This window comes from Parapedobacter sp. ISTM3, assembly GCF_016533505.1.
GTDB classification, from domain to species: domain Bacteria; phylum Bacteroidota; class Bacteroidia; order Sphingobacteriales; family Sphingobacteriaceae; genus Parapedobacter; species Parapedobacter luteus.
On record NZ_JAENGN010000023.1, the window covers coordinates 1 to 46439 of the forward strand.

At 49.3% G+C, this 46439-nt stretch carries 47 protein-coding genes and 1 pseudogene; 20 read left to right on the plus strand and 28 right to left on the minus strand.

Going from position 1 to position 46439, the window contains the following annotated elements:
- Both JHJ32_RS20955 and JHJ32_RS20960 read right to left on the minus strand, forming a co-directional pair.
- A partial coding sequence (locus JHJ32_RS20955) for an Ig-like domain-containing protein (protein ID WP_200122336.1) occupies positions 1-4230 on the minus strand: 4230 nt, incomplete at its 3' end.
- A 45-nt stretch (positions 4231-4275) separates the two neighbouring features.
- Positions 4276-4911, minus strand: a complete 636-nt coding sequence (locus JHJ32_RS20960; protein ID WP_200122338.1) for a phage tail protein — start codon at positions 4909-4911, stop codon at positions 4276-4278.
- 304 nt (positions 4912-5215) lie between these two features.
- Here JHJ32_RS20960 and JHJ32_RS23080 point away from each other — a divergent pair, with 304 nt between their 5' ends.
- Positions 5216-6682 carry a LuxR C-terminal-related transcriptional regulator gene (locus JHJ32_RS23080; RefSeq protein WP_176146103.1) on the plus strand — a complete coding sequence of 489 codons (1467 nt, stop codon included), beginning with the start codon at positions 5216-5218 and terminating at the stop codon, positions 6680-6682.
- Between the two features lie 147 nt (positions 6683-6829).
- Here JHJ32_RS23080 and JHJ32_RS20970 read toward each other — a convergent pair whose 3' ends face one another.
- Positions 6830-7390: a DUF4142 domain-containing protein gene (locus tag JHJ32_RS20970; RefSeq protein ID WP_200122339.1), complete on the minus strand. Its 561-nt coding sequence runs from the start codon at positions 7388-7390 to the stop codon at positions 6830-6832.
- Positions 7391-7503: 113 nt separating this feature from the next.
- Complete coding sequence (locus tag JHJ32_RS20975; protein WP_079715755.1) at positions 7504-7860, minus strand: helix-turn-helix domain-containing protein; 357 nt, start codon at positions 7858-7860, stop codon at positions 7504-7506.
- A 103-nt stretch (positions 7861-7963) separates the two neighbouring features.
- Between JHJ32_RS20975 and JHJ32_RS20980 the strand changes: the two genes are divergently transcribed.
- From JHJ32_RS20980 to JHJ32_RS21030, 12 genes are all read left to right on the plus strand, one after another.
- Entirely contained in the window at positions 7964-8710 is a 747-nt protein-coding gene (locus JHJ32_RS20980; protein ID WP_200122341.1) for an SDR family NAD(P)-dependent oxidoreductase, read from the plus strand.
- 68 nt (positions 8711-8778) lie between these two features.
- The gene (locus tag JHJ32_RS20985) at positions 8779-9627 is read left to right on the plus strand and encodes a hypothetical protein (RefSeq protein WP_200122343.1); all 849 of its coding nucleotides are present in this window, start codon (positions 8779-8781) and stop codon (positions 9625-9627) included.
- A 165-nt stretch (positions 9628-9792) separates the two neighbouring features.
- Positions 9793-10137: a YciI family protein gene (locus JHJ32_RS20990; protein ID WP_079715752.1), complete on the plus strand. Its 345-nt coding sequence runs from the start codon at positions 9793-9795 to the stop codon at positions 10135-10137.
- Positions 10137-11387: an RNA polymerase sigma factor gene (locus JHJ32_RS20995; RefSeq protein WP_079715751.1), complete on the plus strand. Its 1251-nt coding sequence runs from the start codon at positions 10137-10139 to the stop codon at positions 11385-11387. Before JHJ32_RS20990 ends, JHJ32_RS20995 begins: the two co-directional genes overlap by 1 nt.
- A 16-nt stretch (positions 11388-11403) precedes the next feature.
- Positions 11404-12333, plus strand: coding sequence for a serine hydrolase (locus tag JHJ32_RS21000; RefSeq protein ID WP_200122345.1), 930 nt, complete (start codon positions 11404-11406; stop codon positions 12331-12333).
- A 67-nt stretch (positions 12334-12400) separates the two neighbouring features.
- Positions 12401-12982 (plus strand): YdeI family protein, encoded by a 582-nt coding sequence (locus JHJ32_RS21005; protein WP_200122352.1) that lies wholly within the window; start codon positions 12401-12403, stop codon positions 12980-12982.
- Between the two features lie 111 nt (positions 12983-13093).
- A complete protein-coding gene (locus tag JHJ32_RS23040; RefSeq protein ID WP_255539832.1) occupies positions 13094-13393 on the plus strand; it encodes an SDR family NAD(P)-dependent oxidoreductase in 300 nt (99 codons plus the stop codon).
- Positions 13393-13902, plus strand: a complete 510-nt coding sequence (locus JHJ32_RS23045) for an SDR family NAD(P)-dependent oxidoreductase (RefSeq protein WP_255539833.1) — start codon at positions 13393-13395, stop codon at positions 13900-13902. Before JHJ32_RS23040 ends, JHJ32_RS23045 begins: the two co-directional genes overlap by 1 nt.
- Positions 13903-13905: 3 nt before the next feature.
- Positions 13906-14475, plus strand: a complete 570-nt coding sequence (locus JHJ32_RS21015) for a Crp/Fnr family transcriptional regulator (RefSeq protein WP_200122354.1) — start codon at positions 13906-13908, stop codon at positions 14473-14475.
- A gap of 95 nt (positions 14476-14570) precedes the next feature.
- On the plus strand, positions 14571-15563 hold the full coding sequence (locus JHJ32_RS21020) for a hypothetical protein (protein ID WP_200122356.1): 993 nt from the start codon (positions 14571-14573) through the stop codon (positions 15561-15563).
- A 2-nt stretch (positions 15564-15565) separates the two neighbouring features.
- Positions 15566-16189 (plus strand): hypothetical protein, encoded by a 624-nt coding sequence (locus JHJ32_RS21025; RefSeq protein WP_079715741.1) that lies wholly within the window; start codon positions 15566-15568, stop codon positions 16187-16189.
- Positions 16190-17512 (plus strand): hypothetical protein, encoded by a 1323-nt coding sequence (locus JHJ32_RS21030; RefSeq protein ID WP_200122358.1) that lies wholly within the window; start codon positions 16190-16192, stop codon positions 17510-17512.
- Between the two features lie 21 nt (positions 17513-17533).
- Here JHJ32_RS21030 and JHJ32_RS21035 read toward each other — a convergent pair whose 3' ends face one another.
- Positions 17534-17755 carry a hypothetical protein gene (locus JHJ32_RS21035; RefSeq protein ID WP_200122360.1) on the minus strand — a complete coding sequence of 74 codons (222 nt, stop codon included), beginning with the start codon at positions 17753-17755 and terminating at the stop codon, positions 17534-17536.
- Between the two features lie 180 nt (positions 17756-17935).
- Between JHJ32_RS21035 and JHJ32_RS21040 the strand changes: the two genes are divergently transcribed.
- From JHJ32_RS21040 to JHJ32_RS21060, 5 genes are all read left to right on the plus strand, one after another.
- On the plus strand, positions 17936-18487 hold the full coding sequence (locus JHJ32_RS21040; protein ID WP_200122367.1) for a suppressor of fused domain protein: 552 nt from the start codon (positions 17936-17938) through the stop codon (positions 18485-18487).
- 123 nt (positions 18488-18610) lie between these two features.
- The gene (locus tag JHJ32_RS21045) at positions 18611-19447 is read left to right on the plus strand and encodes an SDR family NAD(P)-dependent oxidoreductase (RefSeq protein WP_200122373.1); all 837 of its coding nucleotides are present in this window, start codon (positions 18611-18613) and stop codon (positions 19445-19447) included.
- 137 nt (positions 19448-19584) lie between these two features.
- Positions 19585-20499 (plus strand): AraC family transcriptional regulator, encoded by a 915-nt coding sequence (locus JHJ32_RS21050; protein WP_079716023.1) that lies wholly within the window; start codon positions 19585-19587, stop codon positions 20497-20499.
- A gap of 207 nt (positions 20500-20706) precedes the next feature.
- The gene (locus tag JHJ32_RS21055; protein WP_200122375.1) at positions 20707-21312 is read left to right on the plus strand and encodes a SatD family protein; all 606 of its coding nucleotides are present in this window, start codon (positions 20707-20709) and stop codon (positions 21310-21312) included.
- A complete protein-coding gene (locus JHJ32_RS21060) occupies positions 21309-22088 on the plus strand; it encodes a DUF3307 domain-containing protein (protein ID WP_079715735.1) in 780 nt (259 codons plus the stop codon). Before JHJ32_RS21055 ends, JHJ32_RS21060 begins: the two co-directional genes overlap by 4 nt.
- Before the next feature lie 99 nt (positions 22089-22187).
- Here the strand turns inward: JHJ32_RS21060 and JHJ32_RS21065 are convergent, their stop codons facing one another.
- The 3 genes from JHJ32_RS21065 to JHJ32_RS21075 all read right to left on the minus strand — a co-directional run bounded on the left by JHJ32_RS21065 (position 22188) and on the right by JHJ32_RS21075 (position 23772).
- Complete coding sequence (locus JHJ32_RS21065; protein ID WP_200122377.1) at positions 22188-22601, minus strand: isoprenylcysteine carboxylmethyltransferase family protein; 414 nt, start codon at positions 22599-22601, stop codon at positions 22188-22190.
- Between the two features lie 300 nt (positions 22602-22901).
- Positions 22902-23207: a hypothetical protein gene (locus JHJ32_RS21070; RefSeq protein WP_200122379.1), complete on the minus strand. Its 306-nt coding sequence runs from the start codon at positions 23205-23207 to the stop codon at positions 22902-22904.
- Between the two features lie 184 nt (positions 23208-23391).
- Complete coding sequence (locus JHJ32_RS21075) at positions 23392-23772, minus strand: hypothetical protein (protein ID WP_200122381.1); 381 nt, start codon at positions 23770-23772, stop codon at positions 23392-23394.
- Positions 23773-24314: 542 nt separating this feature from the next.
- Here JHJ32_RS21075 and JHJ32_RS21080 point away from each other — a divergent pair.
- On the plus strand, positions 24315-24593 hold the full coding sequence (locus tag JHJ32_RS21080; protein ID WP_200122388.1) for a transposase: 279 nt from the start codon (positions 24315-24317) through the stop codon (positions 24591-24593).
- Positions 24590-25441 (plus strand): IS3 family transposase, encoded by an 852-nt coding sequence (locus JHJ32_RS21085; protein ID WP_200122390.1) that lies wholly within the window; start codon positions 24590-24592, stop codon positions 25439-25441. The genes JHJ32_RS21080 and JHJ32_RS21085 overlap by 4 nt, the downstream gene beginning before the upstream one ends.
- On the opposite strand, the gene JHJ32_RS21090 is transcribed toward JHJ32_RS21085, so the two are convergent.
- The 20 genes and pseudogenes from JHJ32_RS21090 to JHJ32_RS21185 form a co-directional block, all read right to left on the minus strand.
- Positions 25417-25782 carry a hypothetical protein gene (locus tag JHJ32_RS21090; protein WP_200122392.1) on the minus strand — a complete coding sequence of 122 codons (366 nt, stop codon included), beginning with the start codon at positions 25780-25782 and terminating at the stop codon, positions 25417-25419. The two genes, JHJ32_RS21085 and JHJ32_RS21090, sit on opposite strands and share 25 nt — an antisense overlap.
- Before the next feature lie 66 nt (positions 25783-25848).
- Positions 25849-26328, minus strand: a complete 480-nt coding sequence (locus tag JHJ32_RS21095) for a hypothetical protein (RefSeq protein WP_200122394.1) — start codon at positions 26326-26328, stop codon at positions 25849-25851.
- A gap of 12 nt (positions 26329-26340) precedes the next feature.
- Positions 26341-26985, minus strand: coding sequence for a hypothetical protein (locus tag JHJ32_RS21100; protein ID WP_200122396.1), 645 nt, complete (start codon positions 26983-26985; stop codon positions 26341-26343).
- Positions 26982-30452, minus strand: coding sequence for a DUF6443 domain-containing protein (locus JHJ32_RS21105; protein ID WP_200122398.1), 3471 nt, complete (start codon positions 30450-30452; stop codon positions 26982-26984). Before JHJ32_RS21105 ends, JHJ32_RS21100 begins: the two co-directional genes overlap by 4 nt.
- Positions 30453-30462: 10 nt before the next feature.
- The gene (locus tag JHJ32_RS21110; RefSeq protein WP_200122400.1) at positions 30463-33858 is read right to left on the minus strand and encodes a hypothetical protein; all 3396 of its coding nucleotides are present in this window, start codon (positions 33856-33858) and stop codon (positions 30463-30465) included.
- 53 nt (positions 33859-33911) lie between these two features.
- A complete protein-coding gene (locus JHJ32_RS21115; protein WP_200122402.1) occupies positions 33912-34721 on the minus strand; it encodes a hypothetical protein in 810 nt (269 codons plus the stop codon).
- Between the two features lie 18 nt (positions 34722-34739).
- Positions 34740-35348: a hypothetical protein gene (locus JHJ32_RS21120; RefSeq protein WP_200122404.1), complete on the minus strand. Its 609-nt coding sequence runs from the start codon at positions 35346-35348 to the stop codon at positions 34740-34742.
- A gap of 12 nt (positions 35349-35360) precedes the next feature.
- Positions 35361-35642: a hypothetical protein gene (locus JHJ32_RS21125; RefSeq protein WP_200122406.1), complete on the minus strand. Its 282-nt coding sequence runs from the start codon at positions 35640-35642 to the stop codon at positions 35361-35363.
- 55 nt (positions 35643-35697) lie between these two features.
- The gene (locus JHJ32_RS21130) at positions 35698-36735 is read right to left on the minus strand and encodes a hypothetical protein (protein WP_200122408.1); all 1038 of its coding nucleotides are present in this window, start codon (positions 36733-36735) and stop codon (positions 35698-35700) included.
- A complete protein-coding gene (locus JHJ32_RS21135; protein WP_200122410.1) occupies positions 36725-37612 on the minus strand; it encodes a hypothetical protein in 888 nt (295 codons plus the stop codon). Before JHJ32_RS21135 ends, JHJ32_RS21130 begins: the two co-directional genes overlap by 11 nt.
- 12 nt (positions 37613-37624) lie before the next feature.
- Positions 37625-38263: a hypothetical protein gene (locus tag JHJ32_RS21140; RefSeq protein ID WP_200122412.1), complete on the minus strand. Its 639-nt coding sequence runs from the start codon at positions 38261-38263 to the stop codon at positions 37625-37627.
- 237 nt (positions 38264-38500) lie between these two features.
- Positions 38501-39493 carry a hypothetical protein gene (locus tag JHJ32_RS21145; protein WP_200122414.1) on the minus strand — a complete coding sequence of 331 codons (993 nt, stop codon included), beginning with the start codon at positions 39491-39493 and terminating at the stop codon, positions 38501-38503.
- A 43-nt stretch (positions 39494-39536) separates the two neighbouring features.
- Positions 39537-40145 (minus strand): toxin-antitoxin system YwqK family antitoxin, encoded by a 609-nt coding sequence (locus tag JHJ32_RS21150; RefSeq protein ID WP_200122416.1) that lies wholly within the window; start codon positions 40143-40145, stop codon positions 39537-39539.
- A 7-nt stretch (positions 40146-40152) separates the two neighbouring features.
- Entirely contained in the window at positions 40153-40641 is a 489-nt protein-coding gene (locus JHJ32_RS21155) for a hypothetical protein (RefSeq protein ID WP_200122418.1), read from the minus strand.
- Positions 40642-40643: 2 nt separating this feature from the next.
- Positions 40644-41570 (minus strand): hypothetical protein, encoded by a 927-nt coding sequence (locus tag JHJ32_RS21160; protein WP_200122420.1) that lies wholly within the window; start codon positions 41568-41570, stop codon positions 40644-40646.
- A 58-nt stretch (positions 41571-41628) separates the two neighbouring features.
- On the minus strand, positions 41629-42171 hold the full coding sequence (locus JHJ32_RS21165; RefSeq protein WP_200122422.1) for a hypothetical protein: 543 nt from the start codon (positions 42169-42171) through the stop codon (positions 41629-41631).
- A complete protein-coding gene (locus tag JHJ32_RS21170; protein ID WP_200122424.1) occupies positions 42168-43397 on the minus strand; it encodes a hypothetical protein in 1230 nt (409 codons plus the stop codon). The genes JHJ32_RS21165 and JHJ32_RS21170 overlap by 4 nt, the downstream gene beginning before the upstream one ends.
- A gap of 4 nt (positions 43398-43401) precedes the next feature.
- Entirely contained in the window at positions 43402-45357 is a 1956-nt protein-coding gene (locus JHJ32_RS21175) for a type II secretion system protein GspD (protein ID WP_233632788.1), read from the minus strand.
- Positions 45358-45383: 26 nt separating this feature from the next.
- The gene (locus tag JHJ32_RS21180) at positions 45384-46220 is read right to left on the minus strand and encodes a hypothetical protein (protein WP_200122426.1); all 837 of its coding nucleotides are present in this window, start codon (positions 46218-46220) and stop codon (positions 45384-45386) included.
- A gap of 14 nt (positions 46221-46234) precedes the next feature.
- Positions 46235-46439, minus strand: a pseudogene (locus tag JHJ32_RS21185) (hypothetical protein); the annotation flags it as partial.

The following is a 46439-nucleotide window of genomic DNA, read 5'->3' on the forward strand; positions in this document are numbered from 1 at the left end:
GTACACGAAGCTGCCGTCCGGGAGCGAGATGCCCGTGACTGTCTGGTTATACTGTATATCCAACACATTAGATGTACCGTTTCCATTACCGGCGACATTGACAGCCGCACCAGCCGGAACCGACACCCGCACCGTGCCCCCCGCTGACGGTGTCGCCAAAACGGTATACGTGATATAGTCTGTTGTCTGCAAACCGCTGAGGGTAGCGTTCACCGCTGTAAGGTCGTCGAGCGTAAATCCGGTCACCGCCTCGCTGAAAGCAACCGAAATAGTGAACGGCCCATCTACCGGCGATACGGCCGTCGTGGTGAGTACGACACCAGGATGCGTCGTATTGACCAGCACCCCGCCTGTATTGCCCACGTTAATCAGTTCCATTGCCGCATCGTTGCCTGCCACATCCCGTACCGTGCCGCCGTCCGGCACGATGGAACCACCCACGGCGATGCCATCCATATCCTGATCGCCCGCCCGGACCATGTAGCTGAATTGCAGGGCATCGCTGCCCGAGCCACCGGCATAAGTTGCCCGCACGGTGGCCATGCCCACAGTAAGTTCCATATACGGTGTGCCCGCATTTTCATCAACCGTTACGGTTTTGCTGAAATTCACTATGAAGTCCAGTACATCCCCCTCGCGGTAATAACCGTTGGCCGGCACATCCGTCGAAGTGACCACAGGAGCGATATTGTCTACCACGGTCACGGTTGCATCAGCACGCGCCACGTTGCCGTTCACATCAGTGACCGTCAACGTCACGGTGTTATTGCCCAAATGGCTACGATCGAAGTCGGCCCGGTCAAGCGTGACGGTTGCAATGCCGCACGCATCCGAGCTGCCATTGTCGATATCTGCCGCGGCGATGCTTACCGCTCCGGACGCATTGAGGTAAACGATGATGTCCCGGGTACGCACCACCGGCACCGTGCTGTCCACCACGGTCACGATCGCATCGGCGCTCGCCACGTTGCCGTTCACATCGGTAGCCGTCAGCGTCACGGTATTATCGCCCAACTGGCCACAGTCGAAGTCTGTCTGGCTAAGCGCGAGGCTGGCAATACCGAAGCCATCCGTACTGTTGTTGTCTATTTGCTGCGGAAGGATACTTACCATGCCGTCGTTATCCAGGTAAACGGTGATATGTTGTGTAATGACCGTCGGGCCTTTGGTATCGATGGCGTAGCGGTCAGAATCCGACGTTCCTGCCCCCGCATTTCCGGCCAAGTCCTGGTAGCCTGTATTGTCCACGGTGATGACATTGTCCACAACTTCCACCCCCGCCGATGGCGTAAAGGCAGCCGCCCAGGTAATCCCCCCGTCAGCCGATCCTATCGGTGTCAACGTTCCATTCGGCGTGGTGATGTCCGCATTGGCCAACCCGATCACCGGCTCACTGAACGTCAACGTTACCAACATGCTATCGCCGTCCCTCAGCAAGGTTTGAGATAACGCTATCGCTACCGTCGGGGCCGTGTTATCGTAGCTCACATCCAGTATATTCGAAGCCGTGTTGAGGTTGCTTCCGATATTGACGGCTACATTTTCCGGCACCTGGACACTCACCACTCCGTCCGCCGCCGGGCTCACCAGTGCTGTCCAAGTGATGTTGTCCGAGGTCTGCAGGTTAGCCACCGTTGCATTGGTAGCGTTGATATCCGCTGCAGTGAATCCGGTGACCGCTTCACTGAACACCGTTGATACGGTAAACGGTGCATTCACCGGCGATGAGACCGGCGTACTAAGCGTCACACTGGGCCGCACCGCATAGACCAGCACACCCGTGGTGGTGCCGACGTTGTTGAGCGCAGGCAGTGCATCGTTGCCCGCCGCATCCCGGGCCGTCGCGCCATTCAGCACAAGGCTGCCACTCACGGCAATGCCGTCGAGGTCTACCTCGCCCGCCTGCACCACATAGCGGAATACCAGCGCGTTGCTGCCCGAGCCACTCACATAGCCCGCCTGTACGACAGCCGTGCCGATGGTCACTTCGAGGTGAAGCCTGCCGCCCGTTGCGTCCACCGTGACGTTTTCGCTGAAATGCACCGTAAAATCCAGCGCATCGCCCGCCACATGATATCCGTCAGCCGGCACCGCTACCGACGTAACTTCCGGAGCCACGCCATCGATCACGATTGCATGCTGTCCGGCGATCGAGTTGGCGCCACCCGTAGCGGGCAGGGTCAGTACGGCATCCAGGCCGGCAGCATTCTGTATGGTGCCGCCGTTAAGTGCCAGGGCGGCAGTGGATGCATAGTCGAGGTCGGCGCTCGCATCCCCAGCCTGCACCGTGTAGGCAAACGTCAACGTATTCGAGCCCGAGCCCGATACATACACCGCCTCCCGGTCCGTACTGCCCGTCTCCAGCAGCAGACCAGGCTTTCCGCCCGATTCATCCACCATCACGACTTGGTCGAACGCCACCGTTAAGGAAACCACATCACCAACCTTATACATCCCATCCGGGCTACTAGCTCCCACGGCATTCACTATCGGGCTGATGGGATTCACCGTGATGCTGATTGTATCATTCGCTTCCTGCGGTCCACCCGCCCCCGTAAGGCCGAGATCGTTCGAGCTGATTTGCAAGCTCGCCGGGCCGTTGTAGCCTGCTGTAGGCACAAATGCCAACCCGTTCAGCGCGGCATTGATAGCGGCGATGGTCCCCGTAAAGGTCATTGTGCCATCAGCGGCTCCGTCACCGACCGTAAATAACAATCCTGTGGTACTTCCCAGCGTCAGCAGCCCATTCGTGGCTGTCAGCGTCACCTGTATGGTGCCTCCCCCTGCATCCACATCCGAAACGGAAATCACATTGCCATTGCCTGTGCTGAATACCAATATGCCGTTCTGGTCGACCGACTGTGCAGCCGGAACCGCATTTACGGGGGCATCGTTCACCGCCGTTACCTCCAGCGTTACCGTGGTGGTATCCTCATGAGCCCCACCCGAGCCTGTATTTCCGTTGTCGTTGATCGTCACGGTCAAGGTCACATCCGCTGTCGCATTCGAGGCCGTGGTATAGGTGACTCCACTTGCAGCAATGAACGCATTAATGTCTGCAATCGTGCCCGTCAACGTCAGGGCACTGGCCGTCCCGCCAACGGTAACACCACCTCCGCTGGTCGCCGCCAGCGAACCGCTCGGCACCGAAAAGGTAGCGGTCACCAGGCCCGTCCCGGCGTCCACATCGGCAAAGCTGATGCCGCTAAGGGGGCTGGCCTCGTCCTCCGTGACGGTAATCGAGGCCGGCACCGTCACCACCGGCGCATTATTCACCGCCACCACAGCGACGGACTTCGTTGCCGGTGCGCTGTCATCGGTTCCATCGCTTATCACAAAACTGATCGTACGCGTAGCAACATTCGGATCCTCTGAAGTATTGCTATAGGTGACTGCCCCAAGGGCGGCCTCCCACTCGGCCAATGTTGCCGTGGCACCGGCTGATGCGAGCGTCAGTGTGCCTGTAGCCGCATTGTAGCTGCCGGTGATATTGCCCATGTTAACACCGTCGTTGGTAAAGCCAAGCACATCTTCAACGATTTGGAAGTTGCCGGTAATCGCCACGGTGGCCGAAGCAAGGGTCGTATTGTCCGGATCGCTTACCGTTAAGCCATTGTCGATCACCACCGGTACCGGGCCACCGCTAACGGATTCCGTAAAGGTGGTTGTCCCGCCGGAGGTGGTGATTTCCGGCGGATAGTTAAGGAAAACACCGTCAATAATCGTGAGGAAAAAATCATCAGCGCTTATCTTCACTTCATCCACCAAGACGCCCCCAAAATCCAAAACCGCTTTATCGCCGGTCGGAACCGTCCGCAAACTCCCCGCAACCGCGTTTCCGTCTTTAAACCCCTGCACCGTCACCGGCTCTGCGGTATTGTCTATATACAATGCCACAAACAGAAAATCTGCGCCATCTCTACGGGTGATGGTGACCACCTCCCTGGTCGCAAGATTGTCACTCGCCGAATTAAAATTGATCGAAGGAGAATTTTCGTAGCCCCCCACATGATCCCAAGCGATATCTCCGCCATCACCTTCGCTGGTAAACACCACATCGAATAATACACCTTGATGGGTGACCTCAAAACTGGTCTGCGGCGTAGCACCGATAGGGTTGGTATCGAAGGTTTCACGAAAGACTACCTGTGCCGATACCTGCGATAACCCAGCCCATAGCAACGCTACGAATACGATACCTTTCGGGAAGGCGGAGTAAAAATTTTTCATAAATGATCCAATAAAGTGAATACCGTGACCGTTGACGAGGAGCATTTAAGGCCTGGAGGGAGCATACCCTTCAACACAAATAATAAAGTTAATTACTGCATACGGCTGCACGTTGTCTATTGGATGGCCAGCTCCCGTGTTCCCGGAGTTTCCGCCACCACTATTCAGCGTCACGTCAGGAGTACCACTATTATAAGCGCGCACTGCACGGCCGGTGACAGTAGGTGCGGCGAGGGTATTGGCGCCATTGGTTCCGGCGACTTGCTCTGTCGCCGGCGAGCTGCTGACTTGTATACCGGGGAGGGAATGACTGTGGGCTGGAAGATTGTTCAACGTCAATGAAACAATTTCCTGCCCACCCCGTTCTCCGAGGACACGATGGCTTAAGCCAGCCCCTTGTCCAGCCCCCATGGGCACCCTTCCGCTCAAATTCGGCAGCGCAAAAGTAGTACGCCCATCCCCACCATAGGTGGTGCCTAAAATTGAATATAATACACTATAAGAGCTAATTGGTAACAAGCTCCCATCACAAAACATCCAGCCTCGAGGCGCAAAGGTTCCGGCAAACATCCGTATTTCACCGATAAACCCGTCCTGCGCCCGGACATCGGGAACCGTGGCTGCACAAAAAACTGCTACAAACAGTGATGATAACACCATTTTTCTTACTAAAAGTCTCATAGTCATATTATCTTAAAACAAGTCTATACTTTAGGTTCATTATTTTATACACCGAATTTATACACCAAACGCTATATGCGGGGTCTTTATACGCTCGAATTACCCAAGAACACACCGAAGGGAAACACACACGAAAAAGGAAATACACTTGCGGTTACAATCGGAAATAGGCGACATTACGCATTAGGCAGATTTTAGTGTTACTAAGCAGATTTTTTAATTATTAGCTGGCGCAAACATAGCACTTTGGCACAAAAAAACACCTATACTTTGGTATAGGTTTGAAGAAAAATCGATGTATTCGATGAAAATATTAATTTTGCCATGTACATCATCCTATCATATGACTCGGCACCTTTACTTGCTTATTACCGGCATTGTTCTTTGCATTGTTTCCATTCCATGTGGTGCGCAAGTCCACGCTCCCGGATCGGCCACTCCTTCCCCTGACCGGCTGGAATTTGTGCCCATGGATAATCACCCGGAGCTGTTCATTGCCCAAGACAGCCTGGGAAGTACCTGGATCCGGGGTACCGTACCGGCCAGCTTACGTGGAGTACCCGCCGTTTTCCGGATTCCGTCGGCACGCATCCACGACTATCGTCTTTATTTGCTCCAGGGTGGCCAGCTTACGCGCATCCCGCGAGATACCGGTAGTCCGTCCAGCCCTTTCCGCGCCCGTTTTCCGCAATACGAATTCATTTCGCACGATTCCGTTTTTTACCTTGAGGTCAAAGACCATACGCCCCAGCTGCTGGAGGTCGAGTTTTCGGAGCGCAGCCGGTTTGCCGTCGCCGAATCGTTCAATTTACTTGGTATCGGGCTGTACTATGGCCTGGCACTCATGTCGCTCATTTTCAACCTTGTTTTTTACTTGGTTTTCAGAGACATGCGGTTCATCACCTATTGCTTGTTGTTGCTGACCACCTTTGTTTCCTTCTTCTACGAAGATGGCATGTTTTACTATTTTTCCAATGGACGGTGGACCATGGACTACCTGATTGTGCTCAACAGCGCCGTTACCTCTATTGTATCCGTGCCCTTCACCTTTTATTTTCTTGACCTACAGGCTACCTTCCGACGGCTCAAGGGGCGATTTTTCGCTTGGGCAGCCATGCTGTTGCTCAGTGTGCTGGTGTATACCCTTACCGGCAGCCTTGCCATATGTATCTTTGTATACACGCTTTGCTTCCTTGCTCCGGCCATTTGCCTTTACCTCGCGGCCAGGCGGTTCCAAAAAGATGTATACGCCCGGTTTCTGCTGCTTTCTTTCGGCATGGTCGTGCTTACCGGGCTACTGTATGTGCTGCACACCCGCGTCGATGCAACGGCGTTCAGGGGCTTTGGGGTACATACATTCCGGGTGGTGAGCGCGTTGGAAATTATCGCCATCAGTTTTGCCATCATCTTCAGGGTCCGGGCGCTGCAGCATGAAAACGAGCGGTACCGCCAGGAGCTGGACAACTACCTCAAAGCGCTCGAAGTGAAGGCGGCGGACAACCATTACCAGCAAGCATTCCTTGCCAACCATACACCAGCCATGGCCACGAAACAACAACTGGCAGATGAGCTTCGCGCCCAGTATGCACTTACCGAGCGCGAAACTGAGGTACTCCTATGTATCTGGGATGGCCTGACAAACAAGGAAATCGCCGAACGGCTTTTCATCACCTTGAGTACGGCAAAATACCATATCAGCAACCTCTATGTCAAACTGGACGTCAGGAACCGAAACCAGGTACAGGTACTTGCGAAGGGGGTTGCCGGCTAGTCCTCATCACCCGTCCCCTTCCGTGCCGTGGGCTCCTTTCCGGCGGCACGCTCCGCCGCTCATGGGCAGCCAACCGTAAAAGGAATGGTGGTTTATCAAGTTTGCGATGATACGCGATGTATTCCGGGCGAGAAAAAAGGTGCTTAATCACGGTAATGAAGCAGCTGCGCTATTGGCGCGCCCTGATGGTTCTGGCGCTGCTCGAAAGGCTTGGTAGATGGCATCATCACTCAACATCGACAATTTCTCGGCGGCCCATTGGCGCAACTCATCGTCCCTCACGCCGCTCGGAGCGGCGGCCTGCGCAAACAACTCGATGGCCCTACCATACCAAAGCGCCATCTGCTCCGTGTATTTCTGATCAAATGGCCCTCCTTCCGGAGCCATTAGTCCGTCGAGCATCTGCTGCTCGCTTTCTAACGGGACGTCTGGAACCCGCAGGCCTTTGGATGCCGCCAGTTCGGCCAGTTGTGTACATGCAGCGCCGTAGTCTGATGCCAGCCGAGCGCCCCCTTCAATGATGTATCTATCGGTACCTTGTGCGTAGGCGTACCCGCCGGCTTCAATTTCAAACCGGAGGCTGCTCATTGCCAACTCCACAAATTCCTGTTCCTGCATGCGGCCTTTTTTGCCACCGCTGTCGTTGAGGCATAATACTAACCATCCACATGGTGCCAATAACCAAAGTAAAGCTGTTGTCCTGACCATCTTGCATCATTTGGCGCTGCCGCCGTTGCACGCTGTACTGCTATTACTTTTATGAACACGCGGAAAGCTGATTTGTTGGCAAAATGGTATAATTGGGAAATCCGGTGGCAGAATTATTCCTCAATTATTTTTTTGCGGTGCGAAATTCCCCACTCTGTAAGATTGTCGATAATGGTTTTCAGCGTCAGACCGTGCTCGGTAAGCTGATACTCAACTGTCACCGGCTGCGTGTCTAAAACAGTTCGTTTTATCAACTTGTTTAGTTCGAGCTCCTTCAGTTCTTTGCTCAACATTCTGTTGGAAATCCCATCTATATCGTTTAGAATATCGGAAAAACGCCTTTTGTTGTAAAAGCATATGGATGAGATGATTGGTATTTTCCATTTCCCGTTCAGCACGTCCATAGAATCTTGAACGGCCCTCATTTCTTTTTTGTGCTCTTGCCTGAAATCCTTTGTCTGACACTTCATATGTTACTTGGTTACACCGATGATACAGTTATTTTTCGACACAAAGTTACTAAAAATAACCAGCACAACCTACCTTTGCCTGTCAAAACAAAATATATTAAAAATGGATTTTACAAACAAAAATGTAGTCATTACAGGCGGTAGCACAGGGATTGGGTTTGCGACGGCAAAAGCATTTATCAATGCAGGGGCAAGCGTTTGGATAACAAGCAGAAGCGCCGACAACCTGCAAAAAGCAGCTACAAAAATAAACAGCCCCAAATTAAAAACCGTGGTTTCGGACACGTCAAGCCTGGAAGGAATTGCTGTATTGGAAAAGGCCGTTGCAGAAAGCGGCAACAAGGTGGATGTTCTTTTCCTCAATGCAGGAATCGCCACATTTGCTCCGATTGAACAAACCTCCGAAGCGGATTTTGATGCACAATTCAACACCAATGTAAAAGGCTATTTCTTTACCTTGCAAAAACTCATCCCGCATTTGGCAAACGGCGCTTCGGTATTATTCACGTCATCAACTGTGGCAACGGCATCTCAAATGTATGGAAGTGTTTATTCGGCTACCAAAGGTGCGGTAAATAAAATTGCCCAAGTGGCTGCAAACGAATTGGCTGACAGAAAAATCAGGGTGAACATTGTGAGTCCCGGACCAACGCAAACCGAGGGATTCGACAAAGCCGTTCCTGATGATGATGTAAAAAAACAATTTGCCACAACAACGGCTTTGCAGCGAATGGGCAACCCTGACGAAATAGCAAATACCGTTCTGTTCTTGACTTCTGACAAGGCGAGTTTTATTACCGGAACGGAGCTGTTGGTAGATGGTGGTTATATCGGCTATGCACTGAAATAACTTACCCCGTTGATTCATGGAATTTATGTATACTTGCGTGTGGCATAAGACTGGACAGGGGACAAACCATGAATGGATTTTATTTACAGGCACTCTTAAAAATCGTCGGCATCAGTGCGGCTTCGGGAATCACGTTTTCAGATGGCCTGATCCGCCTGGTCTCCGACAACAGCAATTATCTCTACGAATATCCCTTGGATACGGGCCAGCTGACCCGGTATCTGCTCAAGGATGGCGAACATACCGAACAGGTGGCGAAGGCTTGGAAGATGGATCTGGAAGCCATCGTGGAGCGCGACGATGCGACTTATGTGTTCGGCTCGGGCTCCACCCCTGCCCGGGAGCTTGGGTTTGCTGTTTCAAAAACTGACCGCCGGACCGATACCTTGCAGCTGCATGCGTTATATGATGTCATGCGTTCGGCTGCCGGAATCGGTCCGGATGATTTTAATATCGAAGGGGTGGCTGTTTATGGCGCCGATTGGCTGTTCCTCAACCGGGGGAACGGACCGGGCGGGCGGAATGTCTTATTTACCGTCCACGGCCCCAGCTTGACTGAAAATCCCCAGGTCTCCTATGAGGAGATAGACCTGCCCGTGATGGACGGCCTGCCCTTTGGGTTTTCGGATGCAACGGTTGCCGGAGATACGCTGTACTTTATCGCTACGGCCGAGGCGGGCCAGTCTACCTACCATGATGGCGAGGTGGGCGGCAGCCTGTTCGGCGCCATCGATCTGGGAAGCCGGAAGCTGCTACACAGCCGCATAATCTCCCGGACGCATAAATTCGAGGGGATTGCCCGCTATCCAACCGAAACCGGAAGCGTTTCGTTTCTGTTGTGTGAAGATGATGACAGTACGACCGATACGACGACTATCTACCGGCTTGATGTGGACCGCTCTTGGTTAGCTCCTTAACTTTCGGCAAAAAGATATATGCCCCGCAATCCCTTCGATTACCGAATATCGCAAATACTCAACGGAGCTGGCCGACGATGTGATCCGTCCGACAAAAAAAAAGCGAACTTTGTCCCCGTTCTGAAATGTCGGTCGTCATGAAGACGAACAATAAATTTTAAGGAAATGAAAGAATTTGCGTTAATTTTCAGATTAAAAGACATTGCGGATTTCAAACCATCGCCCGAACAAATGCAGGAACGCATGAACTGGCTGGCCAGTATCGCCGCACAGAACAAATTGGTGGACAAAGGCAACACCCTTCTGCCCATTCCGGGAAGTGCAAAAACGGTAAAACCCAACAATGTGGTCACGGACGGCCCCTACACCGAAATCAAAGAATTTATCAGCGGCTACATCGTGGTAAGTGCTGAAAACATTGATGAAGCGGTAGAAATGGCCAAGGCCAATCCGATTTTTGACCAGGTAGGCGGAAACATTGAAGTCCGGGAAGTTTTAAGACGTGAGTGATGAAAGTGCAGCATCAATCACATGATGAGCTTTTACCTCACCTGTTCCGGCAGGAATACGCTAAAATGACGGCTGTTCTATGCCGTCATTTTGGTCTTAAGCACATTGAAATTGCCGAAGATATCGCCAGCGACACCTTTTTAAAAGCATCCGAAAATTGGGCAATTAACGGAATACCCGAGAACCCTACGGCGTGGCTTTACGCCGTGGCCAAAAACAAAACCAAGGATTACTTTAAGCACGTAGCAGTTTTCGAAACGCAGGTTAAAGAAGCCATAAAACCAACCGAAATTGAAGCCGAAAACGATTTTGAGCTAAGCAGCCAGAACATTTCTGACAGCCAGTTAGCCATGATTTTTGCGGTTTGCAATCCCACAAATTCAACCGAAGCACAAATTTGTTTGGCGTTGCAAATTCTTTGCGGTTTCAGCGTTGAAGAAATTGCCAATGCTTTTTTGTCAAAAACCGAAACGATTAAGAAGCGTTTGCTTAGAGCAAGAGCCAACCTGCGCAACGACGATTTCCAAATCAAATCGTTAAGTGAAACGGCCATCAAATCAAGGTTAGATACCGTGCTAAAAACGTTGTATTTGCTCTTCAACGAAGGTTATTTTTCAAAAACCTACCGCCGGCAAATCCGGAAGGACTTTTGCTCGGAAGCAATAAGGTTGACGTTGATTTTGACAGAAAACCCATTGACCGACACTCCGCAGACGAACGCCTTGCTTGCCTTGATGTGTTTCCAAGGCTCGCGACTTGAAGCAAGAACAAACGAGAAAGGCGAAGCCGTTTTGTTTGACGAACAAGACAGACGTCTGTGGGACACCACATTGATAGCGAAAGGGAATTACTTTCTGGTAAACGCCTGCAACAACAACGAGATTTCAAAATACCATTTGGAAGCAGGCATTGCCTATTGGCATACCGCGCCGGCAGACCAAAACAAATGGCAACATATTTTACAGCTTTACAACCGGCTTATCCTTGTTGAATATTCGCCAATAACAGCGTTGAACAGAACGTTTGCTTTTGCCAAAGTTTACGGACATGACAAAGCCATAACCGAAGCCGAAAAATTACAGCTGACAGGCAACACCTATTATCACGAATTATTAGGTTACTTGTATGCGGATACAGACCTTGATAAAGCGATTGCACACTACGAACAAGCTATCCGGCATACAAAATCCAAGACAGAAAAACTGACCTTGATAAAGGAAATAGCGCGGCTGAAAGAAACACGAACCTGAAATACACGCCGAGAAATTGGTCGATAGTTGGCTACTAACCAAGACGGATCATGGCCCTATCCGATCTGCATCTAAAAAAGCATTTATCGCATCGCTTAAGTTTGTAAGCAGACAGTATCCGGAGTACCAGTTCTTAAATCAGGGTACCCGTCGCTACTCCAACCTGGGGTATGGCCTGCTCGGTATGGGACTTGAAAAAGCCGCAGGTACCCAATATGAGGAATATATCCTTTCCAACATCTGTACCCCCTTGCAGCTCTACGATACAGGGTTCGGTACCGTTGGCTCAGGAAGCAACCCGATCGCTAAAGGATATTTTTACAGAGACGATAAGAAAGGGTTCATCAGAACGCCCGACTATTATCCCAATTCGATGGTCTACGCCGCAGGCATGTATTCAACCGCAGCCGACCTCGCAAAATTCATCAGCGCCCAATTCGAGGATGATAGCCTTGTTCTTTCGGGGAAAAGCAAGAGAATGATGCAGCAACTGGGCATCGGTTGGCTACGCGCCTATCCTTTTGTCATGCACGAAGGTTCGATGCTGGGGGCACGGTGTGAAATCGTACTCAATCCCGAACTGAAAATCGGATGGGTGGTATTGGTCAATACCACTGATTTTCAATTCAACAGGATCAATGAATATATCGCTGAGCTGATTGTACCCCAATATATCAAAAAGCCTGTTACCGAACCGGAAAAATATGTAGGCACATATACATTGGAAGGCGGTTATGACAGCCTGAAGATATACTTGAAAGATGGCAGACTGCATTCGAGTTACCTCGAAGAGGTCTTGCCTCCTCTACCGTTGTCGTTCTCAGGCAACAATTCTTTAAAGGCTGTCGGATACGACGGACACGATATTCATTACCAATTTATTGAAGGGCCAGATTCGGCAATCAAGGCGCTTGCCCTCAACCAGCTCATGTGGATAAAACAATAAGCAATCTCCATAGCTTATGTGGAGTACGTGATCCAATAAGCGGTTTAAAAGCTTAAATTTACGGCGTATGAATGAACAGGCTGAACGTTTTTTTGAAAAAACCGGAAAATGGAGCGAAGAATTTCAATTGCTACGGGAGATCGTCCGTGAAAACAAATCGCTCGAAGAAGATTATAAATGGAAGCATCCCTGTTATACCTTCCAGGGAAAGAACGTCGTGCTCATTCATGGATTTAAGGAATATTGTGCGTTGCTGTTCCATAAAGGTGCTTTGTTGAAGGACACGGCGGGTCTCTTAATCCAGCAGACGGAAAACGTGCAGTCTGCAAGACAAATCAGGTTTACCAATGCCGAACAAATCATAAGGTTGAAACCTGCTATCCAAGATTACATTGCCCAAGCGGTTGAAATTGAAAAGTCGGGCAAGAAAGTCGCATTGAAAAAAGTGACAGACTACCCCGTGCCCGAAGAGTTTCAACGGGCACTAACCGAAGACGAAACGTTGGCCAAAGCGTTCCATTCGCTGACACCGGGAAGGCAGAAAGGATATCTGTTTTATTTCAACCAAGCCAAACAACCCAAAACCCGGGAAGCAAGAATCGAAAAATATTACCAGCATATTATAGACGGCAAAGGGATTGATGATTAACGTAGCTATCGCGGAAGTCTTTGGACTGCATACGCTTTTTGCCAAATGACAAGTAACTCCATATTGTTTTGCAGCATCTTTGTTTCGTTATTAACGATTAAAAATTAGAGAATGGCAACAACAGTTTTAGTTACGGGAGCTTCCTCAGGAATTGGGAAGGCAACTGCGGTTTATTTGGCACAAAGCGGTTACAACGTATACGGTGCGGCACGCAGAAAGGAAAAAATCCAAAAGCTGGAACCCTATGGTGTAAAAGCGATTACACTGGACATTACAAAAGACGAAAGCGTGGTGTCATGTGTAAACCAGATTTTCAGTGAAGCAGGAAGCATTGACATTTTAGTCAACAGTGCGGGTTTGGGGTCATATGGAGCACTGGAAGATGTGCCAATGGCCGAGGCAAAAACCTGATGGATATAAATTTGTTTGGCGTTGCGCGTTTAATTCAATTGGCATTGCCGGAAATGCGCAAAAATGGATACGGCAAGATCGTAAATATATCGTCGGTCGGCGGCAAAGTCGGTTTACCAATGGGAAGTTGGTATCATGCCAGTAAATTTGCCATAGAAGGATTAAGCGATTGTTTGCGTAACGAGGTGAAACCATTCGGCATTGATGTAATGGTCATTGAACCGGGCGGAACAAAATCGGAAATGATTGAAAACGGGGCGGCCGATTTGGCGCGTATCTCAGGGAAAACAGTATACAAAGACCTGGCAAATCGGGTAACGAAAATGTATGCGTCTTTGGCAGCGAATGCCATAGAAGCCATTGAAATTGCGAAGCTCATCAAAAATGGAATTGAAGCAAAAAATCCGAAAACTCGCTATATGGCGAGTAACGCGAGGCCATCTCTCTTGATGCGAAAACTCCTACCTGATAAGCTATTTGACCGTATGCTAATGAACCAGATGAAATAAATTATGGAAACACTGATCAATTATTTGTTGCAGTTTGGCAATCTGAACAGGCAACAGATCGGATTAATAAGTAGCAAAGCCGTCATAAAGGAAATCAAAAAAGACGAATACTACCACGAAGCGGGGAAAATTCCGTGCGAGGTTATTTTCCTCACGGATGGAATTATGAGGGTGTGCTATTACAACAATAAAGGCGATGAGTTAACCAAGTACTTTATTGATGAGAATAACTTTCTTGCAGACATTAACAGCTATAATCAGCAAATTCCCTCAACGGAGTATGTGCAGGCTATCACGGACTGTAAGTACATTGTGTTATCAAGACCCGTAATGCGAGAGCTTTCCTTGACAATAATTGGCTGGGACGAAATTATTGCCAAGATAACGGCAAAAGGCTTGTCTGATAAGATAAACAGGATTAGCCCAATGATGGCAGAAGATGCGACGGAACGTTACTTGAATTTTTTAAATAATTACCCGGGGCTTGCCAACCGTATTCCTCTTTCTTATTTGGCCTCCTACCTTGGGATCACACCGTCTTCACTGAGCAGAATCAGAAAGAATATTCGCTAATTCTTGCGACCGCACGTGCTCCCGCACCCTCGCTGGATAGGCTGGAGATTTTTTCGTCTGCATTTCGACTTTCACAAAAAATTTTATCTTTGTGTATGGCGTTTAAAAACGGTATGTCACTTTTCTGGGCGCTGTATGCTTTCTTTTTTGCGGTGCCTTTTCCGATGTTTTTGTACTATAGCATCTATTACTCGGGCGGCCAGCGCTTGGTTAGCACCCTGTCCGCTCCTTATTGGGCGCTTGTTTATTTGGCCTTATCGGTCGTGCTGTGGAGCTGGCTGTTGGCGCGCTATTTCGGGCAGTGGTTTATAGCGCCGGCCAGGGAACTGCGCCAGATGAACCAACTCTTAAGAACGGGTGAAATACGCGACGCCGAGGTGGTCGCCTCACGGACCGTGGGCAAACCGGAAAGAAACCGGCGGCGGCTGGAGGTTACTTTCCGCTTCAACAACTTGTCGGGTGTGCCTATCCAGGAAACTTTGCCTGTGGTGGATATGCGCCCGCAGCTGGGCCGGTTCGACGTAGGGCAGCGGTTGCGCCTGCGGATCGATGAGTCCTTGGCAAAAAGCCGCGTCATCGTTATCGACGGTTCGGAGTTCCAGCCGGATACTACCCGGCGCCTCATCGTTTTCCTGGGATGGATGGGGCTGCTGGGGTTGGTTGCGGCCTATTACTTACTGAGCTATCGCTATGAACATCAGGGCACAGGCTGGCGTTTTCTCACGTACTTTCACCCGCTGTTGATTTGCCCACTGGCGTTATTGGGCCTGCGGTGGCTTATGAATGGTGGCTTAGGCCGGTTTTTCCTGAATGACAAGACCGCCGTGCAGCTGAAATACAGGGGACGCCGGGCGGTGGCCCGGCTGCTCGAAGCCAAGCAAACCGGCACGTACATCAACGAGCAGCCGCAGGTGCGCTTTGAACTGGAATATGAAGATTCCCGGGGCACTACCCACCGAACGAGCTGCAAAAAAATTGTCAGCTTGCTGGGAATGGATATTACGCGGGCAGAAACCATCCCGATTTTTTACCTGGCAGACCAACCGCAAACGGTAGCTTTTGCCACAGATCTTGATCAGACCGAATGACGATGAAAACTTCATGCTCAGTATTCGCGCGCAACGCGGCGATATGGTGTGCCGCCCTGCTGCTGACGGCGTGCCAACACGTATCCAAAAGCATCAAGGATACATTCAATACGCGGCCTGAAGAGCCATTCTTTTCTGCGAATCGGGAATCTGTTGCCAGGTTCGTTGCTGACGAGGATGCGCTGGCCCGTGCCGAACAGCAGCTCAGGGAGCTGCCGCAATACCGCTCGAGGTCCATCAATTTATACGCGGATATCCACTTTTATGACGATGGCCGCATCGCGGCAAAATTGCAACACCCCGAAAACATGGACTATGTAGATGCGTATACCTACCGCCAAGGAAAATGGAGTGGCCCCCACCCTGTCCAGCTTTCGGCGCGCGAACGATTATCGGACAAAATGATTGCCCTGGACAGCGTGCCCTTCCGCACGGCGGCAGCCGTTATCCGGAATTATAATGAGAAAGCAGCCGCCATTGAAGGGGCACGGCAGGCCAACCATGTGTACCTGATCATTCATAGTGGCCTTACCCGGTGGTACCCCAACCGCATCGATGGTGCACGGGAGCTTTGGCAAATATCGTTTCGCCGGGATGGCTCGGTGACTTCCTTCGAACGCCTATAGATGATCATTATCACCAAAAGATTTGTCCTCAGGAATACGTGCACGGCTTTTTTATGCTGCCTCGCCCTGGTTGCTGCGGCCCAGGCAGGCTCCATGTGGCCGGGGATATGGGAGATGAAGTACCAGCCATGGCCACATATCCCGGCCATCCGCATGCAGCTGCATATTGCGGCGCCGGTGAAAAACATGCTCTACCCGGCCAAGCTATCATTGACCTACGGCGGCTTCGCGGGCGAATATGAACTGCTACTGGTCAAGAAACATGACCGCCGGCTGGGTATCGGCAGAAACAAGGTGCCCGTGGATGAGCAGCCTTTCGGATTGGGTCCGTGGATGATGTACCTGAATGGCACCCTTGACCACGAACGGGGCGATACCGCTGATCAACTGCGGCTAAGCCGCCTTTGGATCGATGATTTCGGCGTTTTCATGAGTGGATTGTACGACGACGAGCTCCAAACCAATACCAAAGTGTATATCCGGGATTTCCTTTATCGCGGGGCAATCGTCCTTCAGCGCGCGGATACCACCCCCTGGGTGCATCCGCATACCAGCCGCATCGTACATACAGATTCCCTCTATTATGGTGTGTACGATCCAATACCTACCGATGCACCTACGCTGTCTTTTGCCGTGCAGGATGAGCAACGGTATGACCATGACACCGTAACCGTGGTGCACAACGGCCGGTTAATAGCGCACAACCTGCCCGTAGAAAAAGCGATGGAGCTGGACGAATTGACGTTGGATACGGGGGAAAATTATATCGCTTTTTTTGCCGATAGTTATGGTGCCTTGCCGCCGAACACGGCTAACTTCCTTATCGGCACGGGCGGCAGCGACGCAGGGCTTTTTGCCTTTGACTTCAGCAATCGCGCTAATGCTTATGCGACCGTCATGGTAGCGCGGTTTCAATACCGGCCCGGGTCGGCTGCCGTCCGCCCGCACCCGGAGCCCACAGTGCCCGCCTATCGCGGAAAAACGGCAGGCCGCCGGAATATGCTCATCGGGCAGTGGACGGTCCGCACTGCAAAGATCGAGCTGGAGATCTGGGACCAGCAGGTCGAAGACGGAGACATCATTTCCATCCAGGTAAACGGAGCCACCGTTGCAGACGGACTGGCGGTCACAAAGGCTGGCAAACGCTTTGGAGTCATGCTGAAACCCGGAAACAACCGCATTCTGTTCAGGGCCGAAAATCTCGGACGCATCCCGCCGAATACGGCGGCATTGCGGATAACCGCCGGCGGGCAGACAAAAACGTTTCAGCTGAGCACGGACGCCGAGCGGAACAACGTGCTCGACATCATTTTGGAAAAATAATTTTTTTGGCTCCAGCTGGCGTTAGTCTGACTTGGAAGTAGATTCTTCCCTCAACTCCAGCATCCGCGCAATGGACCTCAAAATCTGGTTTGCTTCTTCCTGGTTTTTTACCAGGGTATCAACTTTCCAATACCACAGCAAAATCCCCCTTATCCCAAAAAATACGGCAATCGAAATGGCAAGAATAAAGACGAACGCCACGATTTCTCCTGAAGGTGTGGCTTGTAAAAATATAAATTTCATAACCATGTGAGTTAGTAGCAGTTCCGTACTGACCTGCCTTCAAAGGTACTTAAGGATGAAGGCACTCCGTTACGGGAAACCGTAACGACAGGGTGAAGCTGCGGTTGATGAGCTGGATTCGCTCGGGCGTGTTTTTTTATTGTACCTTTAGGGGCATACTGTTTTAAATCATATCAGCTTATGGCAGCAGAAAAGTATCTGGAATACCTGGACCATATTTTTCAACGGGAGCCGCTGTTTTACAGAAACGAGAGCCTCATTGATGGCCTGCCCGGTGTAGCATCCATCGTCTATCCCGAAATCCCGGACAGCGGGTATATCACCGCTTTGACCTACGGATTGTCCTTGGTTGATCATCCCGCCTGGAAACACGGCAGGCTTGAACTTTGTATTTCGGTAGCGTCCTCCAATTTAGCGTGGGGACAGATCATCGGGTATATCGCCAATCAACTCAGGGGCAATTGCCCTTTCTCGTATGGACAAACGATAAACGTTGGCGAGCAGATAAGCCCGGATTCGGCAATGGATGCTTTTTTTGTTTTCGCACCGAGCACGTTAGACCGGGAAGATTACCTCGATATTGACATCGGTACGGACTATACGATCAACATCTCGGGCCTTTACCCCATGTATTCGGACGAACTTGAGGTCTTTGGAAAAATCGGACTCGAAGCGTTTTGGCACCACCCGAACTTTGACAATTACAGCGTAACGCGGGATCGGGTAAGGTGATGCCAGCCAAGTGGCTACAACCATATCGTTGTTTCTGTTACATCAACCATTGATTCGGTTACGTCCAAAGTTGGCCCAATGGCCAATTTTGTAGCGTAATCGTAAACAATAAACACTCAAAACATGAACACGAAAAAAGTATGGTTTGTAACCGGAGCTTCAAAGGGGCTGGGCCTATCGCTCGTACAGGCATTATTAAAAGCTGGCTACGCGGTAGCGGCGACCTCAAGAGATGCAGACGGCCTGGCAAGGGAGGTGGGCATGCTCAACCATTTCCTGCCGATTGAAATGGACATCGCTGATGAAAAAAGTGTAAGCACAGCCATCGCCCGGACGATAGAACGATTCGGCTCTATTGACGTGGTGGTAAACAACGCGGGCTATGGCCAGCTCGGTACGCTGGAGGAACTGACCGACGAGGAAGCCCGGATGAACTTTGAGGTCAATGTGTTTGGCCTGCTGAACGTCATGCGGCACGCGATGCCGCATCTGCGCCGCCAGAAGTCAGGGCACGTCATCAACATTTCGTCCATTGCTGGCTTTTTAGGCACCTTTCCCGGATGGGGCATCTACAACGCCACTAAGTTTGCCGTGGCCGGGCTTACCGAGGCTTTTTCGGCAGAAACTCAATCCATGGGCATCAAGGCGACCGTTGTCTATCCCGGCTATTTCAAGACCAATTTTTTGTTGAAAGGCTCCCTCCGCTTGGCAGCGAACCCGCTGGCTGCTTATAAAGAAGCCCGTGACCTTGAAGCCTTGCATGAAACACAGATTGTCGGCAATCAGCCCGGCGACCCGCAAAAGGCAGCGCTTGCTTTTATCCAATTGGCCGAAAGTGAGCAACCGCCTCTGCACTTCTTCATGGGAAGCGATTCATTGGGCATGGCCCGCAACAAAATAGGACTGCTGGAAGCCGAATTGAGCAACAACGAAGAGCTAAGTAAATCTACTGATTTTTAAGCACGGAAAGACAAATGAGACGGGTTTTCAGTATCCCGTCTCATTTTTTTTTGAACGCTGTCACAAACGTGCAGCTGATGAGCGGGGATAGACCAATATTGTTGCAGGTCAAAGCAGCTTTAGCTAAATTTGAGCAAATGAACAACACATTCGTCCATACATTCAAAACACTGAGCGAATTTCACCAAATGAGTGGATTGCCCAAACCGGAACATCCACTGGTCAGCCTGGTAGACTACGGGCTGGTAACTTACCAAACCAAAGAAAAGGAAATCAGCTGGGTGCAGCAGTTCTATTCGATGGGCCTTAAGCGGAATATACAGGGAAAATTCCGTTACGGGCAGCAACAATACGATTTTGACGAGGGCCTCTTATCTTTCGTTGCTCCCGGCCAGGTGGTACGCATCTCAACAGAAAACCCGGAAATAAGGCCGAGTGGGTGGTTACTGCTGGTTCATCCAGATTTTATATGGAATACGTTTCTGGCCAAAAAGATAAAAGCATATGATTTTTTTGGTTATGCGGTCAATGAAGCCTTATTTCTTTCTGAAAAGGAAGAGCAGATCATTATCGGTATCCTGAAAAATATCGAACGTGAATATCATGCCAATATCGATGCATTCAGCCAGAATATTATCATTACGCAAATAGCGCTGTTGTTTAATTACAGTGAGCGCTTTTACCAAAGGCAGTTTTTGACCCGCAAAAAGAGCGGGCACCAATTGCTGGAACGCCTGGAAAACGTATTACACGATTATTTCACCAATGGCCTTACCGGCAAGGGGCTGCCTACGGCTCAGTACATCGCCGAAAAATTGCATGTATCGCCCAACTACCTGGGAAGCTTGCTCAAGACGCTGACGGGACAGACTACCCAGCAGCACATCCATGAAAAGTTGATTGAAAAAGCCAAAGAAAGGTTGTCGACCACCCAACTGACGGTGTCGGAGATCGCCTACGAACTTGGCTTTGAACAGCCGCAGTCGTTTAGCCGCTTATTTAAAGCGAAGACCAACCAAAGCCCGCTGGAATTCAGGGCGGGATTTAATTGAGTGTCTGCTCCACCGCTATCAAATTTTTTTCCACCCAACCCATAAAACTAATAATTTTAGTATTATATTTGCATTGATAACACGATGCATTGATGGTAGCCGCAAGTCAATATTGGCCACCGGGGCGATAAGTTGATTTATCGGACATAAAGCCGATATTTGCAATTATCGGATATAAAACCGATATTTGACCAAAGCAGACGGAATATGAAAACGATAGCTGTATTAACAGGGGACATCGTAAGCTCCCGATCAAAACTTGCCAACGAATGGCAGCCCGTACTGACGCGTATCTTGAACCAATATGGCAAGGAACCGACTGACTGGGAAATATTCCGGGGAGATAGTTTCCAAATCCGCGTTGCTCCGGAGCATGCGCTCAACGTGGCAATCCACATAAAAGCAGGGATGAAACAGGTGCCTCCCCTTGACGTAAGAATAGCCGTGGGCGTAGGCTCGGGGGAACACACCGCAAATAAAATCACATCATCTACCGGCAGTGCGTTTATCCTTTCCGGTGAATGCTTCGACGCACTCAAGAAACAAACCATGGGGATTGCTACCGGCAGCAAAAAGCTGGACGAAGTGCTTAACCTCATGCTCTCACTTGCCGCGCTGACCATAGACAATTGGAGCCCCACGGTGGCCGAGGTCGTCAAAATGGCCATCGAACACCCCGCAATGAATCAGGAAGGCATTGCAAGCAAAATGGGAAAATCACAAAGCAGTATCAGCGAAGCACTCAAAAGAGGAGGATATGATGCCGTGATGCGTATGGAGCATTTTTACAGAAAACAAATTGGTAGCGTATGATCACGTTGGCCCTAAAATTATTTCTTGCCCATGTCTTGGGCGATTTTGTCTTACAAACCGATAAATGGGCAAAAAGCAAGTCGGAAAGAAAGCACAAATCATGGCACCTGTATCTCCATATCATGGTACATGCCATAACGATGCTGGTTTTGCTGAGATTTGATTTTTTTTATTGGAAAGCCTTTTTATTAGTTCTGCCGAGCCACTTCATTATTGATGTGATTAAGACTCACCTGGATGGCAGCATAAACAAACCGACATTGTTCTGGCTCGACCAATTGGCACATGGCATTTTCATATTATTGGCCGTCTATCTCTATGAGCCGTTTACCTTTTCTATTCAAGGGCTGTTTACCGACGAAACGCTGCTTTTTGCATTGGCAATTATATGCGTCACGTTTGTATCTTCAATAATTATCAAACAGTCGCTGTCAAGCTGGGGGCTCGAAGCCCAGCAAACCCCGCCGGAAAAATCAAAACAAGCAGGAATCCTGCAATATAAAGGACCGTCCGAGAAAGACTCACTCACCAACGCAGGCAAATACATCGGATATCTGGAGCGACTTTTTCTTTTCTGCTTTATTTTAATGAACCAATGGCAGGCAATAGGGTTTATGATTGCAGCAAAGTCTATTTTCAGGTTCAGCGACTTGTCAACGGCTAAAGACAGAAAGCTGACCGAGTATGTACTGATCGGCACGCTGCTAAGTTTCGGATTGGCCTTATTGATCAGCTTATTGTACAAGTATGGCCTGGCGCAGCTTGCTGACCTTTGACACTTCCGGTAAGCAAACATCGGCATGCCCGCCTATGATTTAGGCGGTCGTGCCATTCAAATCCAGCGCCGCACACGGCTGCTATACTGCCGGTATTCGTCACCGAAGCGCTGCCCCAGCACCTTTTCTTCGGGCATGATCTGGCACTTGGTCATAAACCCGACGAAAATAAGCACGCCTATCGCACTGGCCCAGTTTGCGAGCCCCCCCCCATCCAACGAGCAGTAGCGCCATCCCCAGGTAAATGGGATTTCTCGAAAGGTTATAAACACCGGTGGTCACCAATACGGATGCCGTGGGCAACGAGCGCCACCCAGGCTGCGCCGTTGTACGGTGCTTGCGCAAAGCGGCTTTGGCCGAAACTATGATGACCAGCCCAAACAGCGCTATCAGCCCCGATAACACGGTATGATACGGTATATCCAAACCGGACCGAGGCAGGCATCTTGCCGACAACCACATCAGTACGCCACAGCCTATGAGGACGATATCGGGTGGAATTTTTGCTCGCATATGCAGTTTTACTTTACTTGTTACAATTCCCATCCAACGGACAATGAAGGGCTTGGATGAACAGCCCTTAACCGGCATGTCGCCGGACCAATAGCCTGCATCCCAGGCCGGAACATCAGGAAGTTCATGGATACCTTGGGCATAAGCTCCAAAGATTGGCAAAAGGAACAATAAGGAAAAAAACGCAACAGAGTAATGCCAAGGGCTCCACCGCCGCATCTGCTCGGCAAGTGGGTCGACACCTCGCTACCTGCCAATCACCGGGTCATAGAACCTCGCGCCGTAATCGTAATAGCACCATTATTTTGAAGTGGCGTCCTTAATTGTTGAGTTCATCATTTCAACAATATCGACTTTGTTTATTTTTTTTGAATACAACTCTATCTGCTTTCTATTTCCAACAAAAAATATAGCGTATTCTATTGCGTTTGAGCCATCAACATTTTCGTATGCTTTTCCAATGGAAGGCAAAGTAGTACTTACTTTATCTTCTTCATCATTTTTCCAATCAATAATAACTGGTATTCGATTTCTGTCGGCAACTTCTACATAGTAAAATTCAGGAAATTTAGTTTCACCGTAATCGGGATCGAATTGCGTTTTCAATATTCCAGAAGAGGGAATTTTATAGATTCGTTTCCCCCCCTGTATTCCTTTGCTTCTCCATCAGCCTGTTTATATAATATGATCACATAGCCCGTATAATCCTTAGGCAAAATATAAACGCTATCTTCACCGTTATCAGTGCAGGCTAAAGAAAATAAACTCATAAGTAAACAAAATAATAATCTCATTTTTGATTAAAATTTGATTGTATATACTTATCCCAAGCCTCAAGTGTATAGCTTTTACCGTCATACACTACTCCTGTAAAGTTGCCCTTACCGTCAATATTTATTCTCATATTGACATTGAAAGTGGAACGCTTGTTTTCAAAAAACAAACTACCTAAGCCGCCTCGTTCTTTATGGGCACCAAGTAATAATCTCGTTCCAGACTGGTCTGTAATGAACGCTTCGGTACTGGGGAATGCATCTCCAGTAAAGTTCCCGTTGACATTGATGAAACCAGCTTCTAAATTTTCCGTTATGCTCAAACTTGCTTGCACATCTAAATCAGGTGTTACAATACTTGGAGTAACCGGATCTTTGGCTGAATGTTTAAAGTCCAATGACAAACTATTTCCAGAGGCATCAATATTACTGATTGCGGCCGAAGGCTCCGGTATTTTGGCTGTCGGGGGGATACGAGAACCCGGGTTGAGCGGGTTTGGTGCCCCGTAAAATACGGTTGGATTGCTTTCGGTCCTTAAATTTGTTACAGAGCCCCTTGCGGGGTCAACCGTAAATGACGAATTAACTCTTGACCAAGCTCTTGGATAATCGTGTGTTGATGGTCCGCGGCCGTCTCCTCCAAAACTTCCGAACGCAACTGAGGATGCTGATATAAAAGAACGAATATTGATAGGCCATGGATATTCTCCACCAACGTCAAAAAGCCTTTAATAAATAGCAAAGCCACCTAATCGGTGGCCTTTGCTTTTATTTTCTTACTCCTGGAAACATTTGTTCCGCTCGTTCATTTCCTAATTCTTCCAATCTCTTTTTCGTAGTTAGATAATTCCGATCATTAAAGAGGTCGGCAATATTGGTAAGTATAGTACTCCCCAAATATTGGACAGCTGCTTAAATGTTTAACTTAGCAGTTGTAAGAATGAAAAAAGAACGCAGGAAATTCAGTGCAAGCTTTAAGGCGAAGGTCGCCATCGAAGCTATTAAAGAACAGCAGACCGTCCATGAACTGGCTGCGAAATACGAGGTTCATCCCACACAGATCAATACGTGGAAACGGGAATTTCTTGATAAGGCTGAATCGGTTTTCAGTAAGGAGCATGCTCCAGTTAAGGACGAATCCAGGGAAAAAGAGCTTTATTCAAAGATCGGGGAGTTACAGATACAGGTGGATTTCTTAAAAAAAGTATTGGGCAAATGAGTTTGGAAGATAAACGCAGGCTTGTTTGCCCACCCTATAAAAAGTTGAGCGTGTTCCAGCAATGCAGGGTCATCGAGCTGCCGCGCAGCAGTTATTATTTCAAGCCCAAAGGGGAATCCCTGTTCAACCAGCGGGTAATGAAAGCGATTGACCGTAAATTCCTGGACTGCCCGTTCTATGGCGTGGAACGCATGACCACGTACCTGAAAATGGATCTAGGGTACGCTGTTGGGGAAAAGCGTATCAGGAGATTGTACAAAATCATGAACCTGAAGGCCATCCATCCCAAAAAGAATCTCAGCAAGGCAAACAAGGGGGATTATAAGTTTCCTTACCTGCTCAGGAACCTGAAGATCGACCGGGCAAATCAGGTCTGGCAGGCTGATATCACCTACATCCCCATGTTCCGTGGGTTCATGTATATGTTTGCCATCATCGATGTGTACAGCCGTAAAATTATGGGCTGGGACGTTTCCAATACGATGAGTGCCGAATGGTGTCGGGACGTCATGCTGGGTGCCTTGGAAAGGCACGGGAAACCGGAAATCTTCAACACCGATCAAGGATCCCAATTTACATCCTCGGTATTCATCGAAGCACTTAAGGGACATGAGGTTAAAATATCCATGGACGGTAAAGGCCGGGCGTTGGACAATATCTACATCGAAAGGTTCTGGGGCTCGTTAAAAAGGGAGAAGATCTATCTCAACCCGCCCAACGGAGGGGTTGACTTATACCGACAGGTGAAGGATTATGTGCGGTTCTACAACACCGAAAGAAGGCATAAATCGATTGGACGGGTAACGCCCGATGAAAGGTTCTATCAGCAAATCAAAAATGTGTCGTGATTATATCTTAAATTAGTGCAAAAGTTGTCCAACAAATAGGGAGTATCATAAAGCTCTTCCTGTAAAAAATCTTTGTGTTCTTCAATGGTGGTTGCCTTAGTAAGATTTTTTTCATCATACAGAAGAGTTTTTACTAACGCCAAATCGTACCAATTGTCATTTGGATTACTACTCCGTATATCAACTGTTTCAAATGATTTAGAACTGCTAAATCTTAATTGGAAACTGTTATTAGTAAATATATCATAGTAATCCCCAAAAAATGAAGATGTATCTTTTTGGACTAGTTCAAAGCCGTTTAACTTTAAGAAGCTGTATATCTTTTCGTTATTCTTATTCATAAGCTTTCTATTTAACTAACCAAAGTCCGTCAGAGCTTACTTTGTAGCCTTTGTCAAATAAATAATTCAATTCCTTTTGATAAAAGCTGCCTGGCTTAACTTGATAAGAGGTGTAGCAAGTCTGATATTGTCCCCACGCAAAATCATTCTATCAAGAAACTTTTGATTTGCTCCCCATTGTTGGGCAGGCGTCATTTTATTCCAAATCTTCGTTGGTATTTGAAATGTCCTTGCACCTATGGTTTCAGCAACTTTTACATATTGCGGGTAGTGACCTAAAACCGTTGTTCCCCCCTTAGCGGCAACTGCTTCAACGCTCACAACCCTGTTTCTACAATCTACTAAATCATTCCGATTTTGACAACAATTTACTAAATCATTTTCAATCGCTTTCTGAACTTTTTTTGTTATCTCTATATGAAATGAAGGAGAAGGATATGTTGTTGCTTCCTGAATATATGGAAAAGTAATAGCTGCACTTGTTATGTTCACATTAACAACAAGTGCAACCAAAACAAATAGCAGTATTTTTATAAATAGCTTCATTATAGTTCCTTGCTATTTTATTAGCTTTTTATATTCCTGTGGTAACCATTCCCGTATTTCTTGCTGCTCTTCTTTTGGTTGCTTAAAATGTTCCTGAAAAATGGGGGCTAATTCAGACTTAAAACCTATTATATCTAATGGATGTTCATAGTCATTTGCAGAATACTTACCCCAATTTCCATTCTCGCCGAATACAAAATATTCATTTAAAGACATTTCTAAGAGAACAGCCGATATATAATTGCCGCTTATAAGTTCTTCCCAGGTTATGTTTACCGGAAATTTCATTCTGAACATTGGCTCGCCATTTGTATATTCTTGGATATTTTGGACAACTACAAAGTACATTTCTCCGATGCTCAGTATAGCTTTTTGCAATTGCTTAAAATCTTCTTCTAAAAACAAACATCCTCCATTTGCAACTATCATCTCAAATTCTGAATGATAAATTAAATTTGGTAGGCTCTTACCTTGAACGAAAATTTTATCCTGTATCGGCTTCCAAACACTTAAATACTCTTGCTCCGGTAGCCAATATTTTTTCAAATATTCTTCTGCAAGTTTTTTGTCTCCCCATTTATCCTCTGGAACAACTTTTGAAAAATGTTGATGCCAGTATAATTTATAAAATTCTATATGCCTTTCAAATTCTGTCATGGTGTTATTCTTATTTTGTAAATCTGAGATGGAGTATTTATGAAAAGAGTACGAGCACCTGTTGATGTGGCATTGTACATGTTAATAATAGTCCCATTTGACATTTGTACTGCACCTGAAGGCAGTACAGTTCCTCCATTGGTTATTGATTTAAAAATAGCATCAGCGTTACCTTTAACAAAGCCTTGCAACTCACCATGCTTTAGTGCTTTCCCAAAGGTAGGTTGTGCCGCTTTGATTAAACTTTCTGCACTATTAAACTGGTTTAACAACTTCGTTCCACCCTTAGCGGCCTGCAATAACCTGAAATACTTGATTGGCCCGTTTACATCTGCCGTACCGGTAATCAGTTCGGGAATAACCCGGCCGCGATGGTCTACCTTTACCGTATTACCGTATTCATCAACAACTTCCCGTCCAAAAATATAGTCTGTTACGGTATTCCACGCCCCTTCCGAAGGCTTAGCAACCTGTTCACCGCCCTGATATATCTTGGCCTGCAGTGAGCTTGTACCGTTCTCCTTCTTCTTCGGGGGGTCATCGTTTCCTTCACCTGCATTTTCTCCCCCGTGCATCGCCTGAAGCAGCCCGAATAATTCCTGGGCGTCCCGGCCTGTGTACCTTACACCCCCATTGATGGAGCGGACATCGCGTCCATCCGGATCTACTACGTTTAACGGATTGTTTACTGCATAATTATATGCAGATAACGATGAATACTTCTCCGCCAACGGATCCACGCTCCCCCACCTGCCGATGACCGGGTCATAGAATCTGGCTCCGTAATCCAGCTGCTCCAACCCCAGCTCCACCTGCTTCTCCTTGCCGTTGTACCTGTACAGGTTAATCGGGGAGGCCGAATACGCGTTCCCGGGGTTCATCTCCAGGCCGAACGCATAATAGTCCTGTATCTGCTTCACCGTACCGGTATGGTCCACCACGGCACGGACGTTACCTAAATGGTCCTTCAGGAAATACTCGTAAATGAAAGAACTACCGGCAGGAACTATCCGGCCCTCTTCGGTCTGGATGAACTCGATGGCACCGTCCCTGTACTGGATGCCGTCCACGTACTGTACCACCGAGCTGCCCAGTTGCTTGGTCAGCTTCCTACCCAACGCATCGTAGGTATACTGCAGTGCCTGCGAACCTTTCGTATACCTGCCGGGTAAATTTAGGTAATTGTATTCGATATTGGTAATCCCCAGCCGTGAATTGCTGGTGACATTGCCGTTCGCATCATAGCCATAGCTGCTGCCCATGGCCGCCGTGCCCGCATCGGAAACGCTACCCAGCCGGCTGCCCGTGTAGTGGTACTTGAAGTGGTTGGCCCATCCCGTACTGCCCCGCGTGCGGCGAAGCGTATCGATATTGCCCAGGTTGTCGTAAGCCAGTTCCTCGTTGAAGAAATTCACCTTGCCCGTGGCGCTGTATGCCGCCTTCTTCAGCCGGTTCAGCGGATCGTAATCGTACGTATAGGTCTGAACCGGCGTCTGCGGCTGTGAGCCGTGAACTTTCGTGTTCCAAACCGCCGAGCCGATATTGCCGTTGTAAGCGCGTACCCTGTTGGCGTAATTCAATTGCATGCCGAAACGCCGTTTGTCCGTCACGCTTGCCGGGTTGTTGATGCCGGTCAGCCAGCCCCGTTCATTGTAGGCATAGACGATTTCCTGTACCGCGGTGTTACCGCTCACGTGCAGGTCCTTATGCCGGAGCTGCCCGACTTCGTTGTAGTACAGCTTGCCCTGCACGATTTCCGGCTGGCTGTTCACCTTTTTGCGGGTTTCCACCAACCGCCCCACATGGTCGTACTTATTTGTCGTCAGGATGGTCGTCACCGCCCCGCCGGCCGAGGCCCTGTGGTCCCGCTTGCTGGCCAGCAGTTCCCCTGCGAAACTGAACGTGTTGGTCACGTAATCCGTGCCGCCCAGCTGGTTCTGCGAGGCGGTCTGGACCGCCCGCCCGCGGTCATCATAATAATGAATCGTCAGCAGCGGCGCAGTGCCGTCCGTCCGGAACACCCTTGCACCCGTCAACAGCGACTTCACCTTCTGGCTGCGCGTGATGCCCGAGGGCTGCAGCGTGGCTGTGGAAGCACCGTTGAAGGTATAATCGTCGTAATAGTTGACCATCCGTACGCTCTTTGAGCTGCGCGGATAACTTACATTGGTATAATCCGCCCCCGTACGGGTTTCCCAGAGGGCCGTATTCGCCTCGCTGTCCAATGCCGTCTGCAGGCTCGCCCGGGTCGCATTGGACATCAATATACCTGTCTCCACGACCCTACCGAAAGCATCGTATTTCGTGTACAGCCATTGCCTGGTGGTCATCCCCCGCTGGTTAGCATCCTGCGTGAGTACCACCTGGTCGTTTTTGTTATAAACCATATACTCCCAGCCTTTGCCCGGGACTTTTTTCTCGACCACACGGTGACGGCTGTCATATTTGTAGCCGTAGATATAGTCCGTGAAGGCGGCGGCTGTTTCGGTAAAACTGCCCGCCGTAACCGCCGGCGGTATCACGTACCGGAGGTCCCCGAAGTCGTCGTACACATAGTACGTCTCCAGCTTCCTGCTCTCCGTCTCCCACGCGCGTCTGAGCACAACCTGACCTTCCATATCCGTGAATTCCTCCACCGTACCGGTCTTGCCGCTGGTCCAGTTCTCGTCCTTGGTCACCACCCTGTAAAGCCGGCCGGCTGCATAGCTGGACGTGCTTGCAGCCCCGTTGCCATTGGCGTTGATATTCCAAAGTTTTACCGCATCCGCACCGGAGGCTACGTTCGTGCCGTAGTCCATCACCACCGTACGACCCGCGGTTGCCGTGCGGCCCGATGCCGGCTGCCACACCGCACCGGGAGCCCCCTGCTGCAGGACCCGGTTCAGCGGGCTGTCCTCGAAAACCGTGACCGCATAGGGGTTCGGCGTCTTCCTCACGTGGCTGTCCCAGCTGCCCGACGCCCCGTAGTACGCCGCCTGGCTTGCCCTGGCACCGGCCTTGAAGCTGCCGTTGTTGCCCGTCTGTTCCGCGTACGGAAGGTACTCATGCGTCTCCCTTCCGTAGCCGTCGTACTCCATGTGCCGCACAATGTCCCTGTATCCCGGGCTGGCCTTCAGCTCTACCACCTGGATAGGCCGGCCGAGACCGTCGAAGTACTGAACCGTCTGGTTCTCCCGGGAAATGTCACGAACCTGGCCGAGTTGGTTCTCCTTCACCGGCACGCGGAATGTACGCGTCTGGATGTAGTTCTGGCCCGCACTGGGCGCGCTGCCGACATTCGGGTATCCCTGAATCGAGAGCACCACATTACTTCCCGAGGGGATGTGGAAGCCGGGCCTCAGCGTGATGCTGTTCAGCGCAGTAATGCTCGACTGACCGCTGTAGCTGGAAAGTATGATGTCCGCCTCCTGCCCACTGGCAAGGCCTACCATAAAAAAGCTTATCGCTATAATCCGTATTTTTTTCATGATACCGCTCTTAAGGCCTGAAATGATAGTTGAAGTCCGTTAACACGTTGCTCTCGAAGTCCAGTATGCGCTTCAGCCGCTGGAGACCGTCGTATTTATAGTACTCCGTGATTCCGCGCGGATCGGTCATGCTGGAGAGACCGGATAAAGGCTGGTAGGTGTAGGTACTGACCTGTGCCTTTGCAAGGCTCGCACGCAGCGACTGCACTGTTGAATTGATATAAGCGTCGGTGACGTTGACCGCGTTTAAACGGGAGAAAACCGTATTGGCAGCCGATGTTCCGCCCAGAGCCGCAACGACCTCGGCATGTGTTGCATTTTCAATCCTGGCTACCGGATACTGCCCGTTGTATCCCCAGAGATAGGTGGTAACCTGGCGATCCTGTTTCTTCACCTCCAACGGATTGCCGTAGCTATCGTAAGATCCCATCGAGCGCTCTGTTCTCGTCTGGCCGGTTTTATCTTTGCTTAAATAAACCGACGGGGCCAAAACAGGGAGATTGAACGGCGCATACTCAACTTTATAGTAGTCTTTCAGTACGGTACCGACATAGGTAGACCGCTCCAGCGGTATACCGACCATGTTGCCGGAGGTCAGCAGTGCGGCGTCTCCCGACCCTAAATTGTTGGCGTATTTGATATGCGTGGTTTCGGTCTTGCCATTCGATAGCAATCGTTGGATTTGGCTTACCTGATAGTTTACCGGATCATACGTGTAGTTCTCCTGCGTGGGTATCCTGGCCGCGTTGAAGTAATCTGTTTTTTTCCTGGTTGCAAGTTGTACGCTGAAGTTCGAATAAGCACTGGTAACGACGTTATACCGGTTGTCCCTTGCAATAGCGACCAAACCGCACATCCCCCCGTTGGGCCCTTTGTACTTCTCAAAGATATTGATGTTGCACGGGAAATGGCTTACATTACTGATGGTATAATTGTATTCTTCCACCGCTACGGTATCCTGGTTTTTATCCAGCAAGGTTTTCTTCCGGAGCTTGCCGTTGTTCGCATGATCAGTAATTCCCTGCGGGACGAATTTTTGATGAGACGTCATATTCTGCAACGGAGCGTTATAAAACTCCAGATGTGTCAAAACGGGACTATTATTTTGCACATTGTAATCCCGTACGACCACGCGGGAATACCCGACATTGGCAGGCGAATAACTCGTTTCGTACGTATAGGTATTGCCGGAAAAAATTTGATAATAGTTATAGTATTGCCGTATGGCGGTTGTTATTCCCCCGGAACTTGTCCCGCCCGCAATCGCTCCGGACATGGAAAGGCTCTTGTAAAACTGCATGGGGTGTACCAGTTTCCCGGAGGTCTGGTTGCTTGTAGTCACATAGTCGTATGTTTTGCGTGAAATTAAATTCCCGGAAAAATCCCGGTTCAGAATCTCCTTGATCCTCAAGCCGCCCACAAAGGACGTATAGTTGGCATCCAGATTGTACTCGTAAAAAGTTATTTCGCCCAGCGTTCCATTATTAAATGTATAGCCCTGATCCGGCATAGATCCTACTGTTGCCGCAAGGACGACCATCCCGGGAGGCAGAACGACATCTTCTTCTATTACTACCGTTTTAGTGTTGTTATATTGTTGTATCTGTTCATTGGACAATATCCTGTATCTCTTAGTAACAGGTGAGGGTGTATTCGCATTAGTAACCAGTACCACCGCGAACGCGTTAAAGTCGGTGATGTTGAAAGTTGTGCCTTTTATCGTTACTTTAATCTTCGCTTTGACTTCCTTATCGAGCGTGAAACTGAGATTCGTCGTACTGAAAGAACTATTCCCATTATTGATCACCTGTTTGTACTCCTGGCGCACCAGGGCCTGGTTTGCATCCGCATATACGCGATTATCTACCTGATTCGATTCATAAATAAACTCAGTCTTCCCCCCGGTCGGGTAGGTCATGCTCTTAAGTGTTCCGGCGACTGCAAACTGCGGATTAACCCCGCGGTTTGCGGCTTGGAAAGGCAGTAAAGCCTCGGGTATCGATTCAGTGAACGCCAGGGAGGCGGCGCTGGGCACCAGTGTCCTGGTAGTCGAAAACGGCGTCCCGCCCGCATTCGTGATGGGTCTGCCCGCGGTGTTCGGTTGACCGTTGAAAAAGCCCCAAAAATCCTGCGCAAAGGAAGTCTTGTACGGAAGCTGCCCATGATAGTCAAACGAATATCGCTGCTGGTCTGTTCCGTTCCTGATCAATAGGCCATTCAGCCTCAACCGTTTTGTTACGTAATCCAGGTTGCTTGCGTCCGCCCCCACCTGGCTGCCTTCAAAATAGTCTTTCTGAAAGTCAATCGCTTTTACCAGCGCCCGGGTGGCGCGGCTGTAAACTTTAAGCGAACTCAGCGAAGGAGCGTTCCGGTAGTCAACCCTGGTCTGTGTCTCAAAGACAACGCTGTCCAGAGCCGTAACCAGGTATCTGGGATATTTCGCTGTAAGACCGTCGATAGTCGTTACGCTCCTTGTAATCCGGTCATTCCCAAAAGGCGGATATTGATGGCTTACCCCTCCGGGGTCGAATCTCATCAGTGCGTATGAATCTGAAATTACCGGCAGCGGTTGCAAACTGTAAGAATCGTAAAAAACGCGCAATAACATTTTTCCCTGATAGACCACCTGGGTTAAATGCCAGGTATTATTCAGCTGATTATGGGCTCCGCTGTACACATAATGTTCCTGTTCAGAAAAAAAATACTGGTACCCACGGTCATCGATGACCTTCCAGCCATTTCCTTCCCTGCTGATGCGGTACGCTTTCTTTTCACCCACCATCACTATCTGCCCGGTGACCGGCTTAATGAAAAACTTGCAATGATTGCCGAAAAAATTAACATTGTAAATATCCCTCTCGCTATTTCCCTTTTCGGACTCAATAACGATTGCACTGTTAGGCACTTTCAGTATTTCATTATCGAAATCTCCCCCGCCACAATTTTCTGTCACATTCACCCGTCCTATTCCGGTAAAAGCCTGTGGCTTCCCGTCGATAAGCGGGCGGTAATTAAAAACCGAATCCCAGTCCCTCATCGAAGCACTTTCATAGGTATCCGCCCCACCAACAGCCGTAACGGATATGCTTCCAAAACTGGACAGATTCCATCCCAATCCCACCCAGGAGGCCTCGTCACTCACACGTATGCCGCCGGGATGGTAAGTAAGCTGCATCAGGAAAGGATTGCCTTTTAGGGTAAGCTCGTGCAATGGGATGGAGATCTGCGGTACGCCGGTATATTCCTCTACCGGCACGTTCCCATACCGCTCAAGCAATTGGACTTCGGGAGTTTTCGGGACAAAGTCCGCTTTCGGCGTGGTCTGAGCCTGAACCTGCATTACACCATTGCCAGGAATTAAACCTATCACCCCGGCAACATAAATCAATACTATTCTGAAATTCATATCGTGCGTTTTTAAAACATCCGGCCAATTAGAAAAACTGATCTAAATACCAGTTATTCATTGCATTTCTTAAGGTTTGCCAATTCTTTCTCAAGCCGGTTTATTCGTTTCTCCTGCTCGATGGCATACAGCACGAGTTCTTCAATCTTTTGCAGCAACCGCGTGTTCAGGTCTCCGAGGCCCATGCCTTCCCGTTGCATTTCCGCTGCCGACGGAATACCTGGTAGGTGCCGGTGATTTCCGACATACGCCTCTACATCGCTTAGTAAAGGCAGGTCATAACCGGGTTCGAATACGAAGTCTGCACCCGTTGTATTGACATTGATTTCGTTGGCCCGGATTTTCCCGTTTACATCCAGTTTGTAAGACGTATTCTGTTGTGTTGTCTTTCCGATAAGAACATTCGCAGAGCTGGCGTTTTTTGTGGATGCGAGAATGATATCGCCATTGGATTTAAATACCAGGGGAGCTATATACCCGCCGCCTTTTTTTACGGCATAAAACTCAAGTGAAGTCTGGTTGGATGGGTTATCAGAAAAATAGCCGTCTTTGCGGTGACTGATTAACCATTGATCCGGTGTACCCGACTGGATGTTGGTTGTCGTTGTAACGCCAAAAACCAAATCGGAATAAGCATTCGTATTGCCATCGCTGCTTAACGTAATTCCTTTCCGGTTGGCTCCGGCGTTCAGGTGTAACAAATATCCGGGATTCGTAGTTCCGATGCCTACATTCCCTGTGGCCGGGAACGTGTTGCTTTGTGCTATACAGACCGTAGCCGTCACTGCTATCAGCCATGAAAAAGTAACTGATGTGCGTATCGTGTTGTATAGGCGTGTTGAATGTTGAATGTCCGCTCTCATGGTCGAATGATTACCTTGTTAATTATTTTTCTGTGCTTTCAGCTGTGACAGGCCCTGTTTTAAGTCTGCTAATTCTTCCTTCATCAATCGGGCTGACTTCTCGTTCTCAATCAAATACAATGTCAGCTCCTCCACCTTCTTCAACAGCAAGAGGTTCATTTCAGCCAGGTCGAGCCCATTGTTTTCGATGTCCTTGGCCGAGGGGATTTCAGGCAGGTGCCGGTGTTCCTTCACGTAGGCTTCCACATCAGCCAGTGTGGGCAGCTCGTACTCCGGTGCAAACACATAGTCCGGTACGGTGATATCCGTCTTCACCTTTACTTCCTTGGCCAGGATGTTGCCATTTACCGCCAGCTTGGCTTGGGGATTGTCAGTACCTATGCCAACGTTTCCTTGTGAGGTTAACGAAAGCATGTCGGTCCACACGGCAGTATTATGGCGGGAGGCTATGTTAAGTAACGTTCTGTTACCCGGATCCTTCACATATATCTTGTGACCAAATCCGTTCCCCCAAATTGAAGCCGTCCATTCCAACACTTTGTTTTGCAACACTTCTTGTGCACTTATTGGCTGGAACAAACTTGCCGTGATGAATAACATCAATGGCATTTTGAAACGAAAGTTCATATCCGATAGGTTTTATTGATTGCCCGTTACAATGGTGCCTGATTGATGTTTCAAGGCAGCCAGCTCAGTCTTTAATACCGCTATTTCCGAAAATAGCAGCCGCTCTGTCTTCTCTTTTTCGATAAGGTATAGGTTTACTCCGCTGATGGAGACTCCTCCTGTCTGCACATCCAGCTTTAGTTGAGGACTACTGGTGCCGATGCCTACATTTCCCGAAGCCGGAAAAGTATTATTCTGTGCTTGCCCAGCAAAAACCCATAAACATGCGATTAAAAAGATTGTCAATTGTTTCATTCCAGTTAGCTTATTTATTTCATTCAGAACAACTTACTTTAATGCGTTCAAGCGATCAATCTATACGGGTTGTGTCTTTTAAAACTTTGTCCAGTAGCTTCTCCAAGTTTTCTGTACGATTGCGCAAATCGGTAATGTTGGCGTTTTGCTCGTCAATGACGATCTGTTGCTTCCTGACAGCTTTAGCATTCCCATCAAGCATCAAATCCTTCTCAATCAAATGCAACGTCAGCTCCTCCACCTTCTTCAATAGCAGCAGGTTCATTTCAGCCAGGTTCAGCCCATCGTTTTCGATATCCCTCGCCGATGGGATTTCCGGCAGATGTTTGTGTTGTTTTACGTAGGCTGCGATTTCAGACAGTGTGGGCAACTCATAACCTTCCTCAAACACATAGTCCGGCACGGTGATATCCGTCTTTACCTTCACTTCCTTGGCCAGGATGTTGCCGTCTACCGCCAGCTTGGCTTGGGGCGTACGGGTACCTATCCCTACATTCCCCATGAAGACATTATCCCGTACAGACTCACTTCGGATCGATTGGCTTGTGGTCGTTCCAAAATGATTTACGTAGTCATCTTCTGTTGTTTTAATGCCATACACTCTGCCATTCGACGTTGTATATGGCAATGGGTTCAGAATGTCGTCATACACCATTGGGTCGACGCTCCCATTTGCTTGATAATAATAGGTCGTGCCACCGCCCCTAAGCCATATGACAATCCGCATCCCACTATTCCCCCCGGAAGCGTCTGCCCATCCCCCAACGAAATTTCGCGGAGCAACGTTTGCAGTCCCTTGAAACGATGCGATATCCGCATTGATAAACTGGGCCTGATGGCCCCAATTAGATACATGGAAGCGGAATGAAGCTATCAATGCTCCCCGCCATTGGCTGTTTGTATGTGCAGACGAACGACCGATATGCAATTCGGTTTGCTGATTACTGCTCCATGCGCCATCATACCAAGATACAGGATAATACGTATTGAAATCCCCACCTACGGTAATGCTGCCCGATTGCTGAGCATGTCCGTACATTCCAAAAAAAATGCAGATTACTCCCAATAGGTTACTTAAAAGGCTATTTTTCATATGGCTGTTTTATTCCAATGTGCTGTTCAACGGTTGATAGCCTATCTTGTAAAAATTTGTTTTCCTTATCCTTCTCAATCAAATGCAACGTCAGTTCCTCCACCTTCTTCAACAGCAAGAGGTTCATTTCAGCCAGGTCGAGCCCATTGTTTTCGATGTCCTTGGCCGAGGGGATTTCCGGCAGATGTTTGTGTTGTTTTACGTAGGCTGCGATTTCAGACAGTGTGGGCAACTCATAGCCTTCCTCAAACACATAGTCCGGCACGGTGATATCCGTCTTTACCTTCACTTCCTTGGCCAGGATGTTGCCATCTACCGCCAGCTTGGCTTGGGGGGATGCCGTACCAATACCCACACGTCCGTTATTTGCCACTACTAAATGGTTTTCAACGCTTAATCTTGCGACATTTGCCAACGCCCTCACCGTGCCACCACCGTTCGGCAGTGTTCCACTATACAGGGTTGCCACTCGCCAACCATAGTTATCCGAAATCAATTGAAGCCCCGACAGATGGGTTGAAAAATTCACCTCCAAATATGAATTTGTGCCATCATTGGTAATACGGCATGCCGTCCAATAGGTATTATGTCTGCTGTTAGACGAAACGGTTATGCCACCTGAGTTTGACCAGTCGTGAAACCAGCTTATTGTGGTCATTTGCGGTGTAAAATCTCCACCAGGAATGTAAAGTGACACCGTGCCGAATCCCCGCCCGGCCGAGCCATTCACATAGGCAATCCGTTTCCAGCCAGTACCTCCGGTGTTGACCGTAGCAGTAGTTTGCCCATACGCAGAAAAGCACGACGCAGCAAAAAAGAAGAATAAGAGAATGCGGCTACTCACAGCTCTATTTAGCCTGTTTGTTTTAGTATCCATATCTATGATTAATTACTCTTTATTGGTCTGGTCATTCACTTTATCTTCGATAAGCTGCATTCGTTTTACAAGCAGTTTTCTTGCCTTCCGCTCTTCAATAAGATAAAGCGTCAGCTCCTCCACCTTCTTCAACAGCAAGAGGTTCATTTCAGCCAGGTTGAGCCCATCGTTTTCGATATCCCTCGCCGAGGGGATCTCCGGCAGGTGCTTATGTTCTGTCACGTAAGCTTCCACATCGGCAAGGGTAGGCAGCTCATAATCCGGTTCAAACACATAGTCCGGTACGGTGATATCCGTCTTCACCTTTACTTCCTTGGCCAAGATGTTGCCGTTTACCGCCAGCTTGGCTTGGGGAGTGTTCGTTCCAATACCTACGTTTCCTCCTAAATCGTTCAATACTACATGCCCCGTTTCACCTTCGCGCCCTATAATACTACGTATATAAATATTCCCGGTTGAGCTGGTGTGCTCAAATACCGTTGCGTTTCCATCACTATTGTTTCGAATTTGAGTGTACCCAAAACCAACAATTCCCGTGCGTGAAATAGCGGAGGTAATATTCTTTGTGCCTGTCCAAAATTCCTGACCCAGCGAATCAAAAGACATTGACAACAAGGCAACCAAACAACTGATTAAAGCTTTAGATTTCATATCGTTAGTTTATTGTTTTAATGTCATTACGGCAAATCTATCCTGCAATTCATTAAAAGAAATTGACACGGCCGAAGCATCTTTCTTACAATATTCTATTACTCGCTGGACATATTATTCTACTCTGAAGTTATCAATCAAAGCTAAGGAAGACCATGCTATCCGTCATTACGTCTAGGCTATAAATTTGATAGGCATAGGCTATAAATTGATAGGGCTGCACTAATAATCACCCGTTCAAAAAGAACAGTCATTTTTGTTCGCCTTTATATAGGCTTTTAATTCATGCAGTTCCTGTTTCAATGAGGCAAGTTCTTCTTTCATCGTTTTTGCTGATTTATCCTTCTCAATCAGATGCAATGTCAGCTCCTCCACTTTTTCCAGCAGTTTCCGGTTCATTTCGCCCAGCACTATGCCATTGGCTTCGGCCTCATCGGCTGTAGGCATTCCTGGCAAATGGCCATGCGACTGGATATATTCGTCCACCTCCGCGAGAGTCGGCAATACATAGCCTTTCTTGAATACATAGTCCGGCCAGTTGGCCATCTCTACTTTCACTTCCTTGGCCCGAATATTACCATTTACGGAAAGCCGTTCTGTGGGAGATGACGTTCCGATACCGACATTGCCCGTAACGATAAACCGACTCACGTCCTGTCTTGCTACCATATTTGAATGATAATCTTGTACATTGCTAAGTAAATCGTGATTTCTTGGCTGCCCATTGATTTCATAGGTTACTGCTTTTAGGCTTTCGCCGCTAGAACGTACCCGGCCTATAAAAAAGATGCCTTCTTTATGATATTGACCGGTGTAAGGAATATCCAACGCGAGATACCGTTTACCGTTATACGTACAAGTCTTCAGTCTCCATTCAGTATTAGACTCGTTATAGGAATACAGAGAGGCCTTAATCGCGTTGTAGGCTGATCCAGAATTAACATTAACGATATTTAACCGGTGGCTTGCATTCTCGGTACCCCGGAGGGCTACTATCTGCCCCACAGCGTAGTTTGTGGACAAATTGCTTCCGTTATAGATTTCGTGCAACAAGATGAGCGTTTTGGAATACGCCTGATTATAATCCAAAGGAATGGATACCGACTTGTAATAACCGTCTATCGTGGTGCTTTGAGCAAAGCTTCCGGTACTCCAACCTAAAAGCAAAATAAAAAGCAAACAATTTTTTTTCCTATCCAGTTTTCGGGTGTAATTTTTACGTAGTTTCATATTCTTATACGATATAAATTTCGTCTTTAATTAGCATCGCCCCTCAAAACAACGCCCTCACTTTATCATACATCCGGCTGAACAAGCTTCCTTCCTCCATACTTACTTCTTTGCCCCTCCGGTAGCGCCGAAGCACATGGGTTAGGCTGTCGCCGCTTGCATGGTGTGTCCTGATAATGCCATCAAACCCACCATCTTTCAACCGGCCGCTCTGCTGCAAATGACCTGTTTCACCATAAACAGAAAATTTCCCCGTTTCAGAACCGGCTTTCCAGCGTGATACTTTCCGCAGCACCCCCCGCTCGTCCCAATATTGCCACTTGCCAGATTTCAGCCCATATGTGTAGCTGCCTAGTACTTTTAAGCTTCTATTTGCGTATCGCTCCAGATACTGGCCATGCAGCGGCTGGCCGTGGTATCCGCCCTGCGTCACATAGATACTATCGCGGTAATAAGTATGATAGGCTACATGCGGCTCGGCTCCACCGACGTACGTTTTGCGTGTGAACCTCACCTCAATAAAGCCTTCATCCGTGCGCAGTAATGCGCTGTTTTGGTACGGTATAGCATCCTCCAAATAGCGTTGGCCCATTGCAGGACAAATGGCAGACAAGCACGCCCAACAGACCAGTAATACATATCGTCTTTTCATATACTTCTCAATTATTGCCCTGCATCGCGATGGTGCCCACCTGCCCTTGATGGCCTATGGTTATTGCATTCCTGGCCAGGGTAAGCAGCGTAAACCCTTCGGCCCCATCCCCGGGTTTAAGCATATATTCCTTGCCGTTGATACTTACCAGCGCAATGGTCCTTCCGCTGGCACTGTTGTTTACAGAACCCAGGTACTGCACTTGCGCCCAGTCGATATAGGGTACTTCTTCCACATATTCGTATTCACCCTCCATGGGTATGTCATCAGCCTCCATGCCATAGGTTTCCGGCACACTTTCCAGAAATGGGTCGCGATAGTCAAGCAGCAAGCTATCATCCGTAGGCGCCCTCTCAGCGGTCTGTTTAGGAGGCATCACCGGTGGCAGCGGCATGACATTGTTTTCATCTCCCAAACCGGAAAAAACACGGTAGAAAATTGCCCCCCACAGCAATACGGCAAGCGCCAACAGCGGATAGGTCAGTTTCCGTTTCATCGCTAATTCCTGACAATAAAACTTCGCCAACTGCTGTATCCACTCTCATTCCCGGCCCGGTCCGTCGCCCGCACCCGCCACAGGATACGCTCGCCCCTCGCTCCCGCATCAAAGACATGGGAGGTACCCTCCAGCCGCCGCGGAAACTGCTCATTGAACAACGTCGAGTCGCTCTTATACACATATAGCTGATAAGCCGCTGCATCCCCGCTGCTATTCCACCGCAGGGTTACCGGACGGTTTACCTGTGCACCGTTGGATGGCGAGGCCAGCGCGGGAGCTGGCGGAGGCGTCTCGTCGTACAAAAAACTACGCATTGCCGACCATCGCGATTGTGCGGTATCATTTTCTGCACGGACCCGCCACTGGTACCGCTGCTCATCGGGCATTTCAAATGTAAATGACGTTCCATCAATCACCCGTTCAAAGAGCAGCTCCTCCTCATCCGCAAATCCGGCGGTATCTATCTGCAAGCGATAGTTCTTCGCACTGAATATGCCCTGCCAGCTGACTTCCACTTCGCTCTGATTGGTTATGAAGTTGTTCGGCGGGCTTACCTGCAATACGGTTTGCGTGCTCAGCGCTGCTTCGTGTATGATGAACGACCGCGTAGTGTAGGCCGTGCTGCTGCTGCCATTAAGCGCCTTCACCCGCCACTGGTATGTCCCCGGTTGCAGACTGATGCTGAACAGTGTCCTGTCCAGCGTAGTGTCCGCATGAAAAATCGTCACCGAGTCGAATGAGGGTGATGCCAATTGCAGCCGGTATTGCAAAGCATGGTCAAGTGGTTCCCAAAGAAAATTGATGACGTACACGTTGGTTTCCGCGTCCTGACCGGGTGAAAGCAGCTCCAGCTCACTATCCGCAACAGATTCCTCAAAGAAATCCGAGCAAGCGGCCAGCATGCACAGGATTATCGGCAAGATCATCCATCGACAAAAAACATGTATTGGTTTCCTTTTAGCAATCGTTCCCATATCCAGTTAGTTATTGATTAGCCAGCCTTACCGTGCGCAGTTGCAGCAGCAACTCGGGCTTGCGGGTCGTGGCATTGGGTTGTTTTATAAATGATGCGCTCAAGAGGTTGATGCCCTGCTCCCGTTCCACATCCTGTAGCAGTTGCAACAAAGCCATGAAAGCACCTTCCAGCTGATATTCCGTATAATTGATATGCAACGTTTCCGTACCCAGCCGCTCCGGAGCAGGCAGGCTGCGTACATTCACCCGGTGGCCGTGGGCCATGGTGGCCAGTCGCTCGGGCTCAGCAAACGTGGTGCCTTCACGCATACCTGCAGCCGCCCCCGGCTCAAATAGCGCACCTACTTGCCGGGCCTTCACCTTGAGCTGGGCCAGCACTTGCATATTCGCTTGCCGTGCGGCTTCACCCGCCTGCAATGCTTGGTACTCTGCGCGCAGGCGCAACGTCGGCTTCACGGCCAGCTGGTAGCAGGCCAACAAAAACAGCAGCGCAGCCCCCCACAGCAAGCGGTTTTTTGTCTTCCAATTGTACTGGTTGAAGCGTTGTATCATGGTTTCAATGTCAAGGATAAAATAAACGTACCCACACCATGCTGCCCGTCAAACCTATATTCTTCGATTTTCGCCGTTTCGCAAAAAGACAGTCCGCGTACATCCATCACCCAGCCATTCAGCGCGGGCATATCGGTACAGGTGCCCTTGATGCGGATAGCCGACGGTGTGTGCACAGGCCGCCTGTGCTTCCGGCTCAGCCCTTCATCTCTTGGATACATGGCCATTTCGTTGAGCAGTATACCCGAAGGCAATTCCGCCGCGATACGATCAGCCATATATGCCATGCCCCAACGTGGCGAATCCGTATGCCAAAGTCCTTCCAGTAAGGTCTCCCGTTCGGCAGCCTGTTGCCGCAGTACGTCTATTTCTTTTTGGAGCGCCAATGCGTCACTGCCTGCAAACCCCGCAACCATATCGTTATAGTGCGCAAATAAAAACGCATTGGCCAGCAATACTATGAGGAAGAAAGCCATCAAAACAACGCCCGAACGCCTGAATGCCCACTGTTGGCGGAAGTCCGCGGCCCGCTCCTGTACAGCACGCATCGGCAGTTGTGCAACCTCAATCTCACTTATTGCCGCAAAAGCCGCAGCAAACGCCGGCACCACCCATTCGTTCAGCTGCTCTCCCGCAACGTTTACCCGCTTGCCCACAGATGCTTGTTCCTCAGGCAGCAACTCATACCCGGCAAACGCCCCCTTGTTCAGCAGCAGCCGATGCCTGCCGAAGATAAACTCGTCCCCCTCATATAAAAGATAGTCGTTGAACAGCTGGACGGCAAACGGCCCTAAACCAAGGCCCAACAATACCAAGCCATGTGCGGCCAGTTGGGCGATAATATCATCCACAACCTGCCTGCGTACCACAGACACCATGGTACACGCTTCCAGTTCAGCCCGCTGTATGTAAAAATCATCCGGCCTCGCATTGGGCAGCACCTGCTTCAGCAAACCATCACCTACGGCATGCTGCGCCCCAGCAATTGCCCGATGAACAACACCTTTACCACTTATAGTCAAGACAATGGGTACCGCCATTGACACTTCTTCTTTAATAGCATTGAAGGACATGATCCCATGCGAACCACGCAGGAAATGTACGGTTGCACCCGTGCGCTTCACCGTAGCCAGGTTAGCTACGAAGCGCCCGCCCTCCGCCAATAGCAGCTCCACTCCCGTCAGTTGCGGTATATGCCTGAGGTATGAGCCAATCGTTGCAATCATGGTGTTACTGATAAATGATAGTCGGCTTGATGAAAACCACAGACACAATTTTATTGCGCCCCTTGCTACGGCTGCTGAACAGCCATTTCAATCCCGGAAGACGTGATAGCACCGGTATCCCCGATGAATTGTCAGACGATTCAAAGCGTTCAATGCCCCCCAGTACCACCGTCTCTTCATTACGCACCCGGAGAATGGATTCAAACTTGCTTGTTGTACTTGGTGGGGGCTCGTCAATCGGCGTATTCTGCGTAAAGTCCGAAATATCGATGTTGATGTTCAACGTCACCTGCTCATCACCGGACACGATGGGTTTGATATTGATGGTCATATCGGCATTTACCTCCTGGTATTGTTCCGTTACCACAGTCTGCGGATTCAGTGACCCCATCACATTCTGGGTAGAAAGCCGGTAATACCGGGTATTGCCGATGCTGAGCGAGGCCGTATGCCCATTGAGCGTGGATAGTTTGGGCACCGACCGCAGTTCCACATTGTTATTATCTTCCAGCGCGCTCAATGTGACGTAGAAATTGGGGGTCACCCGCCCCAAGTTAAACGAGCCTGTCCCGATACGGGATAAGAAATCGTTGATGGAAGCGGCCCCAAATGTGTAATCAATACCCGGGAGCACCTTCCCGCCGGTACGCACACTGTCGGACACTCCCGCCGTGATGCCTGTTTTGATACTGTAACCCTTTCGGATGTCCAGCATGGTCACCTCGATGAGCACCATCGGCACGCGTGTATCCAGCTTGCGCACGATAGTCGCTATTTCATTGACCTGCGGTGCAGGCCCGGCCACAAGCAGCGTATTTTGTTCCCTAAACTCCTTGATTTCCACGCCCTGCCGCCACTCCGCCGGAATCATTGCTTGAATTGTATCAATTGAACGGTTTTGCAGCTGGATGACCTGCATCTCCCGTAAGCCCTCCAGCCTGCGCTCACCGATAAGGTAGATGTCATTTTCTTTCTTGTGAGAGTACGAGGTACCCCGCAACAATGCACCCAGCAGCGCTTCAAAGCTAACCTGCCGCAGTTTGGTCGTAATGGTACCTTGCAGCGGGCTGAACAGGAAGTAATTGGCGTCCACCTGGTCGGCTGCGTACCGGATGATTTCTTCAATCGGCGTATTGTTTGCCTCCACACTGAGCAAGGGAACGGAATCCTGTTCCGTACTACCTTGCCGCTCCACATACAAGTTGCCGGCTTGCCCTTCCATACCGCCTTCTGTTGGAGCCGCAAGCGGCATCCTTCGGGTAGCTAACTCCGCTTCGCTGTTGATGTAGTTTTCTTCACGCTGTCCGAGGGGTAAAAACACGAATGCCCCATCGGCTGTTTCCGCAAGTTTCAGCTGATTGTTGAATGCCAATTGGCGTAGCGCCGGCACCAGCTCCATATGCTGCACATATAGCGTTACAAGTTTGTCTTTCAACTCGTTTGTGACAATCACATTCGTACCCGTCTTTTGCGTAACCGTGCGTGCCACGCTGACGAGGCTGTCATTTTCCAACGAAAGCGTAAGCTGGCCAAGGTCAGCGTTATAATCGGCGTTGATGGGCTTAGGCATTCTGTATGCCTGCGGATTGAGCTGGCGGACTGACAGAATGGTGCCAATGAAACCGATATCCAGATCATATTCCTGGGCGACAAACAGGAGGATATTCAACGCCGTTTCTGACTGGAAATTATTATAAATGCGCGCCTCAATACCCGGATCAACATTGATGTTCAAATTTGCCGCTTCGGCCAACGCGCGCAGGAATTCCTGTGCCGAGGCGCCGGACACCGAAAGGGACACCCGCTGGTTGATGCCGGGCAGTTGTACGGCCAGGTCGTTGAGCCGCTGTTCCAATTGAGCTATCCGATCCAACTGCTGGGCGATTCCCACCATTGGAAGCAAGATTGCCATACAATACAGGCCGATGTAGGCGACGGATAATCGTAATGTTTTCCTCAAGTTATCGCTATTTATTTTACTGTCCATTAATTGGTTTTGTTCAAAGACTCCAATTGATCTACCCGCACAAGCACATCTTTTAGCTGCTTATCTTTTTCAATCAAATGCAACGTCAATTCTTCCACCTTTTTCAGCAGCAGCAGGTTCATTTCGGCGAGGTCCAGGCCGTCGCGCTCAATGTCCATCGCCGAAGGGATTTCCGGCAGGTGCCGGTGTTCCTTTACATAAGCTTCCACGTCGGCCAATGCAGGCAGGTCATACTCCGGTGCAAACACGTAGTCCGGCACGGAGATGTCCGTCTTTACCTTTACCTCCTTGGCCAGGATGTTGCCGTTTACGGCGAGCTTTGCTTGCGGATTGGATGTGCCGATGCCTATGTTTCCACTATGCCGAATCGTAAATTTGTCTTCGATACCGAATCGAGCGACAGTTGTAATCGCCCTTTGGTTTCCGCCCCCGGCAGGCAAAGTGCCCGTATATAAGGTAGCCACGCGCCAGCCGTAGTTGTCGGAAATCAAACGCACATCACTAACCGTGGTCAAAAAATTAACTTCAATGTAGCTGTTCGTACCATCGTCCGTGATACGGACAGCATTCCAATATTGCGTAGTTGGACTATCCGAATTGACCCGTATCCCGGCGCCGTTACTCCAGTCATGGAACCAATCGACAGTGGTAAAAATCGGTTGGTAATCCATACCCACTGTATAAAGCGTTACTCGTCCAAACCCCCGGCCGTTTTGGCCCGATATATGGGCTATCCGTTTCCAACCCATCGTTCCCGAGGTTGCTGATCCGGATGTCTGTGCTATGGCCCAGTTGGTAATCAGGCACAAAATCAAAAAAAGAAAGATTTGTTTCATCGTATATGATTGGGTTATTGAATTGATACACCAGTGTTCTCTTCTAATTGCCTCATCCGTACTTCCATAGCGTCGTTTCTTTCTATTAGTCTATCATTAACTTTATTTAATCGGATGATGTGCAACGTCAGTTCCTCCACCTTTTTCAGCAGCAGCAGGTTCATCTCGGCGAGGTCCAGGCCGTCGCGTTCAATGTCCATCGCCGAAGGGATTTCCGGT

What these genes read in the sequence shown, in the direction of transcription:
- JHJ32_RS21045 (WP_200122373.1), top strand. Translation starts at nt 18,611, where the DNA reads ATGAACACGAAAAAAGTATGGTTTGTAACCGGAGCTTCAAAGGGGCTG.
- JHJ32_RS21160 (WP_200122420.1), bottom strand. Translation starts at nt 41,570, where the DNA reads ATGATCTTGCCGATAATCCTGTGCATGCTGGCCGCTTGCTCGGATTTC.
- JHJ32_RS21120 (WP_200122404.1), bottom strand. Translation starts at nt 35,348, where the DNA reads ATGAACTTTCGTTTCAAAATGCCATTGATGTTATTCATCACGGCAAGT.
- JHJ32_RS21055 (WP_200122375.1), top strand. Translation starts at nt 20,707, where the DNA reads ATGAAAACGATAGCTGTATTAACAGGGGACATCGTAAGCTCCCGATCA.
- JHJ32_RS21035 (WP_200122360.1), bottom strand. Translation starts at nt 17,755, where the DNA reads ATGAAATTTATATTTTTACAAGCCACACCTTCAGGAGAAATCGTGGCG.
- JHJ32_RS20990 (WP_079715752.1), top strand. Translation starts at nt 9,793, where the DNA reads ATGAAAGAATTTGCGTTAATTTTCAGATTAAAAGACATTGCGGATTTC.
- JHJ32_RS21115 (WP_200122402.1), bottom strand. Translation starts at nt 34,721, where the DNA reads ATGAGAGCGGACATTCAACATTCAACACGCCTATACAACACGATACGC.
- JHJ32_RS21025 (WP_079715741.1), top strand. Translation starts at nt 15,566, where the DNA reads ATGAAAACTTCATGCTCAGTATTCGCGCGCAACGCGGCGATATGGTGT.
- JHJ32_RS21165 (WP_200122422.1), bottom strand. Translation starts at nt 42,171, where the DNA reads ATGATACAACGCTTCAACCAGTACAATTGGAAGACAAAAAACCGCTTG.
- JHJ32_RS21155 (WP_200122418.1), bottom strand. Translation starts at nt 40,641, where the DNA reads ATGAAACGGAAACTGACCTATCCGCTGTTGGCGCTTGCCGTATTGCTG.
- JHJ32_RS21125 (WP_200122406.1), bottom strand. Translation starts at nt 35,642, where the DNA reads ATGAAACAATTGACAATCTTTTTAATCGCATGTTTATGGGTTTTTGCT.
- JHJ32_RS20970 (WP_200122339.1), bottom strand. Translation starts at nt 7,390, where the DNA reads ATGGTCAGGACAACAGCTTTACTTTGGTTATTGGCACCATGTGGATGG.
- JHJ32_RS23045 (WP_255539833.1), top strand. Translation starts at nt 13,393, where the DNA reads ATGGATATAAATTTGTTTGGCGTTGCGCGTTTAATTCAATTGGCATTG.
- JHJ32_RS21050 (WP_079716023.1), top strand. Translation starts at nt 19,585, where the DNA reads ATGAACAACACATTCGTCCATACATTCAAAACACTGAGCGAATTTCAC.
- JHJ32_RS23040 (WP_255539832.1), top strand. Translation starts at nt 13,094, where the DNA reads ATGGCAACAACAGTTTTAGTTACGGGAGCTTCCTCAGGAATTGGGAAG.
- JHJ32_RS21095 (WP_200122394.1), bottom strand. Translation starts at nt 26,328, where the DNA reads ATGAAGCTATTTATAAAAATACTGCTATTTGTTTTGGTTGCACTTGTT.
- JHJ32_RS21180 (WP_200122426.1), bottom strand. Translation starts at nt 46,220, where the DNA reads ATGAAACAAATCTTTCTTTTTTTGATTTTGTGCCTGATTACCAACTGG.
- JHJ32_RS20995 (WP_079715751.1), top strand. Translation starts at nt 10,137, where the DNA reads ATGAAAGTGCAGCATCAATCACATGATGAGCTTTTACCTCACCTGTTC.
- JHJ32_RS21065 (WP_200122377.1), bottom strand. Translation starts at nt 22,601, where the DNA reads ATGCGAGCAAAAATTCCACCCGATATCGTCCTCATAGGCTGTGGCGTA.
- JHJ32_RS21020 (WP_200122356.1), top strand. Translation starts at nt 14,571, where the DNA reads ATGGCGTTTAAAAACGGTATGTCACTTTTCTGGGCGCTGTATGCTTTC.
- JHJ32_RS21100 (WP_200122396.1), bottom strand. Translation starts at nt 26,985, where the DNA reads ATGACAGAATTTGAAAGGCATATAGAATTTTATAAATTATACTGGCAT.
- JHJ32_RS21030 (WP_200122358.1), top strand. Translation starts at nt 16,190, where the DNA reads ATGATCATTATCACCAAAAGATTTGTCCTCAGGAATACGTGCACGGCT.
- JHJ32_RS21015 (WP_200122354.1), top strand. Translation starts at nt 13,906, where the DNA reads ATGGAAACACTGATCAATTATTTGTTGCAGTTTGGCAATCTGAACAGG.
- JHJ32_RS21140 (WP_200122412.1), bottom strand. Translation starts at nt 38,263, where the DNA reads ATGAAATCTAAAGCTTTAATCAGTTGTTTGGTTGCCTTGTTGTCAATG.
- JHJ32_RS20980 (WP_200122341.1), top strand. Translation starts at nt 7,964, where the DNA reads ATGGATTTTACAAACAAAAATGTAGTCATTACAGGCGGTAGCACAGGG.
- JHJ32_RS21060 (WP_079715735.1), top strand. Translation starts at nt 21,309, where the DNA reads ATGATCACGTTGGCCCTAAAATTATTTCTTGCCCATGTCTTGGGCGAT.
- JHJ32_RS23080 (WP_176146103.1), top strand. Translation starts at nt 5,216, where the DNA reads ATGAAAATATTAATTTTGCCATGTACATCATCCTATCATATGACTCGG.
- JHJ32_RS21085 (WP_200122390.1), top strand. Translation starts at nt 24,590, where the DNA reads ATGAGTTTGGAAGATAAACGCAGGCTTGTTTGCCCACCCTATAAAAAG.
- JHJ32_RS21170 (WP_200122424.1), bottom strand. Translation starts at nt 43,397, where the DNA reads ATGATTGCAACGATTGGCTCATACCTCAGGCATATACCGCAACTGACG.
- JHJ32_RS20975 (WP_079715755.1), bottom strand. Translation starts at nt 7,860, where the DNA reads ATGAAGTGTCAGACAAAGGATTTCAGGCAAGAGCACAAAAAAGAAATG.
- JHJ32_RS21130 (WP_200122408.1), bottom strand. Translation starts at nt 36,735, where the DNA reads ATGAAAAATAGCCTTTTAAGTAACCTATTGGGAGTAATCTGCATTTTT.
- JHJ32_RS21135 (WP_200122410.1), bottom strand. Translation starts at nt 37,612, where the DNA reads ATGGATACTAAAACAAACAGGCTAAATAGAGCTGTGAGTAGCCGCATT.
- JHJ32_RS21110 (WP_200122400.1), bottom strand. Translation starts at nt 33,858, where the DNA reads ATGAATTTCAGAATAGTATTGATTTATGTTGCCGGGGTGATAGGTTTA.
- JHJ32_RS21105 (WP_200122398.1), bottom strand. Translation starts at nt 30,452, where the DNA reads ATGAAAAAAATACGGATTATAGCGATAAGCTTTTTTATGGTAGGCCTT.
- JHJ32_RS21150 (WP_200122416.1), bottom strand. Translation starts at nt 40,145, where the DNA reads ATGAAAAGACGATATGTATTACTGGTCTGTTGGGCGTGCTTGTCTGCC.
- JHJ32_RS21005 (WP_200122352.1), top strand. Translation starts at nt 12,401, where the DNA reads ATGAATGAACAGGCTGAACGTTTTTTTGAAAAAACCGGAAAATGGAGC.
- JHJ32_RS21040 (WP_200122367.1), top strand. Translation starts at nt 17,936, where the DNA reads ATGGCAGCAGAAAAGTATCTGGAATACCTGGACCATATTTTTCAACGG.
- JHJ32_RS20960 (WP_200122338.1), bottom strand. Translation starts at nt 4,911, where the DNA reads ATGAGACTTTTAGTAAGAAAAATGGTGTTATCATCACTGTTTGTAGCA.
- JHJ32_RS20985 (WP_200122343.1), top strand. Translation starts at nt 8,779, where the DNA reads ATGAATGGATTTTATTTACAGGCACTCTTAAAAATCGTCGGCATCAGT.
- JHJ32_RS21090 (WP_200122392.1), bottom strand. Translation starts at nt 25,782, where the DNA reads ATGAATAAGAATAACGAAAAGATATACAGCTTCTTAAAGTTAAACGGC.
- JHJ32_RS21145 (WP_200122414.1), bottom strand. Translation starts at nt 39,493, where the DNA reads ATGAAACTACGTAAAAATTACACCCGAAAACTGGATAGGAAAAAAAAT.
- JHJ32_RS21080 (WP_200122388.1), top strand. Translation starts at nt 24,315, where the DNA reads ATGAAAAAAGAACGCAGGAAATTCAGTGCAAGCTTTAAGGCGAAGGTC.